The sequence below is a fragment of the Parabacteroides sp. AM08-6 genome, from assembly GCF_003473295.1.
In the GTDB taxonomy this organism is placed as follows: Bacteria; Bacteroidota; Bacteroidia; order Bacteroidales; family Tannerellaceae; genus Parabacteroides.
Genome location: NZ_QRMP01000021.1, coordinates 1 through 57,671 on the forward strand (window position 1 = coordinate 1; position 57,671 = coordinate 57,671).

Here is a 57,671-nt window from a genome sequence, read left to right on the forward strand (position 1 = left end):
GTCTGACTGAATCCGGGGCTTCATCACCACTTCCTGCAATGTCGCCATGTAGCCTGTGAGATATGGTACATGGTAACCTTGTGGATTAAATGTAATAATGTACCGACAAATGTCAGTCTGGCTGAATCCGGGATTTCATCATCACTTCCTGTAATGTCTCCACGTAGCCTGTGAGATATGGTACACGGTAACCTTGTGAACTAAATGTTATAATGTAGCGACAAATGTCAGTCTGACTGAATTCGGGATTTCATCATCACTTCCCTGTAATGTCTCCATGTAGCCCGTGAGATATGGTACACGGTAACCTTGTGGACTAAACCGAATTAATCGTTTCTGATGTCAGCCTGCTAATTTATGACTTTTCATGACTATTACTGACAGTCCACTTCAGACTTTCCATATTATCCTTTTCTTTGCAGTGAAGCGCTGTGTACAAGTGTACATCCAGCCTTGTAAGTTGAATATACATTATGAAAAAAGGAATATGGAAAATTATGAAAAGAAGAAGGTCAATTCCCATGGGATTGACGAAAAAGCCATCATGGCTCTGGTAGGAAACAAGGATTTGCGACATACCGTCTGCAAGCCTTCGGAAGAAGCAAATGTAAATGGCAGCACCAGCGTGCAGGCTACCGCATCGGAAGAACTGGCTGAGAGGATGGCTTATTATGAAAAGGAATACCTTCACTGTGTTCCAAGCGAAACACGCAGGTCATTGCACGTGGACGCCGTCCTGCACCAGCAATTGTCCTCTTTGATATGGGCGCTCGGACGTGGTGATGTCACTATGGAGGGATATGTCAACCGTCTTCTGGCACGGCATTTTGAAGAATACAAGGATGTACTCAACGCCATAATCGAGAATAAATGCCGGAAAGTTAAGATTTAGCCTTATCACGGGATTACCGGAAGGGGCGGACAAATACCTGCAACATTTCATCCGGTCGCCAACTATTTATGTTTGCGACCGGATGATTGTTTGAAGATAATCTTCTTTTTCATTGTACAGTGCCCTTGTAAAATCTGTCATGCCCGTAGTCTATTTTTATCGGGTTAATTCCATTAGATACCGTGGGACACAGATTTTCCATTGTGACACATATATGTCCGATTCCCCTTTGACCGTCAGATAGCGGGTGCTTTTACCAGCTTTTTCCCTGCAAATTCTGAAAAATCGGTCACTCAGCTTCATTTTTTCTTTGAACAGCGAGAGGATAAATCCCGCACGTTGGTTAAGGGCCTGCTTGCCGTACAGGGAAAGATAATGCAATAGCTTTCCCTCGTCCGCTTCACCTACAAAATTCAGGTTGTAGACATATTCTTCATATCCACCCGCCAGATCCAAACGGTCGGCACAGTCTATGATGGTGCGTTCAGGGTCTGTCACATGGACCTTTTTATCAGGATGCGGACGGACTATACCTTCCCGGAACTTATCCGGGGCGTACATGTATTCCACGAAGTCGAATTCAAAAGGCCGGAACCTGCGGACAGCGGACAGATAGATGCGGTTGAACACCTGGTTCTGCCAGCCGTAATATTCCATAGCGGAGTGGTAGGAAATATAAGACTCCGGTACAGCACTACATCCTATCTCGAACTTGTTCTCATCCACATATCCGTCCCCGGGATTGACAGGCAGATAGACGTTCTTCCTCACACGGACAATCATGTTCCGCGTCCTGTAACGGTATAAAAGGGAGGAAACGGTTTCTCTGTTTCGTATGCCGGAAAACATTTCCTTTCCACTGACAAAGCGTTTGTCCTGTATGTCATTATCATATTTGGGCATGAATCTTATTTTCTTCAAAGGTAATAAGTGACGCGCATAATCGCTAATATTTTAAAGAATAAATTTCAACTGCCAATTTCTCTCCTGACAATAACCGACTACGGATGACTATACATGACAGGCTATTCCATCTTATCATCGGAATCTTTTCCTTTACACTACCAAACACGATACCGCTATCCGGCTTCATGTTTGGCATGATTATAGTATGATCCTTTAAAAATAAAGAAAATGAAAAAAGAACCGTTATTTATTGCCTTTGCCAGTCAGAAGGGTGGTGTCGGGAAATCGGTCTTCACCGTGCTTACCGCCAGCATCCTGCACTACAGGAAAGGCTACAGGGTGGGAGTCGTGGATTGCGACGCCCCCCAGCACAGCATCTACAAGATGCGTGAACGCGACATCGAAAACGTACAGAAGAATGACTTCCTGAAAGTCGCCCTTTACCGGCAACACGAACAGATCCAGAAACTAGCCTATCCGATTATCAGGAGTAATCCGGAGAAAGCGGTGGAAGACTTGAATAATTATGTACAGGAGGAGAAGACGGAATTTGATATCGTCCTTTTCGACCTGCCCGGAACCCTGCGTTCCGAAGGGGTTATTTACACCATCGCTTCAATGAACCACATTTTCGTACCTCTCAAAGCGGACAGTATTGTCATGCAAAGTTCCCTGCAATTTGCCGAGGTTATTGAAGAAGAACTGGTAAGCCGTCATAACTGTAACCTTAACGGAGTCCATCTCTTTTGGAACATGATTGACCGGCGTGAGAGGAAAGAGACATACGAGATATGGACTCAGGTTATCCGGGAAGCGAATCTGCGTCTGTTGGATACACGTATTCCTGATTCGAAACGCTATAACAGGGAGCTTAGCCCTACCCGTAGCGACATTTTCCGTTCCACCCTGTTCCCACCCGATAACCGTGAAATGCAAAATTCCTGTATTATGGAACTGCTTGATGAAATCTGCCGGGTGACAAATCTGGAATCCCCTGCCACCTTATAAGATCCCGGTATGGAATAAATAAAAACAAGAAAAATGGAAGTATATTACATTGAAGCCGGAATCTTTGAGAGAATGCTGGCGCGGGTTGAGAGCCTGTCCGCACAGGTAGACCGCTTGTATGAAAAGAACAGGGAAAAGAAACCGGTAGAATGAATGGACAATCAGGATGTCTGCCTGCGCCTTGACATCTCTCCACGTACCCTACAAACTCTACGGGATACCGGACGGCTGGCATTCACCCAAATCCAGCGTAAAATCTACTACAAGCCGGAGGACGTGGAAAAGCTGATGGTTTATGTCGGTATGAAATGCAAGGAAAAGGCGTTGAAAGAAAAAAGGAAGAATGACAGTATTAAATAGAGGTAATTATGGAAGGTATCATTACGAAAGACAATAACCGCGTAAAGTTGTTTTTCAGTCTGTTGGATAATATCCAGACGAATATAGAAGAACTTGCGGAAAACAATCGTCCGCCGTTCAACGGTGAACGCTTTCTGACCGATAAGGAACTGTCGGACCTGTTAAAAATCAGCCGCAGATGCTTGCAGGACTATCGGGACCAGGGGCGAATCCCTTACATCCAGTTGGGCGGAAAAATATTGTATAAGGTATCTGACATTGAGAAACTCTTGGAGGACAATTATCACGAATCCCTGATATAATGTAGGTCGTTCAAAACTTAAGGATGGCAGCTGGAACCGGCGTTTGACGGTTCCGACTGCCATTTTATTATTCAGGCATTTCCGTTAGTACGACCGTATCCCCCTTTCTTCTTCTTTTCATCAGCCGGTCCATATCACCGGATATCTTCTGGTCGGTAACCTGTGCATAAACCTGCGTACTGTTGATGTTCGTATGCCCCATCATCTTGGCGATACTTTCTATCGGGATGCCGGAGGTCAGCATCAGGGTTCCGAACGAATGCCGGGCCATGTGGTAGGACAAGTTCTCTTTCATGCCCAATGCCACGCCCATCCCGTGCACCTCGTACCAGAGTACATCACGGACAGGTAACGGGAAGACCGGTCTGCTGTCATCCGTTGTATTGTAAAGTTCAAGTATCTGTTCGGCTACCGGATGCAACGGGATAAATGCTTCCACGTCCGTCTTGACCCGACAGATACGGATGTACGTTCTGCCCTCCGATGTCTTTCCGATGTGGTGGGGATAGAGTCCGCGCGCATCCGCATAAGCAAGACCAGTCAGTGAAGAAAAGATGAACGCCCTGCGTGCCAGTTCCATCATCGGGTCGGGCAGCGGGGTTTCCATCATCCTCTTCAGTTCACCCCGGCTGATGTGTCTTAACTTTAACGGGTCTTTCTTTTCGTAGGCCACATCCTCTATCGGGTTGGCTCTCAATATTTCCCGGTCTACTGCTATATAAATAAGACGGTTGAGCCAGCATAGGCAATGGTTCACGTGCCCCGGTTTGTGTCCCAGCTCATTCTTGAGAAAGACCTTGAATGATTCGGCGAATTCCTCAGTGATATCTGAAAAGGCGATGTCCTTCATCCCCCGGGATTCGATGAACTGTCTCAGGTTGAGTTGCGTGGTCTTTGACTGGCGGTAGGTTGAAGTGGAGTTGATTTCTGCCGAACGGATTCTCAAACGTCCACGTTCTACCTCTCCGGCCTGTAGCAGGAACTCCGGTATGGAATTGGCTCCCGATACGGTGGTCTTGAGCAGTTCGGCTGTGACCACTCCCTGATTCTTCAGCAGATTGTCGTATGCCTCTTCCAGCCGGTTACGGAATCCGGCAAGGCGGTTGTTCTCTCTGATAGTCCTGATCTCACACCTTTTGCTGTCCCAGTCTTCCGGTTTGCAATAGATGCCGGTAGTGATGGTTGACTTCTTGCCGTCAATGCTGATCCGGCAGAGAACGGCTGTCGTACCGTCCGATTTCACCTTGTTACGGTTGATGTAGAATAAAAGCTTGAATGTACTGCGCATGATAATGATATTTTTAGGATTAAAGAATGAGTTTCAAATCACGGGTCGTCTCGATGAACCTGTCCATGTCCTCGAATAGCCTCTTCGGGGTAACACGCGCGTAGATTTGGGTGGTTCTGATATTGGAATGCCCCAGCATTTTGCTGATGGTTTCTATCGGTACTCCCTCTTCGAGCGTGACCAGTGAGGCGAAAGAGTGTCTCCCCATGTGGTAGACAAGATCCTGGCTAAGTCCGGCCATCAGACGCAGGGCTTTCATATTTCCTCTGAGGGTATGGTAGTCCTGTGGCGGGAAGAGGGTCTCGCGGGTATCGTCCCGGTATTTCTCAATCAGTGCGATGGCTTCCGGCAGCAGCTTGACACGTCCGAGGTAGTCGGTTTTCTTTCTCCGGTACTTGAGCCAGAGGTTGCCCCCGTCATCTGTGAAAAGGTTCTCCCTTGTGATGCTCACCACATCGGCGTAGGCGGTTCCGGTGTAACAAGCGAAGAGGAAAAGGTCTTTGGTGATGACATGTGACCTGCGCTTTTCCGGAATATCCAAATCACGCAGCTTCTCGAAATTCTCACGGCTCAATGCCTTGGGAGTGCTTTCTTTTTTCTTTGGCAATTTGAAATAGGAGAAGTGATATTTTTCCGAATACCCTTCCTTGTAGGCGATGCGGCAGATTTTTTTCAAGATGGCGAGGTAGTGGCGCACGGTTTCCATTGCCAATTTTTTCTTTTCCAAACAGAAATCCTGATAGTCACGGATGAACTGTTCATTGAGCTGCCCGAATGCTAGGTCCGATACCTTGAATGTCACTTTGATGAATTCGGCAAGTGTACGTCGGGTGTACACGTAGGTTCCCATCGTGGTCGGGGCGCGGTCAATGCCAACACGTGCTTTCAGTTCCTCATTGTGACGGTCGAGCAACTTGAGCAAGGTCATCTGTATGCCTGCGTTCCCCTGCAACAGATCCCTGACTGCTACTGCGTCGAAATCCTTTTTTCTTTCCATAAGGGAGTTGAAGGCCGAGTGTATGGCAACCAGCAGTTTCTCTATTTTCTCATTGGTTTCCACCGCTTCCCGGCTCTTGCCATTCAGTCGGCTTTCACGGGGATTCCAAAGTTCGGGAGTGCAGGACAGCTTACAACTGAACTGGGCCATCGTGCGGTTCAGGGTAATTCGTCCCATGATCGGGGCTTTCCCTGACTTGTCCGGTTCGCTCTTTTTCAGGTAGAGCAGCACCTTGAATTTTTCTACTTTCATAACGCTCTTTTTAGGTTGTAAAAATACTCCTTTGAAAAGCGTTCTTTGGTATGCAGAATATTGATAAACAGTGAATACAAATCCGTTTGACTTCTGTTTCAAAAACGTCAGTTACCTATCGGAGATTCAGAAACAGGCGGCTAACAGTTTGGTAACTGAAACGCTGCAATATTTTGTTTTCTTTTGCAGGTCAGCCTATTTTACAATTCTCGCAAAATGCTTAATTATAAACGTTTTACGTTTAATTCTCGCCATTCTGTTTTTAACTGCATTTCTAAATATTACTCATACCGGACGTCATACATTTTCGACTGTCGTTACGCTAGCTAACAATGTTTCATTGGAAAATGTATCTAAAATGCTCGGTCATACTAATACGAAAATGACACAACGATACGCAAAAGTATTGGATCAGAGTATTCTCCGAGATATGCAGAACGTACGGGAGAACTTCTCTACTAAAACCACCTAAAGATGAAAACGGCTACCCAATCCATTCGGACGGTAGCCGTTTATCTATCTTCATTATATTAAAAGCTAAAGAGAATAATCTTCTATATTATAGGCAGAACGAAACCTATCGTCCAAAACCTTCCTAATATCCGATTCACGAAACAGCACTTTGCCCGGAAGTTGAATAAAAGGGAAAATGCCATCATCCCGATAATACTGCAAAGTTCTACGGCTGATTTTGAGAATGGAACAAAGTTCTTCGCTTGTCAAATACCGTTCACCTTCAAACAAGGGCTTATTATTCTTCAATGCATATTCTATATAAGGAAAAGCCCTATCTAACGATTGCAATAATTCTTGGCTATCCTCATTCGTGTACAAATCCATAAGCAATTATTCTTTAGAGGTTACTTTTATTCTACCTGAATCCAATAGTTTTTGTACTTCGGCAACCTTATAATATACTTTCTTGCCAACTGTCGAAAAAGAAAGTTTACCCCTCTCCCGTAAAGTCTGTAAGGTTCTCAAAGAAATATTTAAGGAAGCTGCCAATGTTTTGCCCTCTATCCATTCTTTCTCCATACACATATCAGAGGGAGATAAAGAGGTATTATCTGCCAATGATATAATCTGTTCCAGCTTCTTTCTAAAAGAATCGAAGGAAACTCTTTCTATTGCTACTATATCCATATATAAATTACTTTTCAAAATTCATTATCTCAATCCTTTTTTTAAGTAAGTTTTCCAGAACTCAATATGAAGCATTGACAAAGGTAAGTTCCGTATTTAGCCTGTTCAAGTCCGAGCCTTCGGTTTAGAAGAAAATCTTCCTCTCACTATGTTCGAGCGTATTTTCATCTAAAGACTTGCACAGACTAAATACTTCACTGGAAAAGTCAATGATTCAAATTAAATTCCGAAAAACAATGTTTTCGAGGGTGGCAGATTATTCTTTCCAACTTTCAAAGTAGTGTTTTTGGAGCAGTTTGTCAATATCACTTTGGCGGTAAATAATCTTTCCTTTTATCTGGATAAAGGGGATTAATCCTGTATCTCGCCATTCTTGTAGGGTTCGCAAACTGACATTCAGCTTCTTGGAAACTTCATGGTTAGAAAGAAAACGTTCTCCGTTCAGGTGGGGTTTGTAATGCTTGACAATAGATTCAATGCCGTTCAGCATTGAATCGAGCGAAGAAATAAATTCTTTGACTTGTGGGGTATCTTTATTTATTAGTTCCATGATTGAAAGATTGTTTTATTAAAATATTGATTTCAAGATTGCTAGATAGCTAATCAGTTATATGATTAGTTGGTTAATAAGTTAGTTACGCAGATAGTCACCTAATGATGAAATGCTAAGTACATCTTTTGCCGGGTCATAATCTATATAGAGCCGTTTGGATGCAGTGGCAATAAAATACTGGCTACCATCTTGCTGTATCTCATAAGTAGCGGGCGAAGCCTGTTTGGTGGTTTCCGATACATATATAATAGAAAGAAGATAATCTCTGTCGTTCCGATAAATGATAACCGTAGGATTCAGATTAATGCTTTCCCATGTACCGACAATGGAAAACAAATTGAAGGACGGATAATCTTCTTTAGTTCTTTTCATAAGGCGTGGTTTGTTTGGGTGATTGATTAAGTATTTCTCTGTCTGCAATAATTCTTTCAATATAAGCAGATTTATAATAAATCTTACTGCCTATTTGAGAATAAGCCAATCTTCCGCTACTCCGATAATATTGCAGCGTTCGTTTGCTAAAGCCCAATAATAGGCACACAGCCTGACTATCCAGCCAGTTTTCTACTTTTTGAGTATGAGTGCTGCACAAACTTTCTATTCGTTTGGCAAACTCCGTGAACCGTTCGCAGACATACGAAAAGGTTCTCTTTTCAATGGTTACTACTTCCATACTTTCATTTTTTTATGGTTTATAAAACGTGTTGATTTAACTTTCACCAGCAAATGAAAGAAGAATCAAGAGACGTTTTAAAAACTGTCTGGAAGTGGCATGAAGTGGTTATAACTGACCGAATAAATGAAGATAGAAATTATACACTGTGAACATACAAGATGTTAAAATTGCCCATTTTATACTTACTACTAAGTAAATTGCATATATTTGCGCCATGAATGATACTAGAAATGAAATAATAAGATTAGGAAGTGAGTTAATTCTCTCTATTGGCTACAATTCTTTTAGCTATGCAGACATATCTAAAGCGTTGAATATAAAGAATGCAGCTATTCATTATTATTTCCCTTCAAAGTCAGATTTGGGAGTAGAGATAATAAGAAGAAATCTAAATGCTTTCAACAAGCTAACTAAAACATGGGAAAGTTTGGATTACAAATTACAGTTTTCCAATTATATTCATATGCACGATAGTTTTATCAAGAATCATTGGGTTTGTATAGTTGGCTCACTTTCGCCATCTTATGACACTTTACCTGAAAACATGCAGAAAGAGTTGCAGGAATTGGTAAACACAATTCTAAAATGGCTTACAGCTTTATTAGATAATGGTTTAAAAAATAATGCTTTTTCATTTACGGAAACACCAAGAACAAAGGCTTTCATGGTTCATTCCGCATTACTATCTTCTTTGCAAATGAATAAAGTATTAAAAAATGATGTGTATAAGTCAATACAGGAAGGATTATTAAATATCTAATATTTTTTTTGCCCTAATAACTTACTTACTAATAAGTATATAAATTTATAGAAATGAAAAGAATTGATTTTTTAAGAGAACAGATTATCGAATCGAGGAATTTTGTAAATCGTTTGATTTCCGAAATACCACAAGATTTATGGTACACAATTCCTCAAAACACAGATTCAAATTTTGCTTGGCAAGTTGGACATTTAATGATTAGTCAAAACTTCCATGCTATCACATGTATCACAGGAAGAAATACTAAAATCACAGAATTGATTCCCATCGTTGATTATGTGAAAATCTTTAATGGGATGGGAACTCTACACAGGTCAGTAGAAAAAAACTTGATCCCAACATATGAGCTAAAAGAACAGTTCGATACCATTCACGAAATATGCATAGATAATTTATCACAATTAAATGATGATATATTATTTGAGCAATTAGAACCTATTCCGTTTAAACATCCGGTAGCTAATAATAAATATGAAGCATTATCTTGGTGCTTCAAACATGAAATGTGGCATAGTGCAGAAATGGAAGAACTAAAGCGTATGCTCGGCTATCCTATCAAATGGCTATAAAGATAGTTGTATCTTAAATACAGGAAATGATAATAAAAGAGACAGGCAAGCTATTGTTTATTCTAATAAAGTGATTACATTTGCATACCATACTATATGGTATGTATTTAAATTATGAAGAAAGTAGATAAAAAGCAATGGTTCGTGACAGGACTAACAGTTTTGGAAAAAGAAGGATTTGCAAGAATCACGATAGATAATCTATGCGGATTATTGCAAATCACCAAAGGTGCATTCTATCATCATTTCAAAAACATAGACGGCTATGTGGATGCATTGATGAGGTATTGGTTGGAGGTAAACACATTTGAGTTTATTCGTGAAGTGGACAAATTGAACACTCCCAAAGAACAATTGCAAAAATTGGCTGATATGGCAGCATACGCTTCTATCCGAAACGAAAGTGTAATACGGGCGTGGGGGTACTCCAGTCCAATTGTACGAAATTATGTAGCGCAAGCGGACAATATCAGATTGGAGTATGCAACCAAGCTAAATGAAGCAATCGGATTAGATGCTAAACAAGCAATGGATTTGGCGGTAATACAATATTCCATGCTAATTGGCATGCAACAAGTTTGCTCGGATCTATCAGCAAAACAGTTTAAAGAGTTGCAGGATATGGTTATCAATAAATTTAAAGAGCAGTAAGATGAAAAATATACCAACAAACAGCTTGATTGAAAAGTATCTACCTGCCGATTATGTGGATTCTTATTCAAGAGAAATAGTTTGTAATCAGAAAATAACACCTGAAAAATTTCGCAATTTAGCTTTTAACCAACTTCCTAAATGGATAGATTGGTTAATGAATTTACGAAACGCTATTGTAAAACCAATGGGATTGGACACAAAGAGTAGATTTACAAATATGGTGTCCGATAAAAACGAGCATGAAGAAATTTTTGGAATGCCTGACAGCCACTTGGATTTTCATGTTTCAATGTGGTGTGGTGCATATAAAGATGGCAAACAGGAACTTAGGATTACTACTATTGTGAAATATAACAATTGGCTTGGACGAATGTATTTTTTCTTTATTAGACCATTTCACAAAATTATCATTTACTCTCTATTGAAACGAATAAAGAATAAATATGAACGGCAATAAACGAAACGTATAACACATGTTTGATTGCTTATGCCAAAATGGAGCCTTTCAGATCAAAATATATATAGTCTTCTCAACTCTTCTTGCACAGAAGAAAATTTTGATGAAGCCCAACTACTTATGGCATATAGAGAATTTGTTGAATCTGTAATTACCTTTCTGAATAATGAATCAGATTACAAAACTTTAATTAGAGAACTAAATCTTACCTACATAGAATTTGAAGCACTAAAAAATAGTTTAGAAATCAGAAGAGATTTCTGTTATGAAACAAAAAGTATAACATGCAATAAGATACTTTCATTTATTAATAAAGAACTAGACCTACTCCATCATCAAATGGAATTTCCCAAATTCTTTATTAACATTGAAGCTGGATGGAAATCTACCTTACACCTAAATAAAGATATTGCAAAGTACATCGACATAATGGAAATCGTATGTGGACTTTATTATCTAAAATGTATTACAACGGTTGATGGTAAGGAAATACATTTCAGTGATTTAGCAAATGCTTTTGAAAAGCTGTTTAACATAAAATTCAGTGATATTTATAAAAAAGAAGAAGAGGTTATCAAACGTAAGCCTGATAAACGAACAGCCTTTTTAGATAAACTAAGAGTCGCTATTATCGAAAAGTGTAAAGAAGAGGGATATTTTCCATAAAATCAAAATACAGATATTCAGGGTATTAATCATAATTTATCGGGGAATGGGTGATCTATTCCCCGAACTTATTTGCAGTCATTTTTAGAACTTTGCTTCATCAATCGATTGAAAATAATTAATGTTCAACTTAAAATGAAGCAAAATGTATATAGACAATGAAAACTTCGAGAAATGGATGGAGAAACTTTCCAAAAAACTCACCGAGATCGGGCAAGACCTGAAATCTCTTATCAATACCGACACCGTATTCGATGAAAATGAGAAGCTGTTAGATAATCAAGACTTAGCCTTTCTGCTAAAAGCATCTTTCAGAACCCTACAACGCTATCGGGCAAAAGGTGTACTTCCCTACTTTAACATTGGACGGAAAACGTACTATAGAGCCAGCGACATCCGGGCTTTTGTTCGTGAGTATGCCGATTCTCAAACCTACAAGCAGTTCGAAAAAGCCAATCAGTTAGAGAATCAACCCTGATAGCAAAAAGCAGCAGAGGAAAGAAGCCTATGTTCGGACTATTCCTCTGTGCTACTACCCCGATTTAGCAGAAACTGCTCCACCTATCGGTTCAGCCCGTTTCACTAAATCGAGCAAGAGGGAACTGGACAAGTCCTGTTCTTCCCTCTTGCCCTGCGGGGCAAAGCCTTCGGCTTTAGCGTATTACAAGAATACGCTGTAATGACACTCGTAATAAGCATTATCTTTTTAATGCTTATTATCAGGTATTTATCTATTCATATTTCTATTAAAAAGTAATTACCATGCCAAATAACAGTCGAAAAACGATATTCACTACCATTTCCGTAGACAAGGGAACAGCAGCTTTGGTAGAAAAGATATGCAAACGCTATTCACTGAAAAAGAGTGAAGTTGTAAAGTTGGCGTTCGGGTATATAGACAAGGCACATATCAACCCATCCGAAGCACCTGAATCCATAAAATCGGAACTGGCGAAAATAAATAAGAGACAGGATGATATTATCCGTTTCATTCATCACTATGAAGAAGAGCAACTGAATCCGATGATACGGACAACAAATTCTATAGCTTTGCGTTTCGATGCTATCGGCAAAACTTTAGAAACTCTAATTCTCTCTCAACTGGAAGCCAGCCAAGAGAAACACACAGCCATATTGAAAAAGTTAAGTGAACAGTTCTGTAATCATGCCGATGTAATAAACAACCAATCCAAACAGATAAATGCACTATACCAAATACACCAACGGGATTATAAAAAGCTACTTCAACTGATACAACTCTATTCGGAACTTTCCGCTTGTGGTGTGATGGATAACAAAAGAAAAGAGAACCTGAAAGTTAAAATCAGCAATCTGATAAATACATAGGATTATGCACATAGACTTTGCCCCGCCATCCAATGGAACATATAATAATTCTGGGAGTTGCCGACAGTTAGCTAATTACATGGAACACGAGGATTTAGAAAGAATGGAAAAGGGTATTTATGCCGAGGGCTTTTTCAATCTGGCAGAGGATAACATCTACAAATCAAAAGTGATAAAGGATATAGATAGCAATATCGGACAACTTCTAAAAACAGATGCTAAGTTTTATGCTATTCATGTCAGCCCATCAGAAAAAGAACTCCGAGCAATTGGTTATACAGAACAGGAACAAGCCGAAGCCATGAAACGCTATATCCGTGAAGTGTTTATCCCTGAATATGCCAAGAACTTTAATAAAGAACTATCTGCTTCTGATATTAAATTCTATGGTAAGATTCATTTTAACCGTAGTCGTTCTAATAACGAACTGAATATGCATTGTCATTTGATTGTGAGCCGGAAAGACCAAGCAAATAAAAAGAAGCTATCTCCACTTACCAATCACAAGAACACCAAGAACGGAGTAATTAAAGGTGGCTTCAATCGTGTGAATCTATTCCAACAAGCAGAACTGGGATTTGATAAGCAATTCGGCTACAATAGACAATTATCAGAATCCTTTGAGTACGCCAATACCATGAAAAACGGTTCTATAGCGAAACAGATTAAACAACAAGAGTTAGAATATCAATATAATAAAGGAAAAGCCGAAATCAATCAAGATAACAATCAGGAAAACTTGCTTTCTCTTAATCTTGAAAACAGGAAATCAAGTGATAAGACTTCCAATACAGATACACATATTGCTATCAAACAAGAAAATTATACTTATGTAGTTCCATTTTTCAATCAAAAGAACAATATTTCTCCCAATTCCCAAATTCCTTTTACCTCATCGGAAATTGTTTTCAGAAAAAATTCTATAATCCGACAAAACCAAATACCGAAATTTAAGAAAAGAAACAGAAAAAATAAATTATAAGACATCTCGCAACAATAAATTTATCAAAGACTGGCTAACATATTTATTTGAGTATCTTTTATCAAAACTTCTCATTGTGTGAAATCGAAAAAAAGATGGAATATATGAATAGGAGTAATGATTTGATCTTCATATATTCGGACGTGATCTGATTGGAAGCCATATCTAAAACTAGCAATTGGGCAATTTAACAAATTATGATTTTGTATATAGCCAAAAGACAACTTTCCATGAGTTAAATTGCAAAGAAGAATTCCCTCTTTTAACTTTGTGATAACATCATCTGGATTATTGTTAATTATATATCCCAACATACCTCCAAAAGACTTGTTCGTAGCATATTTGTTAATCAAGAATCTATAAAGCCCTCCATCATCTTCTTTATGTTTTGTTACATTATGAATATATGCATTTATTCTTGATTTACTAATACTCACAGGCTTACACTCCAAGACAAGATATTGGCTTATCCAATCACTATGTTCAAATTTAAGATCATAATAGCCAATAAGTTTATCTTGATTTCTAGCTTCTGAATTAACCATAAATCCATCCAATACAAAATTCTCATTCTTTTGAAGTTGCCGACGAATATGATCTGTTATTTCCTCTTCCTTACTATTTCTTAAAACTTCACGATCATCTGCGGTAATGCTATTATAAACAGTGGACAAATAAGCAAATATCTGAGTAAGATAAAAATTATCATCAAATTTAGAAGACTCTTGCAGGTGCCTCTGTCTCATTTCTTTAAATGCATTGGATTCACTGCTAGAAGTTGGAATATATAAAAAATCAACATTACTCATAGTTGCAAAAGTTTTTTTATTTCGGCTTTCGCATCGTCATAAGCAGCTGATTTAGTCCAATTTTTAGGATCCAAATCTTTCATTATGAAAATGCTATCTTCTGAATAAATACGTTCTTTCAGAGACACAAGAACGGTATTGCCTACTAATTTCAACAACTGGTGATTAATTGATAAGCGTACCTTATCTATTTGGGGTGAATCCGAACCATTTTCACCAAATGTTATTTTAACTCCTGCAATATCAAAAGGCAGACTTGAATTATAAGAATATTCAAATTTAGTTATTCCTGTTTTTAAAAATCTTCTAATCGTTTTAAAGAATACATGACAATAGTCTTCAAGTACTTCCTTTGTTATTTTTTGATCTTTCGATACGAAGAAATCAGCAACACGCTGTTTTTCAACACAGTTAAAGTCATACAAATCACAAACTAATTCATTTAGTTCATCTTTTTTTTCTTCAAACAAATAAACGCCTTCAGATATTTCTCTAGATAACAATGTTAGTTTTTCTACAATGGTTTTATTGAATCTTTTAGGAATAGGTATTTTTTTTATATCCGAGGAGTCTAATCGTGATAAAGAGCTATCTATACGTTTTCTCAGTTTTATCTGAGAAAAATAATTCAACAATTCAGAATTTAAACAGCAAACAATAGTATGGTATAGTTCTGGATCTTGCAATTTAATGACATAAATATCAGTTCCAAAATAGACTTTGTTGTTTGAATAAACAGCTTTTATTTCTCCCCCTATGCGTGAACAAAGAATCTTCTCTCCTGTATAAACAAAGTTATTTCGAGGTCTATCAAAATTAGAAATATCATTCCTGCAATAGGAATTAATATTCTTAATTATAAAACGCTCAAGATTAGCTGATTTTACAAAAGGAATATTATACTCTTCATTTGCTATCGAATTATAATATTTATCTATAAAGGTTTGTTTTCTGAGTTCTAATTCATCTTTAGACAATAGATTTTTGTCTTCATTGAATTCTTTCTTTAATGCGCTTTCTCCCCAGTCTGAAAAACCTCTGTAACTATCATATCTCTCATCAATTAATAACAAATCAATTATTGATTTACATTCCTTTTCAAGTTTATTTGCTAATGATAGTTCAGCTTCTGTTCCAATTAAATAATCACGCAATCTAATCTTTTTATTCAATAATTCTTCTTGTCGTACATAAAGTACATCCTTTTGGTTTAATAGAATTGTTCTAAATGTTTCTGCAAAGCTATTTAATCTCGGTAAGAAATATTCTATCAAATTTGGGTTAGCAATATGATTATCAAAAATAAGTAAACATGCTGGTTCTTTTGCATAATCAAAGAGAATATCTTTTACATGATATAATTCAAATATTCTTTTCAATCGATATGTTGAAAAAATAAAATTCTGAAAACTATCCGAAGTGTTTGTGAAATTACTACTGTTTACGATAAATCCAAATTTAGTTTCATTAGTACTCCACTCCTTTATTCGATGTAAAAAACATTGAGATATTTGACGTTCTAAAGTAAAATAATTACGATATTTATCCCAATAAGAATAATTTATTTCGTCATTTATATTTTGACTAGTTTTACTAATAACAAACCATGGTGGATTACCAACTATATAATCAAATTTTTGGCTTGCAAAAGCACTATTACAGCCTTCTTCTAAAGCATTTTTTTCTTGAATATTATCACTAAAGTCAATCGAAAATAATTGTTTACTATCTTCTGAGGTGATGATTTCTGCAACAAGTTTATTTAGTTCGGCAGCTGTAATATCATTCAAAACCTCCAAATACAAAGAAAAAACAGCTAAACGAGCGGCAGTATTTTCTATTTCTATACCAAAAATATTCTCTTGAATAAATTTCAAACGATGTTGAATTCTATCATATATACTTGTCATGCCAGAAGGAGTAGTATACATCTTCCGAAAAGCTAATACAAGGAAAATACCAGACCCACAGGATGGATCTAAAATCCGACCGGGGTTATGCAAAACATTGTCAAGAACCAAATTAGCAAGTCCTTCCGGGGTATAAAAAATTCCTTGAATAGACTTCTTGTCATCTAAAAATATTTGATATATATGACTGATAAATTCTATCGGAATAACATCAAATTGAAAATCAAATAAAGATAGCTGTCCACCTATTGAACCTGAAATTGTATAAGCTATTGCAGTTAAAGCACTATCTATTAAATCATCATCTTTTATAGTGGGTGTTTCAAAAAGTTTATTATTAAACACTTCATTAATACGATGGAATAGTTCATTTATTCTTCTTGCATCTTTCTGTAACAAGATGTCTTTATAGTGAATATTACTATTACCAAAATATTTATAATAAAAATTTGAATTGATTATTTTCTTATCTTCTAGAAATTTAATAAAAAGAGTGCGGTCTATTAAAGCCTGTACAATATTACTCCTTGCTGTTTTATCAGAAAATAACGGCTTATAAATATCATCCAATTTTTCACGTAAAAAACAAAGGCTTTCAACTAAAGCTTGATCTACTGTTTTATGCTGCTTTCTTATCCTTTCAAGAGCATTATTATATTCAATCCAAAATGCTCCTGTCGTTATATGCTCTTTACTTATCTTGTCAAGAAGTTCATTATCCTCTACATTTGTTGGGATTTGCACAATATCCAATAAGTCATCTTTTGGAGAAGTGTTTATATACTTTATTTCTACAGAATTAGCCTTTTCTAAAAAAAGTAAATCCGCTTTATTCTCATTCCAGATTCGTTCATGAATAGCCTTGATATCCTCCAAGGACATATCTTCTGCTTTTATCCAATAAAAACGAGTTTTTACTTGTTCGCTCTTATCTTTTCCATAGTAAGAAACAGTCCCTAACTTGTCAGACAAACGCTCATTATGAGGAAACAAAAGAGTCTTTCTGTCCAGTTCATTGTCAGAAAACCCTAATCGATTTAACAAATTTCCATTTTTCATAATGATATTCTTAGTATGTGCAAAGGTATGAAAAATAGGCATATCTCAAAACAAGAAAGGATTTTTTAAGCATCACAACAGAGATACTTATGATACTTTACAATGTGATAGAATTAATCACAAGAATTATATAACACATTGATTTACAATAATATAAATAAGAAAATGAATATTTATAAGATATTGAGTGACAACCAATAAAAATACAAATCGTCTTTTATTCTTTTGCAGATTCATAAAAAGTCACTATTTTTGTTCTCAGTATTCTCCATGAGCAAACTACCGCAAAAGCACGTAGCAAATTAGTGGGTTAAATCATGGGATATGCTTGAAGCTAAAAATATAAAGTTTTAAATATCAGCGTGGTAACTCTACAAGGAGAATCTCAGGCGATATTGAAACAAAGAGATATTTGAATTAAGAATCGTTCTTATAGCGATGCAAAACGATAAAACATAATCGTGTGCTAAATCATGTGGATTTCCAAATGGAAGAAACTATAAAACGGTGATAATCAATATAGAGAAGATAAAAGTTCTCTTGCTGGTGGCACCACTGGAAATCAAGCAGTTACAATCAAAAGTGACTGCTTTTTTTGTGCATTTTCGGTGGTTTTTCCCTTCAAATCCTATTATTTTCTGTGTTTTTCGTGTTGGTTCACACAAGCCATGTAAACCGAGATGTAACCATGAGTACAATAATCAATGTCCATAATAAAGATATAACTTTTAGAAAATAGGGCCAATAACAACCATCGGATACAAACGTACAACCAAAACCCTTTATGCTCTTTTTGCCTCAGCGGTCGTTATATGCATAGCTGATGACAAATAAATCAGATTGGGCAATATATGTCCCGGCCTTTATTTTCTGAAGTTTTGAAAATCGAAAGCGTTTTTGAAACCAAGGTGCGAATATTGTAAATAAGCCTTTGATTTACACATCGTGTTTATATTTAGCAACTCCCTTTTTTTATAATCACATTATTCGGTATAATTTATTTTTCCAACTTTTTATATCAGAAATGTATATATAATTATATCCACGTTGATTTATAGAACTTTGCAACCGGGTAAATTGCCACTCGCAGAAGTGATGATTATAATTTTTTTGAGAATGAGTATAGGGTATAGAGTATATAAGAACATAATTTGCGTTTCATTACTAATAGTATTATCGGCTTGCGTAGATGAGACCCTGATAGAACAGAATGTAAACGGTTCATTTATTTCAATCAAAGGAATGGGACCTCAAAGTTCCACACATGCCGGAAGTCCTGAAGATTATGTAATTGAGACACTTCGTGTTCTGACTTTTGATACAAGTACAGGGAGTTGCATCACGAACATACGTTATAATACATCGCAGAATGATGTCATTCAGCATCCAGTTACTGCCGGAAACTATGATTTTGTTTTCTTGGCCAATGAACCTGCTACCGATAATTTCATTGAAAGCAGATTAGCCGCAATCTCTAAATATGAAGATTTGAATAACATCGCTTATCCGGCAGATTTTTTCTTATCAGACCGGATTATTCCTATGATACAAGAGATGAAGAACGTCACAATCCTGACAAACGGACAAGGAGCGAGACTGAATGACGGGACGACTGTTTCCTTGTTGCAGTTGGCTCTCTACAGGCTTGGCGTACGGGTTGACGTTATACTGGAAGCTGTGGCTACAGAAAGTAATTTCGATGATGCTTTTGAAGGTGTCACGTTCAGCGGTATCCCGAATTTAGTTCCGCTGACAGCTCATTATAACGGCTCGTCCGTCAAGCATAATATCACGCGTACATTTACCCGGGATACAAAATATATTTCAGACATGCTTCCGACTGTCGAAGGTGCAACCTGGGCAAAAAAGATAACACGAATCATTTTACCATCCAATGAATTGGAGGAAAAAGAAGATAAAGAAAAGGCTATCGTTTTTACAATAAACATGAAGGATAAGTATAATCCTTCCACAGAATTGAAGATTGCTTCAAATCCAGCAAACTATAGCCTTCCGAACAATACAAAACTTGATTTGACCGGAATAATCAGAGAATCGCTGGATGTAAACATTGAAGCCTCTGAATGGGGTAAAACCGACAACCAGTGGAATATACCGGGTAATAGGATATTGAATGTATCGCACACGGAAGTCAGTATTACAGATTTTAACGGTGCACGGATTTCCTTTTGGTCTAATATGCCGGTTGTGAGAGTTGCAAACACAGTAAAGGTGGTAAGTACAGGGCAAGAAATGGAGACGAATACGGTATTCAATGCCTTATCTTCACAAACATGGGCAAAAAACCGTGACGAGAGAATCTCGTATGATCCTACTACAGGTTCCGGCTATATGGATATCCTGTTGGATCGTCCGAACAATATCGGTGAAGAGACTTATAAAATTACCTTAGTGGCTGCAGAAGATTATTACCAAAATAGCAATCAGGAATTAATAACGGTAAATCCGCTGGAAAAGACCATCCTCGTTCACGTCAAACAGGAAGGAACACGTGTCGATTTCATCGTGAACTCAGATAAGAACAGATGGACGCGTCCTTATATCGGTGCTTTTTTTACCGACAATGAAACAGGTGAAAGGGTGATTAGCGGTGACAGGTATAGTTATTGGCATGTTTGGACTGCGACAGTTCCGGAAGAATACAGGGATTTTATCGTCATTAGTACAACTCCGAGTTTTGACCCGGCAATAGGGACTGATGCTCCGGGCGAAGCGGAAGATTATCCCGTAATCCCGAATTCCTATAAAAATGAGAATGGATATGAGGTACGTGGAAGAGGACGTATTTATTTCAGGATTGGGCTGAGAAGTAAAAATCCTCATCAGGGAACACCGAGATACGGTAGAGTGGATATTACTTACGCGAATAGCGAAAATGGCGTGTCTGACACTCTTAAAACCAAACTGTTTGTTCGTCAAGGTGAAGATGCTGATTACTTAATGCGGAACGGAAGTACGGGAAATACATACGGAGCAAAGTTTTCCCCCTACAACCTGACGGCAAAAGTGTTCAAAGATAATCCGAACACAACAGTTCCCTGGGTATTAATCAATAAGAATGACTTAGAGAATTCGGTCGATTTTGTTAAATATCCGACTCAGGCGGGAGCCCATTTTCAATGGGGATTGCCAATTGCTCAAGCAAGCCTTGTCCTTCGGGCTTATCATCCTACAAATGTGAATCTTGCTGCGGATTGGAGCATGCCGAACTGGCCCATTTCATATATCGGAAGCCCGCCTTTATGGCGGCCCGTATCTGGAGATAAATTTGAAGATTATTATGAAATCTGTCCTCCGGGGTATCGTCGTCCGACAGATGGTCCGGTTGATCAGATTGCAGTCAATAGTCTCACGTATGGTAACCAGATTTATCAGTCCGATTGGAGAATGTCAATATTCAAGAAACCGATGAAGGGAGATGCGAGTTCGTATACAGTAGACAAGCCTTTTAACGAAGCTTTAAAAACAGAACTATATACACCTCAAATTCTCGACGAAATAATGTATGGGCAATATGCGGATGGTTTCTTTGACAGACGACCGATTAAGACAGGCAAAATGCTTAACGGGACTGACAGAGGAAATGGTGCAGAATCGCTCTATAAAGGAGTCTCTCTGAATAATGCAAACGCAGCATACGGTGGCGTATTGTTGTTCAATTCCGAAACAGATGCTTCCGTATTTTTCCCGGCGGCGGGAAGAAGATGGCATTTAGACGGAAGTTTGGAGTTTGCCAGTGAAACAGGATATTATTGGTCCGCATCCGTTGCTCCCGGATGGACCCAAAAAGTAATTGAAAATGGAGTGGAAAAAGAGACGGGAACACCTTATAGTAATATTTGGAGTATGGAATTCAATTATCCATCCACTATGCCCAAATCTATCAGCGCTCATTTCGGGTATTCACTTCGATGTGTAAAAAAATGAAGAAAAAGACAATATATATAATTCATCTTCTCAGTATGCTTCTACTCTTACTGATGACAGCTTGTGAGCACGAAGTTCTTTCCTCCGGGCATCCGGACGAAGGAGAAACATCGGACGATAAGGTACGGATTGAAATCTTTGCCCGCGCCAACGATTACAAACTGCCTTCAACAAAGGGTACAGATAATGAAAACAAGGTTGGTAAAACTCCTTGGATTCTTGTGTTCAAGGGGAATGGGGAAAATGCAACTTTTATTGAAGCTGTTCAGGCTTTTGAACTGGTGGGGAAAAGGTTTGTAATACTGACCAAACAACCTGCCGGCAACAAATATCAGTTATTAATATTGGCTAATCCGCAAAGCCGGTTTTATTATGGAGACAATGTCACTGGGTATGATTTTAATGCGGATAATTTGTTAACCCGAATAAATCCGGGTATAACGACCTTATCTGAAGTTTGTAAGAATTTACGGACCGAACCATTGGATAGTCCCTCGCTCACAACCATTCCTTATAATGGTGCCGACGAGCCTATTCCAATGAGTTATCTGCTGGAAGTAGACAAGATAGACAATACCACCAAAATAGAAAACAGTGATAAAAGTTCGTTACAACTAATCCGGTCTGTGGCTAAACTGATGATTATCAATAATGCTTCCAATTTCAAGTTGAAAGGGATAATGACGGTAGTCAATGTTCCCAGACAAGGACAATGGCATAATCTTGACGGTTCCATCATGGATAATACATCTAATTTGACAGAGTATCAATATGATGCGGCTTACTCATCCCCTTTGGTTACGACAGAAGTCGTGACAGGAGGACAAAGCACGGAAAACAACCCGATATATTTATATGAATCAGACAAACGGAACGAGCCTTATATAATTATTCAGGGGAGCTATGAGAATCAGGATTATTATTATAAAATGGCGATTGTTGACGACACTTTGCAGTCGATGAATATACTTCGCAACCGCGCTTATAAGTTCACCATCAAAACAGTCAAAGGGCCGGGTTATGACTCGGTGGAGGATGCTAAAATATCCAAAGCTTCCAACACCGCTCTCGATTTCACGATATTGGTGGATGATAGTAATTCTTATGAGATTATAGCGAATAATGACTATTATCTGGCGGTAAGCAACTCTGTATTTATTGCTTATTCCAATAATAGTACGACCCATGAAGCTTTTAATGTGATAACCGATTGTAAAAAGGACTTTCCGGATGCAAGAAGTATAACGGATAATGAAATGGATGTAGAAGAAGGTTCGTTTCACCTCTCATATCCGGAAGACGGCAAAATTCCTATCGTTGAAAATAATATTTCTCCCCGTATAACTCCGATAGGCGTTTTTGTTTCCAACAGGCTTCAGTGGCATGAGGAGGGCCTGATAGCCATTGACGGCACAAAAAGGATAAATGCTTCTGTGACCCTGAAACTTGGAAATCTGGAAAAACAGATTCATATCAGGCAACGGAATGCTATCTCTACAAAAGGCGATACATTACGGTTCATGCCGACAAGCAATTTGGACCCCCTAAAATCAGAGATTAATTATTATAGTCTCTCCGCTTACGTAGAAGACGGAAATGACAATCCCCGAAGCTGGATTAAACTGCGCTCCTCCATCCCGGATAGTGACCGGAATGATACGGAACATATTACGGTGGATGATGGGATAATATATATTGAAGTATTGCCTAATTATGGTTCGGAAAGAAATGGGATTGTCTATCTGACCACCATTGGAAACCCCGGTTCATCCAAAAATGGCAGTAGTGTGAAACGTATAAAAATTGACATTACTCAATCAGGAAGAGTAAATAACTGATAATATAGAAGAAAAGGGATAAGTGAATTGATTAATAACTATTTAATTATTGTAAAATGAAAAAGAAGTTTTTTTTGATGTTTACATTGGCAACGATGATATTTGCCGCATGTAATAATGACATCATTTCGAATGGAGATGATGATATCGTAACAGACCCGAAAGGGGATGCATGGGTAGCTTTGAAAGTGATTACCCCATCCACTCCGTCCACTCGTGGCCTGAATAATCCGAACCAGGAAAATGGCTCTGCGGAGGAATCGAAAATAAAGAGTATCAGAGCTATTTTCTTTACTATGGATGCAGATCCGATAGTGACTGCCGATATGGAATTAAGAAACGAGGAAGCAGGAATTACCGATGACGGACGACCTACCGGCAACCCCGGCAATGCTTTTACAGTTCCGGCAACATCCAAACGTATTTTGCTTGTTGCAAATCCTTCCGAGAATTTTCCTCATCTAAATAATACTGTAGGAAAGAAGTATAGCGATATCAATGCTGCAATCACAGAAGATGTCGGGAATATATCTTCCATAGAGGGATTTATGATGACAAATGCGAAAGGAGGGCTGGAACCTTCTTTAGAAGGAGGAGAAGATACTGAACTGAAACTTTATAAAACGGTAGAGGCTGCTAATAGAAGCCCATTATCCGTCAAAATCGACCGCGTAGTAGCTAAAGTTCGTGTCAATATTGAAACGAACACAGAAGCCCCGGCTATTATTGATTTGAATAACGGCGGATGGGCATTGAATGTCACCAATACAAAATATTTTCCCGTATCCGAAAGAGTCGCAACATGGTATGAACTGAACGGAGGTGGTTTCCGTGCCCCATTCGACCAATATAAATTAGGTTCTTATAGAAGAGATCCCAATTATGACTCTCAAAACGGAAGTCTCGACTATCATTATATTAATGAATTTAATGTGACAGGAGACGAGTGGTTGGGTAATCACGAAAGTAAATATTGCTTTGAAAATACACAGGATGCACCATACAATATGCATGCTTATACGACACATGTATTGTTCAAAATAAAATTCATCCCTGCCGAATATAAACTGCCCGACTCTGATACTCCAGTAATGAATCAGGAAAGTAATGGCGATTGGATGCTGATTAATGGCGGTTATTATACTTTTACTACATTAATGAACTGGATTGAAGCGGAATTGACCTATAAATTCAGTCAAGAAGACCCCTCTATTGTCCCGACCGCATTAACCAATGCTTTCAATCGATATCTAGGACCGGAAGGAATAGGTATCGGTGAAGTAGAACTTCCGAATAATGCAGGAGATATAGCAACAACAATGAGTGCTTTCGCAGACACAAAAGAGAAGATAATTCAATCTGGTCCGAATCGGGCTAGGAGTGTAGGCAATCTTACTTATTATGCCGAAGCAACCTGTTATTACAAAGCAATCATTAAACACGATGATACAAAGGATGCGATAAATGAATTAGGGGAATTTGGTGTAGTCCGTAATTCAGTTTATGATATTAATGTTACTAAATTCAATAGTCCCGGATATCCTACCATTCCGGAGCCAGGCACAAATGAGCCGGACGAAGAAGAAGGAAATTGGTTGTCCGTCCAAATCAATGTGAATCCTTGGACATGGTATAGCCAGGAAGAAGAATTTTGATTTAGAGGCCATCACTTGCTTTAGTTTTGTCTAAAAAGAGGGGGCGGAGAAATAACTACCGACACCCCTCTTTATTTATACTTTACAGAAATTGAAAACATTGAAAATATGAAACCAAAAAGCTTATTGTATTATATAACATTAGGAGTTCTTTTCGCTGTCGCCGGCATAATAACCTCTTGTGAAAGTATTAGAGAGGAACTTCCGGAATGCCGTTTGTATGTCAAATTCAAATATGACTATAATATGCTTTTTACAGATGCATTCCATACCCAGGTTGACAAGGTGGAACTTTACGTATTTGATAAAGACGGCAAGTTCCTGTTCCGGCAGACAGAAGAGGGAAGCATCTTAGCTACAGGTAATTATCTAATGGAAGTAGAATTACCTGTCGGAGAATACCAGTTTCTGGCATGGGCAGGTGTGCACGAATCCTACGATATTGCGACACTTAATGGAGAATCCGATATTACAGAGATGAAATTACGGCTAAAACGTGAAGAGTCCCGTATCATTGATAAGAAACTGGACCCCCTTTGGTATGGAGAAATTCATCATGTGAATTTTTCCGGAATGGCTAATCAAACGGAAGTCATAAACCTGATAAAAGACACGAATAAAGTACGATTCGTCTTTCAAGGATACTCACAGGGAAATACACCCAATAGTTCTACGAAAGCCTGGAATTTGAATATGGATGATTACAACTATGAAATCATTGAAGCAAACGGATACCTGGCTTATGATAATTCCTTACTAAATGACGATGTCCTGAGTTTTCGTCCTTATTACAAAGAACAAAAAAGCCCTTCCGCGGCAGTCGTAGAAATGAATACAATGCGATTGATGGAGAACCGGCAAACTCACTTTACGGTAACCGAAAAGGCAACAGGGAAAAAGGTTTTTGACATCAACCTGATTGATTTTCTCGCCATGACCGATATGGAAGGGAATAATTGGGGAGTACAGGAATATCTGGACCGGCAGGATGAATACAAAATCATCTTTTTCTTTTCAGAAACCTCCTCGGATTTATGGCAGGCTATACAAATCCAAATCAATGGATGGACCTGGTATTCACAGACAGAAGGTGAAATGTGACACGCTCAGGCACGGTTACTTTTCTTGCTCCTTTTCGATGCTTTTTCGGCAATATAGACCCCGCCTATGATACAAAAAGCGCCTGCTAAAGAGGTAACTGTCAACGCCTCGGACAAGAATGCGGCAGAGGTTAAAAGAGTAACCAAAGGAACGACATAAATATAATTGGCGGTTTTGGATGCACCTAAGAAACGGACAGCCGTGTTCCACATCAGATAACAAAGCATGGAAGCAATACAACCTAAAAACAATAAGTTACAATAAACAACAGGAAGTCTAAGCAACTCATAATTCATTTTCAAAGGGACAAATATAAAATAGACAAACAAGGAAAGAATTCCATAGCAGAATACCTTCCGCGTGATAAATAATACCGGATAATGACGACTAAGCCTTTTCAGGATAATACAATAAAAAGCCCACGAAACCGCCGCCACCAAAGTAAGGAAATCACCTAACGGATTTATCTTCAGCAAAACACTACCATTGAAAACAACTAACCCCACTCCCGCCAAAGCAACCAATGAACCATATAACACATTCCTTTGCAAAGGTTCTTTATAAAAAATACCGGACAATATTGTAGTGATAACAGGAGCCGTACAAATCAATAATGAGACATTGGAGGCCAATGTTATTCCCAAAGCGGTATTCTCCGCAATAAAATAAAGAGAACCTCCACATATCCCGGAAAGCAACATCAAAAATTCGTCCTTCAAGCTGCTTGCCCAAAGCTTTTTATGCGATACTATCAGGATACAGAAATAAGCCAAGACAAAACGATAAAGCAATATTTCGACCGGGGACAAACCTGTATTGATTAATATCTTGGTCGAGACAAACGTTGTTCCCCATATAACGACAGTCAATATAGCAATACTATGGTACAAGAAAAGAGATTGCCGGGCAAGAGGTTCCGTTTTCATCATTGTTCTTTTTAAGTTTCTGCAAAATTATATATTATAGGTCATTTTCCAAACTCGATAGATAGAATAGGATATTTTTCTTACTTTTGTTTCATCTATCACCAAACATTCCTACATAAACAAAAGAAGTTCCATAGATGAAAATAACACAGCCCCGCTTGGCAAAAATACTCCATGAAGATGTTTCTATTGAGACCGCATTGGAGAAGAATGAAGAAGACTTGATTGAATACGCCTTTAAAAATCAACTAATAGAGGAGTTACAGAAAAGTAATCTATCTGTCCAATCATGTCTGTTCGCAAATTGCTATTTCCAGGGATGCTACATAAAAAAATCACAATTCAGTGACATTGTATTCCGTAATTGCGATTTATCAAACGTAAAACTGACAGGATGTGGATTTCACCGAGTGGAGTTTATCGGATGTAAGCTGATTGGGACAAACTTTTCGGACGGGATTTTCAACCATGTGTTATTCAGGGAATGCAAAGGAGATTACATCAATTTTTCTATGAGTAAGTTGGGACATGTAGACTTTATAAACTGCGATTTGAGAAACGCAGGAATGGAGGATTGTCAATTTTCTTACATCAACTTTGAGAAGTGCAACTTGACTGAAAGTGAGTTTTATCATACTAAACTAAAAGGAATTGATTTCTCAAGCTCCGAAATATCCGGTATTCGTGTGAGTGCACCGACAGTCAGCGAACTACGGGGAGTCTCCGTTACATCACTGCAAGCACTGGAGTTGGCACGAATACTCGGAATTACTATCAAAGAATAAAATCATTGCGCATAATCCGGATGACGATGAAGCCAGGTTACCGCATAAGAACAAGTGGCTAATGGTTTCATACCGTTGGCCAAAGCATAATCATAGGCATACTTCACCAATGCGGATGCGATTCCACGGCCTTCGATTGCAGGTGGTACAATCGTATGAATAATATCTAATTTTCCATCTACCAGACGGTACTGTACAAAGGCCGTTACTCCATCCATCTTCGTTTCAAAACGCTTTTTATCAGGGTAATGAGTTATTACATATTCCATACTTTTATTTATTAACCGGTTCAAAATCTAATGAAATCTGCTCCTTCTCCTCCACTTCGGACAACTTCCTTGACGGAGATTTCTTTTTGCCGTGAAAGAAGTTCTTCACTTTTGTAAAGAAAGTCATAATACCTTTCGCCGTATCTTGTTTCTTTTTGGAAACGCCGACCGATTCAACTAAGGCCGGACGAAGAATTTGCCACAGGTAATTGAACGTGGAATGATAAGGGTCTCTTATTATTGTAACAGTTGAATGTCTTGGTTTGTTATGTTCTTTTCCGGTTTTATCGGGATTATCATGTTTAAGTACACGATTCACGAGACTTGTCAAAAACTTTTTATCAACCAGTTGGCCGTCTTTTTCCTTTAAAAGAGCCGCCCGCAAATCATCGTAAAGGAACAGCATATCGACTGTTGCTCCTTTGCTCGAAGCCTCCGTCCGGAATATGAATTCATTCAAACGACCACTTTGTATTTCAGCCGAAGCTAACGGAGTAATCAGTTCGTTCAAGGCAGTCAGGTCGAAATCACTCATCCGGGCATTCAGCACGAAACGGTCGTTCAGGGAATCGACCGGCAGCAACCATGTTGCGGTAAAATAACCTTTTCCCATCAATTTACCATTCGCATCAAGCCGTATATACTGCTCCGGTACGGAAACAATATTTGTAAAACCGGAAAAAGTACCATTCATTCCCGTAAAGAACAACTTCCCGGGAGAAGTTCCTTTTAGGGCCAGTTCTTCATAAACAACCGACAAATTAGTCACTCCTACCCGAGCTATATCTAACTTCAGCGGAGCTTTTTGCAATCCTGAATAAACCATTGGAACGATATGACGTGGGACAGGAATCTGTTGGTTCTTGAAATTACGCAATACGGCATCCCCTATCCGCACCTCTTTTATCCGAAGGATTTTATCAGTAAAATAAGCCGGAAAATCAATACCGGAAAAATTCAATTTCTCCACACTTACGTCAAACCAGTCTTTATGATGCGGCTGCAAATAAGCAAATTCCATTTTAGGATAAAGAGATACCAAATGTAAACGCTCGACATTCAAATTCGCTTTTGTCAAATCTACGTGGCCTATCTTTAACGTATAAAAACCGTTATCCAATGGAAAAGCCAGATTACGAGTAGAGAAACGGATATCTCCCAATGAAAAATTCCGTTTTTCATTATCCACAACCAAATTTTCCACCACCAGATTTGTTGTATCCAGTTTTTGATGTTCCAACGTATCGGCATTTCCCCGGAAAGCATAATTGAGTTCTGCATCCTTCAAATTGAACCGATGCAAAGAGATTCTCCCGGCTATATTTCCAAGCAGGTCATACATATCTGCAATATCGACAGAAAACGAATCCTTGCGGTGCACAACAGGAAACGAAGGGCCCGGACAAATACCGGCAACCGGATTTAGCAGATTGACAGTACCCACCTCCAATAATGTGCTATCCCAGGAAATCTTATCTATTTCAAACCTGTTCAGGACTAAGGACATGCCCGCTTCATTCGTTCTAAACACTCGTATTTCAGGAGATTCAACGCAAAAAGATTCCAGATGTAAATTCTTTGTCAGATTTTCCGGCAAATGCTTTAATCCGGTTACGTAAATATCCGGAGTCTGAATACTGAAATAAGTAGGCGGAGCTTTCTTCCAGGAAGAATCCTGAGGCATCAACCGGACATCTTTCAAGCTCAATATACCTTTGACTGTCGAATATTGACCTTTACGAATGGATAATTTATACTCTTTCCCAGGTAAATAATTATCAAAATCACTGAAACTAAACCCCATATTTCCATAATTGAAAAACAAGCCGGAACCTTTGTTTGTCTGCTTATTTACCAGAATATCGGATGCAAAGAAATTAAAATGATTCAATTGATAAGTAACCGGTTCATCCGCACAATTATCGTCAAACATAATAGCTGCATTATTCAGGCGAAACTCTCTAACAGACAAATAGCGCAAAAACGGATTCAGGATAGCCTCCACATCCACACGACTATCTACCGGCTTTTTATTTGCTGCTTCTTTTTTTCGGGTTGCCGGGACTCTGACATAATGAAACCGGGGATAATCAATCTTAAATTTCTCGGCACTAATTCCATTATCGTACCGCAAACCCCGAATATTAAGAGTGTCAATCGAGCCGGACATATAATCGTTGCGACTCCGCATGGATAAAGGGCGAAGACGAAATTTCTCTATACTGAAATCACCGCTTCCGGTATTCAACACCATACGTTTTATAGCAAAACGATGATTATGAGCAGCCATCATACCGTCTATATCATTCGCTTCAAAAGCAAAATCTTTCGAATACCAAAAGCCGTGTTTGACTTCGGATAGTGAATCTACCCGAAAATCATTTGCCTGAAAATCAAAATTTGCCAATTTATAAACTTCCGTTGTACCTTTTACAGCAAACGAATACTGCATTTTTGCCTTTTCAATTCCAATTACCTGGATGGCTACACTATGCAGAACCGGGGATATAATTTCATACAATGACAAAGAACGAACCAAGGAATCCGTATTCATCCGGTTTGCTTCTTGCTGCCCGGCTGTTTCAGATGCAGCATGTTCATCTGTAAATCCATACACACTGATATCCGGCTGTTTAATACGAAAGGAATGGGCAGTCAGATAATTCAATGCTTTTTCGCGTCTGAAAGCAATACCCTTAACTTCCACCGCTTTAATCAGTGCATCCAGATAACTATCCGGCCTTTGTTTCATTTCTTTCCACAATTGTCCTTGCGGCTGAAGATGAATATTGGAAATAGAAATAACCGAATCTTTTGTGCTCAACCACATACTATCTGTCTCAAGTGTAAAATCATTATTCGCCAATAATCGTTGTGGCTGATTGGCAACAAAATCGAAATCATTACAATACAACAACTTACCACTCTCCGATGAATATTCATCCAAATAAAATCCATAAGCATGGAAATCGGCATTCGCAAGACGATAGACAATCGGCGAAACCGGATTTTCTACCGTATAGAAAACACTCGCATTTTCCAAGTTCAATACCTGTACGCTCAAAATATCGATATAAGGAGAAATAACTTCATACAAAGTTTTCGTTTCAGCCTGCCTGACTTTCTTCTCCGTACGGGAAGAATAATAAGAATTAAATACTGCTATTTCGGAATGCTTTATCTCAAAAGAATTAAAATGTAATTGTTTATAATTCCACCTCCATACTAAATTTACCCCTTTAAAATCAATGACACCGACATCGGCCGTCACATAAGTTGCAGGCAAGCTGTCCTTAGCCGTCCAGCTACGGAATACAGCAGAATCGGGCTGCAGCCGGACTCCTTTCATTTTTAATTCTCCTTTAAAAAAACTAATGGACAAATCGTCGAACGAAAGACGATAAAAACCATCGGTAGCATCAGCCGTACGCTGTATCAGCTCCTTTTTCAGATACCGTTCCAAACGTTTTGTCAGGTGAAAATTAAGCAAGAACAGGGCAGCGGCCGATAATAATATCGCCACAGACAGGTATCGTATTATTTTCTTCTTTTTCCCCATAAAATAGACTTCTGTTGCTATTTAGCATACATCTATTAAAAGAAACAAAATAGTACACTATAAGTTGCAGAGATTCACGCAATAAAATCAATACAGCAACCGAAATCAAACGGCTTGGCGGTACATATAAGAAAAAAAGGCCTACCATCGCTGGCCGGCCTTTTCTTAATGTTGAAAATCTTCTTTTCTAATCAGAGAGTGAATGTTCTAAATCTTCCATAGTTACCGAGATATCTAAATTATGCTTTAACCTATTCAATACCAAAAGTCCCGTACGCCGGGCACTACGCTCATCGGGGAAGGGACAAACCGTGTCAATTGCGGGAATGGTCGGTTGATAAATCAACGTCTTTTTATTCACCAAAATTTTATATCCCCAACCATTCCCCAATTGAAACGTTTGCAACTCCGGTTGCCGGCTGCGCGAAGACCCCATTTCTCCGCGACAGAAATAAAAAAGAATAATCAGCAGCGGCAGCAATATCAGGCTCCAAAGAACCATCTTTCTCCTTTTCATCGCTTTTATCATCATCACATCAATCATCATCCGGGTCATAATCATATGGATGAAGTTCCCAGATATCATCATAGCGATAGGTGCCGCTTTTACCCGTAGCGATAAAACCTCTGCTTCCATTGGAGAAAGCAACAGACAACGTACGCGTACTGCCTTTAAAGTTATGTACCTGCTCCCATAAATCGGTTGAAGGATAGTATTTCCAGGTATCGCCCCTTACACTTCCCTGCTCTCCGCATGTCAGATAGGCTACTCCGTCGATAACGAAGGCCGAGCCATACATCCGGACGATATTGTAATCGTCGTCATAATCCTCATCGGACGAGTCGGATATATCCCGAAGCTGCGTCCATTGCCCGGTCGACGGATTATATTTCCAAAAATCATCTTCATAGGTTCCGTTATTAATACCGCAGCATACATAAGCAATATCATCGATAACGAAACTGGTCGCTCCCATACGTTTGGTTCCACCGATACTGACAATTTGTGTCCAACTGTTGGCAGACGGGTCGAAAGAATAAAAATCCTTCAGATAATTCCCATCGTATCCGGCACCGATATAACCTTTGCCGGCTACTCCGAAACCGACAGCCGCATAACGTGCCGAACCTGGAAAATCGGCTTTTTTCGTCCACGTATTAGTAGTGGGATTATATTCATAGAAATCGTTTAACTTATTTTCGTTATCGTCATATCCGGTTCCTATATATCCTTTGCCATCCACGGTAAAAGCAACAGCCGAATTACGGGGAACCCCGGGAAAATTTGCTTTTTGCGTCCATGCGTCATTATCCATGTCATACTCCCAAAGGTCGGAAAGGCGACCTATACTGGGAGAACCTGTATAACCTCCAACTATATACCCTTTGTTTCCAATTGAAAAAGCGGCAGCATCATAACGTGCCAGACCGTCAAAGTCAGATACGCGGACCCAGTTACCAATTAAATCTTCATCGTCATCATCACTACATGAAGTAATTATGACAGGGAGCAACGCTACAAGAAGCATCCATAATTTTTTGTGTGTCATCATCAAACTTGTTTCTGTTTTTTTCTGGATGCAAAAAAACAAGCCTTTTCTCTTCCTTGCAAAAAAAATCGGCAAACAGACTATTTATTCCGGCAAACGATGCTATAAAAAGGACGAAAACCGGAAATAATGCAATAATCGGATATATGTCGCTTAATCCTCTTTTTTCTCCGGTTAATTGACGGAATTCTTCCATCGACAGGTTTTTCTTGCACAATAAACACGGATTAAAGTTCTTTGCTATCGACAAATTGTACTCATAATGAATAAGACACTTATTATCATTTCCATCATTTTGATAGGCAGTAGCCTTTTTTCCTGTTACGATGAGAATAACTCTTTTGGCGATAACCTTGTCAAAACGGCCTTCCGTAATATAAGCGTAGACAGTTGTACCGTTACACTTTCCTCCTCTTTAATAGACTCTTTGGAAACAGACGGGCAAGGTTTGGCACTAATCGGACGTTATACACATGCATATTGGGGGACTGTGACTTCGTCGGCCTATCTGCCCTACAATACTCCGGCATATAATACGGACGCATCCGAAAAGGTTGTGCTCGACTCTCTGGTTCTATCCTTAAAATACGCCGGTTATTCCTTGGGAGACACAAGTCAGTATCAGACTTTCACCGTACACTGTTTGCAAGAAAAAGTAGAGCTGAACGACAATGGTTATCTTTACAACAATTCCTCTTTCATGTACGACCCGGAACCGATTGCGACTTGTACCTTCAGGCCCCGGACCGGAGTAGATGTAGAAATACGTCTACCTGACGAATTAGGACAAGATATGCTGACACGTCTGCATACACGCGACCTATCAGTCTCCTCCGACCGTTTTGAGACATATTTCAAAGGGCTTGTTATTGTTCCCGACGCCTCCTGTCAAAGCATGTATTCGTTCAGTGTCGGCGACACGGCTTCAGCGATAATACTACGTTATCATATCATGGATGACTTAGTCAACGAACAGGAGTGTGTGATATCGGCCAACACCACCACTCAATTTTACCATATCGACCACGACCGGACAGGAACTGTGCTTGAGAATCTTCCGGCCAAAGGTGTAGAAATGGAATCGGCGGCGTTGGACAACCGGGGCTTCCTGTTTGCCGGCATCGGCTGGTATACCCGGCTGAAATTTCCCCATCTGAACAACATCCTTCAGTTAGGTAAACGGGTCTCCATCGAATCCGCCTATCTAAAGATATACCCGGAAGCAAGTACATATTCGGACTACAATACGCTTCCTGACAACATATATCTTTATATAACGGACGAAAACAATGTCGTGACCGATGCTGTGAAAGATTATCTCGGGAACGAAGTGCAGAGCGGTGTTCTGGAGAAAGACGATACTTACTCCGAAAATACGTACTATTATTTCGACATCACCACTTTTCTACAAGAAGAACTCGGTGCTTCCGGTATGTATAAACACAGTTTACAGTTAGTATTCGACGAAGATACATACATTCAGACCTTCCGCAACCTTACATTCCGTGACCAGCAAGGAAGTTCACCCGTTACTTTACAATTAACTTTTAAAGTATATGAAAGCTATTAAATACATTTTCTTATCCTTTCTTCTGCCAGCCACCTCCCTCACGGCCCAAAACGTAATGACCTCTTCGCCTTACTCCATGTTCGGAATAGGCGAAATAGAAACAGGACTTTATGGTTCGAATGCTGCGATGGGCGGCGTATCCGCCGGTATGCGCAACAAACAGCTTATCAATGCGGACAATCCGGCTGGGCTGACGGGTATCGATACTTGCAGGCTGCTTGCCGAAGTGTCAGCCTTTGCCAAATGGGAATCGTACAAGTCGAAGGGAAGCAGCCACGATGCTTTCACCGGCAATCTGTCGCGTTTCGTCATGGCCGGCCGCATCATTCCACGTTGGTATGCAGCCGTGGGACTGGCCCCCTATAGTTCGGTTGGTTACTATTTCCAAAGTACACAGGAATTGGAAGGTTCGCCGGGTTCATATTATACAAGTACTTTCTCCGGAGACGGCGGACTGTCACGCGTTTACCTGGCAAACGCATTTAAGCTCCTGCCCTCGTTGTCGGTGGGAGCCACAGTCAATTATATTTTCGGAAACATGTCGCAATCGGAAAGTCAGAGTACAATGGCAGTCTCACAAGCGCTTTACGGATATACTTGCTCTGCCGATTTCGGAGTTCAATACCACCGGGCGTTGGGACGCGAACTTTACCTGACAGTTGGAGCCGTTTACGGTCTGGGGCGGAAAATCGCCATGGAAAAAACCCAAACCATCACGGAAAGCGCCGGCAGTTATGATTATGCAATGAAGAAAAGCCGGCAAACACTTCCCCAATCGGTAACGGTTGGCAGTTCTCTCCTATATAAGAAATGGACGTACGGATTGGATTATTTGTTCCGTCGTTACAGTTCATTGACGTCGGGAGCAAGCCGCGTCACGTTTCATGACGCACACGAATTACGAGCAGGTGTTTGCTACCTTCCCAGCCAATATCCTTCCGACAGTTTCTGGAAACGCACGGAATACAAAATCGGGGCCGGGCTTTCCACCCCATACATGCATGTAAGCAGCCAGAACGGTCTTTCTTGGCGAGTCACGGCCGGATTCGGTTTCCCTGTGATAAACGGACGCATCAACGTTGCCTTCTTCCATGACCGTACACAACTGAATAGCAATGTGTTACAAAGCAGTTTCACGGGATTCACCGTTACTTACACGCTCAATGAATTGTTCCATCGGGTGAAATTGTAGCCATCATTTCCCTATAAAAAACATGCTCCCGGCAAGAACTCTGAAATCTGTCAGCAAGAATAAAAGAACCCTCCAGTCAAATAAAAATTTCCTCCCTATCATACAAGCATTAGTATTCAAGGTATTTACTGGCTGACAATCGTCAGCCAGTTGGCTCATAATTATCGGCCAGCTGGTTGATAACCGTCGGCCAGTTGGCTGATAATTATCAACATTAAAATTGTTCCTATAAAAATCAGAGATTCGTCGGTATGAAAATTCATTTATATCAGTAGCTTTTTTTATATCTCCGGTAACACCTGTTCCGTATATTAAAAGGCTTTGTGAAATATTTAGGTTAAGAGTTAAAAACAAAAAAGCCATCCGGAACGAACCGAATGGCTTTTTTGTATGGCAATAGAACCGGAGAGATTACACTCTCTTTTCTTTGATTCTTGCTTTCTTACCGGTAAGAGCACGCAGATAATACAATTTAGCGCGACGTACTTTACCAAGTTTGTTAACAGTGATGCTTTCGATGAACGGTGATTCAATCGGGAAAATTCTTTCCACACCCACATTCTCAGACATTTTGCGAACCGTGAAACGTTTTTTGTCACCGTGTCCAGAGATACGGATAACAACACCACGATACTGCTGGATACGTTCCTTGTTACCTTCTTTAATACGGTAAGCTACTGTAATCGTGTCACCACTTTTAAATGAAGGATGTTCCTTCTTTGTAGCAAACGCTTCTTCTACAACTTTAATTAAATCCATTGTTTATAGCTTTTTAATTGTAATGTTTAATGAAACGCAATATAACGGGCTACTTTTCCCGACAGAGATTACGTAAAGCGGGTGCAAAGTAACGAAATAAATATTTGATGTGCAAATCGGTCTGAATTATTTTAGCCATTTGTCGGCAAATTTAATGTAATTCTCCCAGTCAAAGTCCGTTACATCGTGTTTTCCTGTCCGGATATGATAAGCTACACGGTGAACAACCGGCGAATTAACAACCGGCATCACATCCGATTGCAATCCTTCCAAGCCATACAACCGATACACATCGCCGGCATAGAAAGCGGAAAGGAATTCCCCTTTTGGGTCAGCCCACAAATCTTCCTCGGCACTTGCAACATAAACCGGACGTGGAGCAATCAGAGCTATCAATTCGTGTTGGTCGACAGGCAAAGCCACTTCGTTTCTCCCATATTGCCGGAAATTCTTACAAAACCAGTGCGGAAAAGCGTTATTAATAGTACCGACCGTTTCCCCGAATGCCCTTTTTGAAAGAGCTGCACCTCCGCATCCCGAGCAGTTGGAAATAACGATAGAAAAGCGTGAATCCTGTGCACCGGCCCAAAGTGCAGCCTTACCCAGACGGGAATGTCCCATCAGAATAATGCGCGAAGCATCAATCTGGCGGTCTGTTTCAAAGTAATCCATCATCCGGCTGATGCCCCAAGCCCAGGCAGAAAGAGCCTGCCCGCCATCTGAAGCAATATCTTGCTCTCCCCGAATTCCAAAAAGAGCAAGTACACTTTCGGCATGTCCGTCTTTCCGATCAGGAAAGAAATCGAAATAGTAGACAGTAGCCAATCCGTATCCTGCATCAATAATTTTAGAAACCGGCCAACGGGACTGAGCACATCCACGCGGATTGTCTGAAGAAACGATAATATCAGGATCTGTACTAATAGTCTGGTTTCCCTGAAAATTGCAGGCAAAGAAAACAGGGACAGGTGTCTTTATCTGATTAGGCAAATACAATAACAATAACGCTTTACGCCGAACTCCATTTTTACTGAACGTGATTTCTATCTGTTTGCGGGTAGCACTGCCTTCCACAGCACTGTGATTATCATCCAATTTCCGGTAAGAGACGTCTACCTCTCCTACCGGTGATTTGCCATAAACTTGTTCGGTAAAGAGGGTAAGCAATTCCGGACGGCGAATTTCTTCCCACTGCTCTACCGTGGTTATCTTCCGGCCGGCATTACTCTCCAATAGGGCCGGTAAAGTATAAGCCGGAACTTTACCTTCTTCATCGATAGTTTCTTCCGTTTGAGCATACCCGGCAAGAATGACAAAACTAAGGAATAGAGCAAGAATATAGACACGTTTCATAATCATATTTGAGAATAATCCAACGGTGACAAATACAAACTCTGATTGTTCGTAGCTGTATAAGCATATTCCGGTAATCCCATTATTCTTTTCCAGTCCGGATGCGCACCAAACTTAGCCCAAGCGGCATTGCGCGTCGGCTCATCCTTATACCAGGTAAGATACATCAAAGCAGGCATGCGCGAACCGGCCAGTATCTCTCCGTAGCAGACAGGATTTATTCCCACCTTGTCGAAGATAGCCAGTTCGTCCTTGTTGAACATGGCAACTTTGCGCTGGTTCGCTTCCTCGTTGGGGCTGTGATAGGTTCGCAGTTCAAACAGCGTGCGGTCTTTGTCCGGCTGATGGAGTTGCGGCACTTTGTCGAATGCTTCGCAGAGGAACGACTCGAAATTGGTATACACCGGATTAGGCGCTGTCGCATCATAAAAAGGTTGCGCAGCTTTACGGAAAGTACTGTCGTTCCAGATTTCCCGTTTCACTTTATAATAAGTCGTTATATCCGGATAAACGAAAAGGAGCAACCGGCGTTCCTTTTCTTCTTTCTTATAAGGCACGAAAGCTCCCACTTGAATCTTCTTTCGATTGTAAACCGGAATAAGCACTTCCTTGAAAAAGGTGTCCAACTCCGTGCCTTCGCCCACCAGCGTATAGATACGCCATTCGTAAATCTCTTTTTCTACTGCCACCGTACTTCCGGTGATTTCTTCAACCTCATTGCTTGCTTTCAATGCTGGTACAGCGGCCAACAAACCGGCCAACTTCATAAAATGTCTTCTTCGCATACGTCTTTGAATTAGATTAAAATTAATTGGTAAACGTTCCAAAGATAAAAATATAACAGTAAAATTCTTACATTTGGAGAGTAATTATGCTTTAGTGAAGATGAAAAAGATATATATCCTCTTAATTAGCTGTGTTTGCGCACTTTCCGGATTAGCACAGACAACGCCGAACTTTTACCGCTCCGTCGATAAAGAAAAGATGAATCATTGGGTGGATTCAATTTTCGATACGATGAGCTATGACGAACGTATCGGCCAGCTTTTCATGGTTATTGCCGACCTGAAAACCGACACTCGCAACATACAACGCCTGACACGTTATGTAAATGAGGTAAAAATCGGCGGTATTCTGTTCCATAAAGGCGACCCGGTGACACAAGCGGAAATGACAAACCGTCTGCAAAAGGCATCCCGCGTCCCGATGCTGGTTTCCCTAGATGGCGAATGGGGGCTGTCCATGCGCCTTGCCGGTACCACGCGTTTCCCGAAGAATATGATGTTGGGAGCGATTGAGGATAATAACTTAATTCTGGAATATGGCCGCGAAGTAGCCCGCCAATGCAAAGAAATGGGCATCCACATCAACTTCGCACCCGATATGGATGTAAACAGTAATACGGAAAATCCGGTTATCGGTCTCCGCTCTTTTGGAGAAAATCCGCATGCCGTAGCTGAAAAGGGGATTGCATATTCGCGTGGATTGGAAGGAGAAGGAATTATTTCCGTCGCCAAACATTTTCCGGGTCACGGCGATACATCCGAAGACTCCCATTATACACTTCCGACTGTGCACCACGATTTATCCCGCTTGGACAGTGTTGAACTTTTTCCATTCAGGGAATATGTCCGCGAAGGTTTTGCCGGTGTGATGACCGGTCACCTGTTTGTTCCCGCCTTGGATAAGGCACGAAACCGACCTGCTTCGCTTTCGAAACCGATAGTAACCGGCATATTGCGCGAAAAACTCGGGTTTACAGGTCTCTGTTTTACAGACGCCCTAGCGATGAAAGGGGCTTCGGCACGTAAGTCCGACAACCCATCCGTTATGGCTTTACTGGCCGGGAACGACATCCTGCTGGCTCCAACAGCTCCGGTAAACGACTTCAAGGCTGTAAAAGAAGCAATCGACGAAGGCATTCTGAAGATGGAGGACATCGAAGCCAAATGCCTGAAGGTGCTTCAATACAAATATATCTCCGGATTGAACAATTACCGTCCTATCCAAACCAAGGGACTATCCGAACGCCTCAACTCCCCCCATGCCGCATGGCTGGCGGCCAAGCTGAATTCAGAAGCCATCACGTTGCTGAAAAACGAAGAGAACGTTATTCCTTTGAAGCAACTGGATAAAAAGAAAACGGCGGTTGTCTCCATCGGCGATGATACGGACAGCGATTTCATCAAGATGTTATCCCGCTACGACTCGGTTGCGGTATTCAGCATCAGCCGGACAGCAACAACCGCACAAACCCAACAAGTTTACAAGAAATTGGATAAATACGACCGGATTATTTTCGGCATACACACAGTCCGTATTCCGGAAAGTCAGGCTATACGTCAGTTGACAGCCAAGAAAGAAGTCATACTGACCTTCTTTACCCTTCCCTATTTCTGTAAAGAATATAAGGCTTCCATCTCAAAAGCCAAAGCCGTGGTGATGGCTTTTGAAGGAACTCCGCTGGCACAGGAATACGCAGCACAGCTTATCTACGGAGGAATTGCAGCTAAAGGGAAACTACCTGTGTCCATTCCCGGATTGTATTATGCCGGAAGCGGCATCTTTACGGAAAAAACGCGCTTAGGTTACCACGAACCTGAAGAGGTGGGGCTAAACGCAATTCGCATGCAGGCTATCGACTCAATTGCACAGGAAGGAGTGGACAAGAATGCTTATCCCGGCTGCCAGGTATTGGTTGCCAAAGATGGAATGATTATCTACAACAAATCATTCGGCCATTATAGTTTTGATAAAAAACAGCCTGTCGACGAAAATGCCGTGTACGACCTGGCCTCTTCATCCAAAGCTACCGGGACATTGCTGGCTGTCATGAAAGCTTACGACGCAAAGAAGTTCACCCTCAATAACAAGATTTCCGATTTTGTTCCGGAATTGAAGCAATCCGACAAAAAGGATTTGAATATCAAGGAACTGCTATATCATCAGTCCGGCTTGACGCCAAGTATCAACTTTTACTTGGATGCTATCGACAAAGACAGTTACCAAGGCAGCCTCTACAGTTCTGCGAAAAATGCGACCCATCCGGTCCGTTTCGATGCCACGACGTATGTACGCAATGACTTCACTTACCTTCCCTCGTTGGTATCGGAAACAAAGAAGCCCGGTTTCACTACCGAAGTGGCGCGTAATTTCTACGTAAACGATACGTTTAAAGATACAATTATACAAGATATAAAGAAGTCCCGTCTGACAGGCAGGGGAAAGTACAAGTACAGTTGCATCAACTTTATCCTACTGAAGATGATGGTGGAAAACCAGATGAAGCGACCGATGGACGAACTATTGCACGACGATTTCTTCAGCCGCCTGGGAGCCTGGTACACGACTTACAACCCGTTGCATGTGATGGATACGCTGCAAATCGTGCCGACTGAGAATGATGGTTTTGTGCGCCGGCAACTATTACGCGGATATGTACACGACGAAGCGGCTGCATTCCAGGGAGGTGTCTCCGGGAATGCCGGTCTGTTCTCCAATGCCAACGACTTGGCAAAAGTTCTCCAACTGTACCTGAACCTCGGGACGTATGGGGGCGAACCTTATCTATCGGCCGAAACAAGCCGCCTGTTCACACAGAGCAAAAGCCCGTCCAGCCGCCGGGGATTGGGCTTCGACAAGCCTGTCCCGGGAAATGCCAATGCTTCGCCTTGCGGTATATTGGCGCCTGCTTCCGTTTACGGACATACCGGATATACCGGTACATGCTTTTGGGTTGATCCGGACAACAAGTTGATTTATATTTTCCTTTCCAACCGTGTCCATCCAACCCGTGCCAACAACAAGCTGGGACAGTTGGATATCCGTCCCCGCATACAGGATACAATTTACAAAGCGCTTAATAAATAAAAAATAGGAATTGCGATATGAAAATTCTTATCTTTGTCATTCAAACAACATTCATTAATTAAATTATAAGTTATATGCTATTCGGACACGGAGACGATTTCTACAATTCGCAGAATGAAGTAAAGATAAACTTTAGTTCCAACGTATGGCACGGTGCCAATCTGGAAAAGCTGAAAGAACATTTAAACGGACAGTTCGATAAACTGACACGCTATCCGGAACCGGATGCCGGCTCGCTGAAACGTCTGTTGGCCCGTCGCTATGAAATAAAGGAAGAGAATGTTGTAGTGACAAACGGCTCTATTACGGCTTTTTATCTATTGGCACAAACTTGGAAGGGAGCGAAATCCACAATTGCCGTCCCCTCATTTTCGGAATATGAAGACGCTTGCCTCCTACACGGACATGAAGTGAGCTTCTTTCCTACTTCGGACGATCTTTCGGAACTCTCGCTGGAAGGACAGGATTTCTGCTGGATTTGCAACCCGAACAACCCGGACGGGAAATTAATACACCGTACCGAACTGCTGAAATTAATAGCCGCCAACCGTCAGACAACTTTTGTAATCGACCAGGCATACGTTGCCTTCACTACAGAAGAAATGCTGAAACCTTCGGATATAAAGAACAATCCCAACCTGATATTGGTACAGTCCATTTCTAAAGCCTACAACGTACCCGGTTTACGTATCGGGTATTTGATTGCGACACCGGAAAAGACAGAGGAAATCAACAAGTATATCATACCCTGGTCGGTCAACGCAATGGCCATCGAAGCCAGCAAATATATCCTGATTCACCCGGCACAGTTCACGCTTCCTATTCGCAAATGGCAACGTGAGACAGCCGAATTTATTTATCAACTGAGTAAACTGGATGGTTTGGAAGTACAGCCAACCTGTACGACCTTCTTCCTTGTCCGCCTGAAAAACGGGACGGCTGCTTCCCTGAAACAATACCTCTGGGACAATTACGGTATCCTGATACGTGACGCCTCTAATTTCCGGAGTTTGGATGAAACCTATATCCGGCTTTCAACACAGACGACTGCCGAAAACCAACAATTAGTGGACGGAGTTAAGGAATGGTTGTCGTTGCAATCGTAGAGGTGCGGGCATTTTCCCATCCTATCAGGGCTATCTTTCGTTCTCTTCCCCAGTGATATTGACCGAACAAGCCGGTCGATAGGATAACACGATGGCAGGGAATGAAAAAGGCAACCGGATTGTCACCAACGGCAGAGCCGACGGCACGACAGGCTTTCGGACTATTCAAACGGCTGGCTATATCACCATAAGTAGCCAGCTTTCCCATTGGAATTTTCAATAATGCTTCCCAAACTTTCAGCTGGAAGTCCGTTCCTTTTACATGCAGCTTGATGGATTTCGGGTTCTGCCAGTCCTGTTGGAAAAAGGCAACGGCCTGCCGCTGAATATCATCAGGCTGTTCTCGGTAAGAGGCATTCGGGAAAAGGGTTTTCAGTTCGGCAAGCGCAACAGTACGTTCGTCTGCAAAAGCCATATAGCAAATGCCTTTTCCGGTTGAAGCGACCAACAGTTCTCCAAAAAGACTTTCCGCAAAACTATAGCCGATTGACAGTTTTTCTCCTCCGTTTTTATACTCTCCGGGCGTCATACCTTCAATCGAGACAAAAAGGTCGTGCAGGCGTCCTGTGCCGGACAACCCAACTTCCAAGGCGGTATCAAAAAGCGTAGCTTCCCGTTCTTTCAATATCCTTTTAGCATGTTCGATACTTATGTATTGCAAAAACTTTTTCGGACTGACGCCGGCCCATTCCGTAAAGATACGTTGAAAATGGTCGGGACTGAGATTCACCTCTCCGGCCACTTCTTCCAGAGAGGGTTGTGCTTTATAGTTCTCACCGATATAACGAATTGCTTTCCTGATACGTTCAAAATTTAAAACCTCTTGTGTCATGCCTATACGCTACCTTATTATTACGGTTACAAAACTAACATTCTTTATGAGAAAGCAAAACCCGTTTCTTGCGAAATGTTGATAAGTTAGCAAGATTGGAAAAGTAATCCGTATAAGTACGCCTTATCTTTGCGGAAGTAAAAGATGAAACAGAATATGCAACAAAGAACATCGACAAAAGAAGAGTACCTGAAGCGCGTCAACGAGGTAATTGAATATATCAACAATCATTTGGGAGAAGATATAGACTTAAACCGATTGGCGGAAATGTCACATCTGTCTCTTTATCATTTCCACCGGGTGATGAGCGCATTCCTGGGCGAACCTCTTGGAGCCTTTATAGTACGGACACGAATCGAGACTGCAGCCCGGTTACTCCGCTATACAGACCTTTCCATCAGCGACATTGCTTACCGGATTGGGTACGGTGCACCCTCCTCTTTGTCAAAAGCTTTCCGGCAATTCTATTCTATTTCACCGAATGAGTATCGAAACAATAAAGAATATATAATCATGAAACCGGAAAAAATATGGCCTGACTTACAGTTGCAAGGCGAAATGAAAGAAATTCCAGTAAGAAACGTTATTTACATCCGCTTGACAGGAGATTACCGTCTAAACGATTACTGTGGGACATGGATGAAGTTGATACAGTTCGTACGCGAACAAAACCTCCCGATGGGAGATGTCTGTCCGCTCTGCATCTACCACGATGACCCGAAAGTAACCTCTCCCGACAAGTTACGTACCGATGTATGTATGGTAGTGCCTGTAGCCGTGACACCCAAAGGTGAAGTCGGAGCCAAGCAAATACCGGCAGGCAGGTATGCCTCTTTTCTCTATAAAGGTTCGTACGAACACCTGCAAGCTGTCTATGACACCATTTATGCCAGACACATCCCGGAAATGGGATATTCCCTGCGTGATGAACCCGGTTACGAACGTTACCTGAATGACCCCACCCAGACAAAACCAGAAGATTTGCTGACGGAAATCTGTATTCCTGTGGAATAAGCTGCCGGTTAAGTATTTTTAGTTCTGTCCGGAAGTCTTTTTGTCTTCTCGGTTGTTATAAGGAACAACTCGCTAAATATACCGTTATGACAATGACAAAAAGAACTTCCAGTGACAAACTGGACACAGCAGAAAGGCGGGAACTTCCGGATTCTGCCTTCGGATTGCCAGACAGACGCGAATTTCCAATGCCGGATGCAGCCCATGTCCGTGCCGCCGAAGCGTATTTCCATTATGCTCCTGAGGAATATAAGCCGCTACTGGCTCAACGAATACTCCAAAAGGCAGCAGAATTCGGTGTAGACGTAGAAAGTCCTACCGTCCTATCGTGGGCGGAGAAGTAGGGAGTATGTTTCCTTTTCAAGAAGATTTAGGTACTTCCACTTTTGTATCCGAAAAAGTCCTACCTTTGTCCCGTAAACAATTCTAACAGTAAAGTTCAACCCATGAAACACCAGCTCTGTATATAGCGTTTCTCTTCTGAAATAACAGGCGAAAAGATTCCAGCCTGTTCATTCGCTATCCTATACATATACAGGGTATGGTATTTTATTCTATTACTTTTTTAATCATCGCTACGGTACATTCCTGGTTTGGAGTGTATCCGGACGCATACATTTTAAATTGAATTATGAACTTTACATACAAACAAATCTGGCACATCAACTATCCAATAATGATGAGCCTGCTAATGGAACAATTAATAAACATGACAGATGCTGTCTTCTTGGGACGAGTAGGAGAAGTAGAATTGGGCGCATCGGCACTGGCATGCATGTATTATCTGGCAATCTATATGCTGGGATTCGGCTTTGGGCTGGGTGTACAGGTGATGGTCGCACGAAAAAACGGGGAAGGTCGTTTGCAAGACACCGGACGGATATTCTGGCAAGGGCAGTATTTTCTAATCGGACTGTCTGCGACAGTCTGCCTCTTGTCCGAGCTTTTTTCTCCCATATTATTGAGACGGATTATTTCGTCGGAGGCTGTCAGGCAGGCAGTTACGGACTATGTAAGTTGGCGCTGTTACGGACTGTTTTTCGCTTTTCCCGTATTGGTTTTCCGTTCTTTCTTTGTCGGAATCACGAAAACAAAGGTATTAATTGTCAATTCCATATTAATGGTTTTGGCCAATGTAGTGTTAAATTTCCTGCTGATATTCGGATATGGTGGACTTCCGGCGATGGGGATTGCCGGAGCAGGACTGGCTTCTTCACTGGCGGAGGGCTTCTCTTTACTCTTTTTTATTCTATATACCGGAAAAAAAGTCAATAGTATAAGATATGGGTTAAATGCGGTTTACGATTTCCGATTGTTGTGGCAACTCACAAAAATGTCGGTCTGGACAATGATACGTTCGTTCATTTGTGTCATTCCCTGGCTTCTCTTTTTTGTTATCATTGAACATTTAGGAGAAACACAGTTGGCGGTTGCGAACATCATACGGAATGTTTTTACGATATTCTTTGTGATTTTAAATTCGTTCGCAACGACAACCAGTGCACTGGTAAGCAACCTTCTGGGAGCTGGAGAAAGACAATACATCCTGTCTCTGTGCCGGAAAGTAATTCGGTTAAGTTATCTTGTCGGCGTCCCGTTCGTCCTGTTGGCGCTTTTGGGAGCGAACTATGTACTCAGGATTTACACCGGAGACGAGACACTACTAAGGGAAGCTTTCCTTCCGTATATAGTGATGTTGTCAAGTTATTTTCTGTCGGTACCGGGATATACCTATTGTAATGCAGTCATAGGCACGGGACATACCCGTATCGCTTTCCTATTCCAGGCAATGACAATCCTTGTATATTTGGTCTACCTGTATATACTCTCTTTGTATCCGTCGCTACCATTAGCTATTTATTGGACAGCAGACTATCTGTATGCTTTGCTGTTATTCGTATTTTCTTACCATTATATGTGTACGCACGAACAATTCAAAGCTCGTTTGGTTTTATAATAAACAGACATTAATAAAATAGCATATTATGGAATATCGGATAGAAAAAGATACAATGGGAGAAGTGAAAGTTCCCGTTGATGCTTATTATGGAGCACAAACACAGCGCAGTGTGGACAACTTCAAGATTGCGCGTGACATTAACCGGATGCCCAAAGAGGTGATTTATGCCTTTGCATATCTGAAAAAAGCGGCGGCAATGGCAAATAAAGAGGCAGGCGTTTTGTCTGCTGAAAAGTGTGATTTAATCGGACGAGTCTGTGATGAAATCCTTGCAGGCAAGCTGGATGATGCTTTCCCTTTGGTCGTCTGGCAAACAGGAAGCGGCACGCAGACCAACATGAACGTGAATGAAGTAATTGCGAACCGGGCACAAGTTCTCAGTGGTGGCAAACTGACCGACAAAGAAAAAATCCTGTCTCCGAACGATGATGTCAACAAATCTCAATCGTCCAACGATACTTTTCCGACGGCCATGCATATAGCCGCATACAAAATGTTGAAGGAAGTAACTCTTCCCGGACTTGAAAAATTGCATACTACGCTGGTGAAGAAAAGCCGGCAGTTTATGACAATTGTCAAGATAGGGCGTACGCATTTCATGGATGCAACGCCTCTTACGCTCGGACAGGAGTTCAGCGGTTATGCCTCACAACTGGAGCACGGCATACATGCTATCAAGAATTCGCTCATGCATCTGGCCGAATTGGCTATCGGCGGTACGGCTGTCGGAACCGGCATCAACACTCCTCCCAACTTCGATGAATGTGTAGCAAAACGTATTTCCGAACTGACCGGTCAACCTTTTGTCAAGGCTCCGAACAAGTTTGAAGCACTTGCTTCCCATGACGCATTGGTAGAAGTTCACGGAGCTTTGAAAACCGTAGCTGTCAGTCTGATGAAGATTGCTAACGATATACGTATGTTATCCTCGGGACCACGAGCCGGCATCGGTGAAATACATTTGCCGGAAAATGAACCGGGTTCGTCCATTATGCCGGGCAAAGTAAATCCGACACAGTGTGAAGCCTTGACAATGATTGCAGCCCAAGTTATGGGAAATGACGTAGCTATTTCGGTCGGAGGGGCCAATGGGCAGTTCGAACTGAATGTATTCAAACCGATGATTATCTATAATTTCCTGCATAGTGCACGCCTCATTGGTGAAGGTTGCCTCAACTTCAATGACCGTTGTGCCGTTGGTATCGAGCCTGTCCGGGAAAACATTCAGAAACATCTGGACGACTCACTGATGCTTGTGACGGCTTTAAACCCGAAAATCGGTTATTACAAAGCCGCTTCTATCGCCCAGAAAGCCTATAAAGAGAATAAAACATTGAAACAGGCTGCCATCGAACTGGGCCTGCTTACCGCAGAAGAATTTGACGAATGGGTCGATCCATCCAAGATGGTAGGTAAACTGGAAGAAGAATAATGCGTACAGATTTATTTCCCGTATGAGACAAAACGGCTCCTTATTCTTTTCTCTTCTTTTGAGAATGAATAAGGAGCCGATTTTATTTAATATCTGACGGTTACATTACAACTTCAATTTACGGCTGACCGTTCCTTTCTCCGTCGCAATCCGTACGAAGTAGACACCCGAAGGAAGCTGCCCAACGTTTATCCGGTAATCGACCGATGAAGGAGTATTGACCTTTTCTCCGTACCAATGACGTCCGGCAGCATCATAAACATGCACGGTAAAAGTTTCGGGCATAGATGCCCAACGGATATGAAAACTGCCGGGAGTACTTCCGTTATAAACCGAAACAGCTTCTTGAGGAGAAGTTGTAAGTATCTCTTCATTCGAAGTTTCTGTACCTAATACATCCAAAAGTCCTTTGTATACGTCAATCTTTCCATACCCCCATGCCCCGTTAGGATATTCAATGCCTTTATCCCGAATAGCAGTACGAGAAAACACATCCCTGATATCATCGGGCGAAAGAGTTGGATTGTCCTGAAGCCAAAGAGCAATACTTCCGGAAACAAACGGTGTTGCCATAGAAGTTCCACTCATGGCTCCCCAGGAATATTGTTTACCGTCCTTAGTTATATTCTTTACGATATAGAGGCTGTCTGCATCCATTCCGGCTTGAGTGTTCAGATAAAATGAACTGAAAGAAGAGACTACCAAATGTCCGGGCGCAGTAATTTCCGGTTTGATTCGTCCATCCAAAGTCGGACCGACACTGGAAAAGAGTGCTAATTCGTTCCTATAATAACCATCCCAATAAAGCTGTTTTCCATATACATTTCTAAACTTAAAACGAGCGGCATAAGCACCTACGGAAATAACTTCGGAGGCTGTGGCCGGTGAATTAATAGAATAATCGCTGCTGCCAGCCCGGTAACGGGTCCCCTTTCCTAAGTCGGAGAAAAGGCTATTCTCAAAGCTCCAAGCTCTTACCGGCGTACCTTTCGTTGCTGTTCTCAATAAAAAGACTTCCTCGTTCTCTGTATTTTTTGGATATTCAATATAAATCATCATATTATATTTCCCGTTTTCCGAATAAAGTTGAGGACGGAAAGAGACTTTATAAGTACGGCTTTTGTCCTCACTATTAAATTTATAGGTTCCTCCCCTTCTATTATCCACGGAAATGAAGTCACTGGTTTGTATTGTCTTTCCTTGTTTTGTGTCATACAAATCCAAACAGACGGAGAATAAACCTTCTTGCTTATCTCCCCACAAATCTATAAAGGTATGGGGACTATCCGGACCGCTTGTACGCAAAACAAAAGTTCGCAATGTATCGGATGGGGTCATTAAATCGACATAGAGCGGCATATCACCGCTATTACCCGCAGCAGCCGTAACAATCTTACCCGGCCCGCAGAACTCATTAATCATATAATCTAAGTTATCAGTCCCATCGTGAGGCCCCAACCCATTGCCAAGGCTCAAATTCACGACGCAAGGCTTCCCTTCTCCCTCCGCATATTGGAAGATATAATTGATACTATTTGCCAAATCAACGTCAGAAAAGCTACTGGGAACCAAACACAAATCACTCTCGTAAGCAACACCTTTATAAGGAGTGCCTGCTCCGCTTCCGGCTGCAATACCCGCCACATGAGTAGCATGTGTCACGGTTTTCGAATCGAGAGATCCTCCGGCTCTCAGTATTTCCTCCTGAGTAACTAATTCTTCGTGGGTATCATCCGAGTTCAGGTCCCAAACTCTTTTAATACGAAAGTTTTTTCCTTCCGCATCATAAAAGGTAGGATGCGTATAGTCCATACCCTGATCTATAACCCCGATAATTACCCCTTTTCCGGTATATGGATGCGACAATCCCATACCTAAGTGTGCAGGTAATACATCCGATGCGCGTAAAGCCGAATCCATGGAAGCGACCATCGGACGGGCTGCTTGGATATATGCTATCTCCGGTTGTTCGGACAATGCTTCCAAAGACTTGTAGGGTATTAAAACTGTCGCTCTGTCGTTCACCCGGGTTTGTATCTCGCAACCGGCGGATATTAAAACATCCCAACCTTTCTCGTCGGCCACCTTTACAAAAGCGGACAGTTTATTTCCGGACATTCCGCTTTTTAATAATCCGGAAAGCGTATCTTGACTGGCTACTTTGTCAAGAAGGATACGGGTATAAGGGGAAAGCTTAGAAAAGTCAGCATCCTGTGCCCAAATGACCTGACCTCCGAGAAGGAGTATCACAAACATAGATAATAAAAAGTTTCTTTTTCGCATAAATTGATTTGTTTCGTTTAAAGTCTACGTCATTCCCGGGGTATCCTAACAATAAGTAATGCCTGGTTCCAACAGGTCTGCCCACGAAAGCCCGCTGGTTGTGTACTTCATAAAAATTATCACTTATAAGGCAAAGGTAACTAATTTTTCTACTATATATCACACTTGTGGTAACTTTATAAAAAAAGGAGATGCACTTGTCCGATATGCTTGTAAGTATTCTTTCATAAGGCAACCGGCAAATAAATGAAAACTTTAACTAAATCCGCCATACGGAAAGATATAATCCTAAGAATTTCTTCTTATTTTTGTTCAGAAATCCCCATGTATGATATGGACGAAAGTGTTCTCGAAAAATTAAAGATATTGGCTGAGTCTGCCAAATATGATGTTTCCTGCGCTTCCAGCGGAACGTCGCGTTCCAGTAAAAGCGGCGGCATCGGAAGTGCGGCAGGATGGGGTATTTGCCATAGCTTTGCGGAGGACGGACGATGCATATCGTTACTCAAAATCATGTTGACAAACTATTGTATGTTCGACTGCGCTTATTGTATTAACCGCAGGAGTAACGATATCCGGCGGGCAACTCTCTCGGTAACCGAACTGGTCAACCTGACGATTGAATTTTATCGCCGTAATTATATCGAAGGACTTTTCCTAAGCTCCGGAGTCGTTCGCAATGCCGACTACACGATGGAACGCCTGGTTCGTGTGGTAAAAGACCTTCGGCTGGTACACCGTTTCAACGGGTATATTCACCTGAAAAGTATTCCCGGAGCCAGCCAGGAACTGGTGAACGAGGCAGGGCTTTATGCCGACCGTATGAGCGTAAACATCGAAATTCCCAACGAAAAGAGCTTGCAATTGCTGGCTCCCGAAAAAGATTTTAAAAGTGTATTCCAACCGATGCGTTATATTCAGCAAGGCGTTCTCCAAAGCGCGGAAGAACGAAAGCGTTTCCGCCACGCTCCGCGTTTTGTTCCTGCAGGGCAAAGTACACAAATGATAATCGGAGCTACGCCTGATTCGGACAAAGACATTTTACATCTTTCGTCTGCTCTCTATCAACGTCCGACAATGAAGCGCGTTTATTATTCAGGCTTTATTCCTGTGAATGAGTACGACAACCGTCTTCCGGCACTCAAACAACCGCCGCTTGTACGAGAGAACCGCCTTTACCAAGCTGATTGGTTGCTTCGCTTCTACCAATTCAAGGTGGACGAGATTGTAAACGATACTTACCCGGATTTGGACTTGGAAGTAGACCCGAAATTATCCTGGGCACTCCGTCATCCGGAAGTTTTTCCGGTCGATATAAACAAAGCGGATTATGAAATCCTGCTCCGTGTACCGGGCATCGGTGTTAAGTCCGCCAAATTGATTATCGTATCCCGCCGCTATTCCCGGCTGGGGAGCGAACAACTAAAGAAAATTGGGGTAGTGATGAAAAAGGCCCAATATTTCATTACTTGTCATGAGCTGCCCATGCAAACCATCCACGAAGTAAGTCCTGAAGCCGTACGCCGGCTGCTTATCCAAAAAAAGGGACGGAAAAAGACGGACGAACGGCAACTAATCCTTCAATTCCAAGACTAACAAATGACTATATTCCAATACGACAAAACTTTCGAAGGACTGTTGACTGCGGTTTTCGATGCTTATTTCCGCCGCAGTTTTCCTGATATGCTGGTAGCCGAGGAAGAACCTTTACCCCTGTTTTACGATGAAGTCATTCCCATTTATACCGATGCGGCCAAATGCGACCGCGTCTGGAAAGGATTGCAAAAGAAAGTTTCAGCCACAGCTCTCTCCGTCATTACCGTCACTTGGCTGTCAGAACTTCCCGGCATAGACATCCTGCTCTTCCGGTATATCCGCAAAGCAATTGATGCTCCTAAAACGATTGAATTGAATTTCGGGGACCCGATTGTATTGGAAGTGGCTAAAATATGGAAGAAAGTAAGCAACGAACGTTTGCGCGTTATGCAATTCTTCCGTTTCCAAAAAGCGGCGGACGGCACATTTTTCTCAGCCTTGGAGCCTTTATACAATGTTCTACCTCTTGTCATCCCCCACCTGAAAGATCGTTTTGCCGACCAACATTGGCTGATTTACGACCTGAAACGGGAATATGGCTACTATTATGATTTGAAAGAAGTGACCGAAGTGCGTTTTGAAGAAAAGCAGGCACATTTGCTCTCCGGATTACTTAGTGAGGATTTAATGGACGAAAACGAGAAACTGTTTCAACAGCTTTGGAAAGAATACTTTAAATCCATTGCTATCAAAGAACGTCTCAATCCCAAACTTCACAGGCAACACATGCCCGCCCGTTTCTGGAAATATATGACAGAGAAGCAATAAAAATCTATCAATCACAGAGTCAAAAGGACTACTTTTTGAAAAGATTAGAGAATTTTCTTGCTTGATTCCGGTTATCTTTCAGATTTTCGCGATGAACCGAAACAATTTCATGCCACATACTGTTTGAAAGAATATTTTAAACAACAACAAGATGAATTACGGCATTAGTGTTCTATTCAGGGCAATACCGTTATTGATGGCCCTGTTTTGTTTCGGTTACGGAGGGTTTATCATATCATACGGAACAGACCCCAGCAGGGAAGTAGCAGGCCCGGTAGTATTCTCTTTAGGGATGATTTGTATTGCACTTTTCTCGACAGCTGCTACAATTATTCGACAGATTATCGGAACATTCGGTACGGTGAGCAAATATGTATTGCCAGGACTCGGATATCTTTCGGCCATTTTAACTATTGTCGGTGGTATTCATCTTTTGCATACTTCCACCGAAGCTGCATCATTCGTGGCAGGTCATGTCATTTGCGGCGTAGGACTAATAACGGCATGTGTGGCAACAACAGCAACATCTTCCACCCGTTTTACAATGATTACGGTCAATGCCAAAAAGAACAATCACGAAACACCTCCCGAAGCATTCACACGTGCACAAGGACTAATGCTGATTTCCATTGCTGCCATTCTCTCCTTCGTGACATGGGTATGGGCATTCTGCCTACTCTCCAAAAGCGAAATTCATCCGATGTACTTCGTAGCGGGGCATGTAATGATTGGGCTTGCGTGTATTTGTACGAGCCTGATTACACTTGTTGCTACTATCGCCCGGCAAATACGGAACATTTTTTCCGCCTCGGAACGAAAAGTATGGCCCGTACTGGTATTGATAATGGGGAGCCTTTGCATTATCTGGGGATTAATTCTAATCTTGGGAACGGCAAATGCGTCTAACGGTTCAACCGGTTATATTATGATTGGTCTGGGATTGGTATGTTACAGCATTTCCAGCAAGGTCATTCTGCTGTCGAAAATATGGAGACACGAGTTCAAGTTATCCAACCGTATTCCGCTCATTCCAATATTCACAGCATTATCCTGCCTTTTTTTCTCCGCTTTTCTATTTGAGATGGGAACGGAACATAATTACTATTTCGTCCCAGCACGTGTGTTAGCCGGATTAGGAGGTATCTGTTTTACGCTCTTCTCGATTGTAAGTATTCTGGAAAGCGGAACGTCGGGAAAATAGCAATCACAAAAAGAAAAGAAAAAGAATATGAGAACAAGAAATTTAAGCTGGTTATTTGCCGTTCCGGTCTTCTTCATGGCTTGTACCGGAAACAAACAACAAGCGATGGAGATGGCTGATGCGGAAACTATCAGTACGGATACACTCCCTTCCGGCCGGAACATTTTCTATTTCAATGGTGACTTTACGTACTATGCCGATGCCGCCACTCTGAAAGATTGTGTCAGCGGTTCCACTTTACCTATCGCCATGAAAGGAGAATACCTGAAGGTTGAAAAGAAATACAAAGAGATGGACCCGAAACCCAAAGAAGCTATCAACTGTGGCGTAATGGGATACCTGATTAATAAAGGTTCTAATGAGGAAGGTGCAAAAAAACAATTACTAATTACCGGACTGGTGGGCTTCGACAAGAGTGCAAGTTGTACACCAAGCCAACGGATTACCGATGATATTTATGCCGTTTTCCGCCCGAATGAAGAACAGGCGAAAACAAAAACATCTCTTACATTTGATAAGGATTTCACTTTCCAATGTGTAACTTATCAACTGTCTCCGGTAAAACTCCTGAGCGAATACAAAGGAGATTGGTACAGAACAGATAAAAATCTGATTGTCCTGTTAGTCAACGGGGACGTGCTATATCAGGGAACAATCGATTTTACAAATATGAACCTCATCCTCGAAAATGACCAAGAGAAGAATGTTATATTCAGAAGAGGCATTTAAAAACAAAGAAAAAGTCCGGAAATAAAATGGAATGCAGAAAACAGCGATAACTTCTTACTTGCACGCTGCCTCTGCATTCCTCTTTTATTTGCGTTCGATTATTTTCTTATTACGGATTATATTTCGAGGCTGTAGGGCTGACGTATCGGATTACTACGACGCCTGTTCGCTTCATCATCAAAGAAAAATTCTTCTTTTTCAGGATTCCACACCAACTTACGGTCAAACTCATAACAAAGGTTGACTATATGGCAGAGGGATGCCGTACGATGTCCGACTTCAACCGTACTTAAAGGTTGTTTACGGGTTTTCATAGCGTTCAGAAAATCTGCATAATGGTCGTCGCTCTTATAAAGATGAATTTCATTTTCTCCGATTTTCACATCCTGTAATTTTGCAGGAATGATATCCAAGAAACTGCGACTAATATCAATTACACCATTGGATCCGATAAAACGAACAGCATTCCCGTCATCTTTACGGAAAGGTTCGTGTGTCATAATCGTACCATTGGCATAACGCATCGTCAGCGGGCGCAATTCGGCAGGATCGGCAGGAATATATTCCACCGGACCAGAGTCGTCCATCCCCATCGCCCACTGAGCTATATCAAACATGTGCGCACCCCAGTCGCATATCATACCTCCTCCATATTCCTTGTAATTACGCCAGTTCGGAAACGTGTTACGTTCCATAGGAGGAGCCAGTTCTTCATTATACGGATTCATCTCAGCCGGTCCTATCCACATTTCCCAATTCAATGTTTTAGGAACAGGTTGTGCCGGTAAATTATATTTAATGGGAGGAGGGCCGACGGATACTTTTATTTCTTTTATTTCACCAATGTAACCATTGCGCACCAACTCGCAGGCATGGCGGAAATTACGCCAGGAACGCTGCATATTTCCAACTTGCAATACACGGTCATATTTTTTCACGGCATTGGCCATAGCGCGACCTTCTGCAATACTATGAGCCATTGGTTTTTCAACATAAACATCTTTACCAGCCCGGCAAGCTTCGATTGTCAACACTGCATGCCAATGGTCCGGAGTTGCAATAATGACCCCGTCAATATCTTTACGGTCAAGCAATTCATGATAATCGGCATACTGCTTAAAACCTTTGTAAGCCTGTCCTTTAGCCTTTGTTGTTTCCGTTTCGATAATTTGTTGCATCGCTTGTAGCTGACGCGACTCGCAATCGGATGCAGCTATCAGATTAGCCCGACGCGAAAACTCCGGAGCCAATGTCCAGCGCCCCTGTGCTCCACAACCGATAATTCCTAAATTAATTTGATCACTGGGAGGAGTGAAAGCTGTTCCCCCCAATACGTGCCGCGGCAGGATAGTAAACCCGGCCAGTGCTATCGCACCACTACGAAGAAAGTCTCTTCTTTTCATACTTGATGTATTTTTATGGTATTAAAAATAGGTTATTAGTTTACAAAGCTAATAATAATATAAGATAAAACAAACCCCTGATAGAGGTTTTCACTCTTTTATTTTCTAACTTTTCCGGGATTTTTAGCCACAAAATCCTTCCATCCGGTATATTTTTTCTCCGAAATCGGATTATTTGTCTGAAAGAAATGACAAACGGCAGCCGCAAGTCCATCCGTAGCATCCAGTTGCGGTAGCATTGCCTCATCCGGGATATGCAGAAAACGTTGCAGCATCCCCGCAACCTGCTCCTTCGCGGCATTACCATTTCCGGTAATGGACATTTTTATTTTCAAAGGCGCATACTCAAAAATAGGAATATCCCGTTCAAGAGCAGCAGCCATCGCAACCCCTTGGGCACGGCCTAGTTTCAACATACTTTGTACATTTTTACCGAAAAAAGGGGCCTCAATCGCCAATTCGTCGGGGTGATATTGCTCGATTAAGCCCAAAACACGTTCGAAGATTTTACGAAGACGCAAATAATGATCCTCATATTTATTTAATTGAAGCACTCCCATCGCTTCAAGTCCGGGCTTACTTCCCGCTATTTTCAAAACGCCATACCCCATGACTATTGTTCCGGGGTCAATTCCTAATATGATACGGTCTTTCGTCATTCTTTCCAATCCAATTCTTCCAACAAAGTGCTAAAACCAGCTATCTTTTGTCCGAAACGGTTAATCAATGCCTGTTGTATCGCACTTCCTTCGTTTTGTAACCAGAAATTCAACGTATCTACATTCTTTACATGAAATTGGACAGAAAAGCTTTCCCCTTCCTCCGCTCCGGTACGCATAACCCTACGAAGGCATGGTTTCTGCAGAAAACCACTGGCTATAGCCTCCGGTATATAACTCTTTTTCAGATATTCGATGCTTTCATCCAGTATATCCGCTTCAATATGAAATGTTGTATTATAAACTATCATCTACATTTTCTCCAAAGATTCCAATACAAAGATAATGTATATCTCAGGAAAAGCCCTATATTTGCACTCGAAATCAACAAACGGGGCATTAGCTCATCTGGCTAGAGCGTCAGACTGGCAGTCTGAAGGTGATCGGTTCGAGTCCGATATGCTCCACGATTTAACAACAATAAACAATTAGGCGACATTCCGCAAGGGATGCCGCCTAAGTTATTTTATAGCATATCAGTCACTTATAATCATTTTCGGGAAACAGATTTACTAATATTAATTTTTAGATGTAGGTAATATCGACTTTGTAGGTAAAAATATGGCGACATTCAAGGTATCACAAAAGAGAGTAAATAAGAAAGGAGAAGCTCCAATATATATCAGCTTCTATCTTAATCGAGAAAAAGTAGAAGTTCCG

At 41.1% G+C, this 57,671-nt stretch carries 54 protein-coding genes and 1 tRNA gene (1 of these 55 running past the window's edge); 32 read left to right on the forward strand and 23 right to left on the reverse strand.

Translation table 11 applies throughout. The features are described 5' to 3' along the window. The first annotated feature begins 487 nt into the window (after positions 1 to 487). The gene (locus DW103_RS12545; protein WP_158576696.1) at positions 488 to 892 is read left to right on the forward strand and encodes a DUF3408 domain-containing protein; all 405 of its coding nucleotides are present in this window, start codon (positions 488 to 490) and stop codon (positions 890 to 892) included. 156 nt (positions 893 to 1,048) lie between these two features. Here DW103_RS12545 and DW103_RS12550 read toward each other — a convergent pair whose 3' ends face one another. After that, positions 1,049 to 1,795, reverse strand: a complete 747-nt coding sequence (locus tag DW103_RS12550; protein ID WP_122276654.1) for a hypothetical protein — start codon at positions 1,793 to 1,795, stop codon at positions 1,049 to 1,051. Between the two features lie 231 nt (positions 1,796 to 2,026). Here DW103_RS12550 and DW103_RS12555 point away from each other — a divergent pair, with 231 nt between their 5' ends. The 3 genes from DW103_RS12555 to DW103_RS12565 all read left to right on the forward strand — a co-directional run bounded on the left by DW103_RS12555 (position 2,027) and on the right by DW103_RS12565 (position 3,468). Continuing rightward, positions 2,027 to 2,806 (forward strand): ParA family protein, encoded by a 780-nt coding sequence (locus DW103_RS12555; RefSeq protein WP_122276656.1) that lies wholly within the window; start codon positions 2,027 to 2,029, stop codon positions 2,804 to 2,806. Positions 2,807 to 2,959: 153 nt separating this feature from the next. Beyond that, positions 2,960 to 3,166 carry a helix-turn-helix domain-containing protein gene (locus DW103_RS12560; protein ID WP_122276658.1) on the forward strand — a complete coding sequence of 69 codons (207 nt, stop codon included), beginning with the start codon at positions 2,960 to 2,962 and terminating at the stop codon, positions 3,164 to 3,166. A gap of 8 nt (positions 3,167 to 3,174) precedes the next feature. Continuing rightward, positions 3,175 to 3,468 carry a helix-turn-helix domain-containing protein gene (locus tag DW103_RS12565; protein WP_122276660.1) on the forward strand — a complete coding sequence of 98 codons (294 nt, stop codon included), beginning with the start codon at positions 3,175 to 3,177 and terminating at the stop codon, positions 3,466 to 3,468. Positions 3,469 to 3,535: 67 nt separating this feature from the next. On the opposite strand, the gene DW103_RS12570 is transcribed toward DW103_RS12565, so the two are convergent. Both DW103_RS12570 and DW103_RS12575 read right to left on the reverse strand, forming a co-directional pair. Further along, the gene (locus tag DW103_RS12570; protein WP_122276663.1) at positions 3,536 to 4,756 is read right to left on the reverse strand and encodes a site-specific integrase; all 1,221 of its coding nucleotides are present in this window, start codon (positions 4,754 to 4,756) and stop codon (positions 3,536 to 3,538) included. 19 nt (positions 4,757 to 4,775) lie between these two features. Then, on the reverse strand, positions 4,776 to 6,005 hold the full coding sequence (locus tag DW103_RS12575) for a site-specific integrase (RefSeq protein WP_122276665.1): 1,230 nt from the start codon (positions 6,003 to 6,005) through the stop codon (positions 4,776 to 4,778). A 70-nt stretch (positions 6,006 to 6,075) separates the two neighbouring features. On the opposite strand from DW103_RS12575, the gene DW103_RS12580 reads away from it, so the two are divergent. Then, on the forward strand, positions 6,076 to 6,477 hold the full coding sequence (locus DW103_RS12580) for a tyrosine-type recombinase/integrase (RefSeq protein WP_370453484.1): 402 nt from the start codon (positions 6,076 to 6,078) through the stop codon (positions 6,475 to 6,477). Between the two features lie 65 nt (positions 6,478 to 6,542). Here the strand turns inward: DW103_RS12580 and DW103_RS12585 are convergent, their stop codons facing one another. From DW103_RS12585 to DW103_RS12605, 5 genes are all read right to left on the reverse strand, one after another. Then, complete coding sequence (locus tag DW103_RS12585; protein ID WP_122276667.1) at positions 6,543 to 6,845, reverse strand: helix-turn-helix domain-containing protein; 303 nt, start codon at positions 6,843 to 6,845, stop codon at positions 6,543 to 6,545. A gap of 6 nt (positions 6,846 to 6,851) precedes the next feature. After that, complete coding sequence (locus tag DW103_RS12590; RefSeq protein WP_122276669.1) at positions 6,852 to 7,148, reverse strand: helix-turn-helix domain-containing protein; 297 nt, start codon at positions 7,146 to 7,148, stop codon at positions 6,852 to 6,854. 256 nt (positions 7,149 to 7,404) lie between these two features. Continuing rightward, a complete protein-coding gene (locus DW103_RS12595; protein ID WP_002560566.1) occupies positions 7,405 to 7,698 on the reverse strand; it encodes a helix-turn-helix domain-containing protein in 294 nt (97 codons plus the stop codon). A gap of 81 nt (positions 7,699 to 7,779) precedes the next feature. After that, on the reverse strand, positions 7,780 to 8,073 hold the full coding sequence (locus DW103_RS12600; protein ID WP_122276671.1) for a DUF3876 domain-containing protein: 294 nt from the start codon (positions 8,071 to 8,073) through the stop codon (positions 7,780 to 7,782). Next, positions 8,060 to 8,374, reverse strand: a complete 315-nt coding sequence (locus tag DW103_RS12605) for a helix-turn-helix domain-containing protein (protein ID WP_122276673.1) — start codon at positions 8,372 to 8,374, stop codon at positions 8,060 to 8,062. The genes DW103_RS12600 and DW103_RS12605 overlap by 14 nt, the downstream gene beginning before the upstream one ends. Positions 8,375 to 8,591: 217 nt before the next feature. On the opposite strand from DW103_RS12605, the gene DW103_RS12610 reads away from it, so the two are divergent. The 8 genes from DW103_RS12610 (at position 8,592) to DW103_RS12650 (ending at position 13,815) form a co-directional block, all read left to right on the forward strand. Then, positions 8,592 to 9,137: a TetR/AcrR family transcriptional regulator gene (locus DW103_RS12610; RefSeq protein WP_122276675.1), complete on the forward strand. Its 546-nt coding sequence runs from the start codon at positions 8,592 to 8,594 to the stop codon at positions 9,135 to 9,137. Between the two features lie 53 nt (positions 9,138 to 9,190). Next, on the forward strand, positions 9,191 to 9,709 hold the full coding sequence (locus DW103_RS12615) for a DinB family protein (RefSeq protein WP_118317728.1): 519 nt from the start codon (positions 9,191 to 9,193) through the stop codon (positions 9,707 to 9,709). Positions 9,710 to 9,823: 114 nt separating this feature from the next. After that, complete coding sequence (locus tag DW103_RS12620) at positions 9,824 to 10,360, forward strand: TetR/AcrR family transcriptional regulator (protein ID WP_122276677.1); 537 nt, start codon at positions 9,824 to 9,826, stop codon at positions 10,358 to 10,360. Between the two features lies 1 nt (position 10,361). Further along, entirely contained in the window at positions 10,362 to 10,820 is a 459-nt protein-coding gene (locus tag DW103_RS12625; protein ID WP_122276679.1) for a DUF2867 domain-containing protein, read from the forward strand. Positions 10,821 to 10,850: 30 nt separating this feature from the next. Further along, positions 10,851 to 11,486 carry an RteC domain-containing protein gene (locus DW103_RS12630; RefSeq protein WP_122276681.1) on the forward strand — a complete coding sequence of 212 codons (636 nt, stop codon included), beginning with the start codon at positions 10,851 to 10,853 and terminating at the stop codon, positions 11,484 to 11,486. 145 nt (positions 11,487 to 11,631) lie between these two features. Beyond that, positions 11,632 to 11,964 (forward strand): helix-turn-helix domain-containing protein, encoded by a 333-nt coding sequence (locus tag DW103_RS12635; protein WP_117707770.1) that lies wholly within the window; start codon positions 11,632 to 11,634, stop codon positions 11,962 to 11,964. Positions 11,965 to 12,248: 284 nt separating this feature from the next. Then, complete coding sequence (locus tag DW103_RS12645; protein ID WP_122276683.1) at positions 12,249 to 12,833, forward strand: BfmA/BtgA family mobilization protein; 585 nt, start codon at positions 12,249 to 12,251, stop codon at positions 12,831 to 12,833. A gap of 4 nt (positions 12,834 to 12,837) precedes the next feature. Then, on the forward strand, positions 12,838 to 13,815 hold the full coding sequence (locus tag DW103_RS12650) for a DUF5712 family protein (protein WP_122276685.1): 978 nt from the start codon (positions 12,838 to 12,840) through the stop codon (positions 13,813 to 13,815). A 71-nt stretch (positions 13,816 to 13,886) separates the two neighbouring features. Here the strand turns inward: DW103_RS12650 and DW103_RS12655 are convergent, their stop codons facing one another. Both DW103_RS12655 and DW103_RS12660 read right to left on the reverse strand, forming a co-directional pair. After that, entirely contained in the window at positions 13,887 to 14,624 is a 738-nt protein-coding gene (locus DW103_RS12655; protein WP_122276687.1) for a hypothetical protein, read from the reverse strand. Beyond that, positions 14,621 to 17,593: a DNA methyltransferase gene (locus tag DW103_RS12660; RefSeq protein WP_158576698.1), complete on the reverse strand. Its 2,973-nt coding sequence runs from the start codon at positions 17,591 to 17,593 to the stop codon at positions 14,621 to 14,623. Before DW103_RS12660 ends, DW103_RS12655 begins: the two co-directional genes overlap by 4 nt. A 1,116-nt stretch (positions 17,594 to 18,709) precedes the next feature. Between DW103_RS12660 and DW103_RS12665 the strand changes: the two genes are divergently transcribed. The 4 genes from DW103_RS12665 to DW103_RS12680 all read left to right on the forward strand — a co-directional run bounded on the left by DW103_RS12665 (position 18,710) and on the right by DW103_RS12680 (position 26,135). Continuing rightward, a complete protein-coding gene (locus DW103_RS12665) occupies positions 18,710 to 21,541 on the forward strand; it encodes a fimbrial protein (RefSeq protein WP_122276746.1) in 2,832 nt (943 codons plus the stop codon). A gap of 35 nt (positions 21,542 to 21,576) precedes the next feature. Then, positions 21,577 to 23,379, forward strand: a complete 1,803-nt coding sequence (locus DW103_RS12670; RefSeq protein ID WP_370453485.1) for a DUF4906 domain-containing protein — start codon at positions 21,577 to 21,579, stop codon at positions 23,377 to 23,379. A 56-nt stretch (positions 23,380 to 23,435) separates the two neighbouring features. After that, positions 23,436 to 25,034, forward strand: coding sequence for an Mfa1 family fimbria major subunit (locus DW103_RS12675; RefSeq protein ID WP_122276693.1), 1,599 nt, complete (start codon positions 23,436 to 23,438; stop codon positions 25,032 to 25,034). A 108-nt stretch (positions 25,035 to 25,142) separates the two neighbouring features. Beyond that, the gene (locus tag DW103_RS12680; protein WP_122276696.1) at positions 25,143 to 26,135 is read left to right on the forward strand and encodes a FimB/Mfa2 family fimbrial subunit; all 993 of its coding nucleotides are present in this window, start codon (positions 25,143 to 25,145) and stop codon (positions 26,133 to 26,135) included. 5 nt (positions 26,136 to 26,140) lie between these two features. Here DW103_RS12680 and DW103_RS12685 read toward each other — a convergent pair whose 3' ends face one another. After that, positions 26,141 to 27,061 carry a DMT family transporter gene (locus DW103_RS12685; RefSeq protein WP_122276748.1) on the reverse strand — a complete coding sequence of 307 codons (921 nt, stop codon included), beginning with the start codon at positions 27,059 to 27,061 and terminating at the stop codon, positions 26,141 to 26,143. Positions 27,062 to 27,198: 137 nt separating this feature from the next. Here DW103_RS12685 and DW103_RS12690 point away from each other — a divergent pair, with 137 nt between their 5' ends. Then, on the forward strand, positions 27,199 to 27,846 hold the full coding sequence (locus tag DW103_RS12690) for a pentapeptide repeat-containing protein (RefSeq protein WP_122276698.1): 648 nt from the start codon (positions 27,199 to 27,201) through the stop codon (positions 27,844 to 27,846). Positions 27,847 to 27,848: 2 nt separating this feature from the next. Here DW103_RS12690 and DW103_RS12695 read toward each other — a convergent pair whose 3' ends face one another. From DW103_RS12695 to DW103_RS12710, 4 genes are all read right to left on the reverse strand, one after another. Continuing rightward, on the reverse strand, positions 27,849 to 28,115 hold the full coding sequence (locus tag DW103_RS12695) for a GNAT family N-acetyltransferase (RefSeq protein ID WP_122276700.1): 267 nt from the start codon (positions 28,113 to 28,115) through the stop codon (positions 27,849 to 27,851). Between the two features lie 4 nt (positions 28,116 to 28,119). Then, positions 28,120 to 31,674 carry a hypothetical protein gene (locus tag DW103_RS12700; protein ID WP_122276702.1) on the reverse strand — a complete coding sequence of 1,185 codons (3,555 nt, stop codon included), beginning with the start codon at positions 31,672 to 31,674 and terminating at the stop codon, positions 28,120 to 28,122. Positions 31,675 to 31,861: 187 nt separating this feature from the next. Then, complete coding sequence (locus tag DW103_RS12705; RefSeq protein ID WP_233545684.1) at positions 31,862 to 32,263, reverse strand: DUF4907 domain-containing protein; 402 nt, start codon at positions 32,261 to 32,263, stop codon at positions 31,862 to 31,864. Beyond that, entirely contained in the window at positions 32,211 to 33,224 is a 1,014-nt protein-coding gene (locus DW103_RS12710; RefSeq protein WP_122276752.1) for a kelch repeat-containing protein, read from the reverse strand. The genes DW103_RS12705 and DW103_RS12710 overlap by 53 nt, the downstream gene beginning before the upstream one ends. A gap of 262 nt (positions 33,225 to 33,486) precedes the next feature. Here DW103_RS12710 and DW103_RS12715 point away from each other — a divergent pair, with 262 nt between their 5' ends. Both DW103_RS12715 and DW103_RS12720 read left to right on the forward strand, forming a co-directional pair. Then, positions 33,487 to 34,794 (forward strand): DUF4270 family protein, encoded by a 1,308-nt coding sequence (locus tag DW103_RS12715; protein ID WP_122276704.1) that lies wholly within the window; start codon positions 33,487 to 33,489, stop codon positions 34,792 to 34,794. After that, entirely contained in the window at positions 34,781 to 35,986 is a 1,206-nt protein-coding gene (locus DW103_RS12720) for a hypothetical protein (RefSeq protein ID WP_122276706.1), read from the forward strand. The genes DW103_RS12715 and DW103_RS12720 overlap by 14 nt, the downstream gene beginning before the upstream one ends. A 411-nt stretch (positions 35,987 to 36,397) precedes the next feature. On the opposite strand, the gene rplS is transcribed toward DW103_RS12720, so the two are convergent. The 3 genes from rplS to DW103_RS12740 all read right to left on the reverse strand — a co-directional run bounded on the left by rplS (position 36,398) and on the right by DW103_RS12740 (position 38,883). Continuing rightward, positions 36,398 to 36,745, reverse strand: a complete 348-nt coding sequence (rplS, locus tag DW103_RS12730) for a 50S ribosomal protein L19 (protein ID WP_122276710.1) — start codon at positions 36,743 to 36,745, stop codon at positions 36,398 to 36,400. A 126-nt stretch (positions 36,746 to 36,871) separates the two neighbouring features. Continuing rightward, positions 36,872 to 38,098: an acetylxylan esterase gene (locus DW103_RS12735; RefSeq protein WP_122276754.1), complete on the reverse strand. Its 1,227-nt coding sequence runs from the start codon at positions 38,096 to 38,098 to the stop codon at positions 36,872 to 36,874. A 2-nt stretch (positions 38,099 to 38,100) separates the two neighbouring features. After that, entirely contained in the window at positions 38,101 to 38,883 is a 783-nt protein-coding gene (locus DW103_RS12740; protein WP_122276712.1) for an NIPSNAP family protein, read from the reverse strand. A 100-nt stretch (positions 38,884 to 38,983) separates the two neighbouring features. Here DW103_RS12740 and DW103_RS12745 point away from each other — a divergent pair, with 100 nt between their 5' ends. Both DW103_RS12745 and DW103_RS12750 read left to right on the forward strand, forming a co-directional pair. Continuing rightward, positions 38,984 to 41,968, forward strand: coding sequence for a glycoside hydrolase family 3 N-terminal domain-containing protein (locus tag DW103_RS12745; protein WP_122276714.1), 2,985 nt, complete (start codon positions 38,984 to 38,986; stop codon positions 41,966 to 41,968). A gap of 74 nt (positions 41,969 to 42,042) precedes the next feature. Continuing rightward, positions 42,043 to 43,074, forward strand: a complete 1,032-nt coding sequence (locus DW103_RS12750; RefSeq protein ID WP_122276716.1) for an aminotransferase class I/II-fold pyridoxal phosphate-dependent enzyme — start codon at positions 42,043 to 42,045, stop codon at positions 43,072 to 43,074. Here the strand turns inward: DW103_RS12750 and DW103_RS12755 are convergent. Further along, a complete protein-coding gene (locus DW103_RS12755) occupies positions 43,046 to 43,906 on the reverse strand; it encodes a methylated-DNA--[protein]-cysteine S-methyltransferase (protein WP_122276718.1) in 861 nt (286 codons plus the stop codon). The genes DW103_RS12750 and DW103_RS12755 overlap by 29 nt on opposite strands. 156 nt (positions 43,907 to 44,062) lie before the next feature. Between DW103_RS12755 and DW103_RS12760 the strand changes: the two genes are divergently transcribed. The 4 genes from DW103_RS12760 to fumC all read left to right on the forward strand — a co-directional run bounded on the left by DW103_RS12760 (position 44,063) and on the right by fumC (position 48,312). Continuing rightward, positions 44,063 to 44,920, forward strand: coding sequence for a GyrI-like domain-containing protein (locus DW103_RS12760; protein ID WP_122276756.1), 858 nt, complete (start codon positions 44,063 to 44,065; stop codon positions 44,918 to 44,920). 92 nt (positions 44,921 to 45,012) lie between these two features. Continuing rightward, positions 45,013 to 45,264 carry a DUF6582 domain-containing protein gene (locus DW103_RS12765; protein ID WP_370453486.1) on the forward strand — a complete coding sequence of 84 codons (252 nt, stop codon included), beginning with the start codon at positions 45,013 to 45,015 and terminating at the stop codon, positions 45,262 to 45,264. Positions 45,265 to 45,551: 287 nt separating this feature from the next. After that, the gene (locus DW103_RS12770; RefSeq protein WP_122276722.1) at positions 45,552 to 46,877 is read left to right on the forward strand and encodes an MATE family efflux transporter; all 1,326 of its coding nucleotides are present in this window, start codon (positions 45,552 to 45,554) and stop codon (positions 46,875 to 46,877) included. Between the two features lie 28 nt (positions 46,878 to 46,905). Next, on the forward strand, positions 46,906 to 48,312 hold the full coding sequence (gene fumC / locus DW103_RS12775) for a class II fumarate hydratase (RefSeq protein WP_122276724.1): 1,407 nt from the start codon (positions 46,906 to 46,908) through the stop codon (positions 48,310 to 48,312). Between the two features lie 105 nt (positions 48,313 to 48,417). Here the strand turns inward: fumC and DW103_RS12780 are convergent, their stop codons facing one another. Then, a complete protein-coding gene (locus tag DW103_RS12780; protein ID WP_122276726.1) occupies positions 48,418 to 50,595 on the reverse strand; it encodes a S8 family peptidase in 2,178 nt (725 codons plus the stop codon). Positions 50,596 to 50,928: 333 nt separating this feature from the next. On the opposite strand from DW103_RS12780, the gene DW103_RS12785 reads away from it, so the two are divergent. The 4 genes from DW103_RS12785 to DW103_RS12800 all read left to right on the forward strand — a co-directional run bounded on the left by DW103_RS12785 (position 50,929) and on the right by DW103_RS12800 (position 54,889). Then, positions 50,929 to 52,191, forward strand: a complete 1,263-nt coding sequence (locus DW103_RS12785) for a putative DNA modification/repair radical SAM protein (protein ID WP_122276758.1) — start codon at positions 50,929 to 50,931, stop codon at positions 52,189 to 52,191. A 3-nt stretch (positions 52,192 to 52,194) separates the two neighbouring features. After that, on the forward strand, positions 52,195 to 52,959 hold the full coding sequence (locus tag DW103_RS12790) for a TIGR03915 family putative DNA repair protein (protein WP_122276728.1): 765 nt from the start codon (positions 52,195 to 52,197) through the stop codon (positions 52,957 to 52,959). A gap of 151 nt (positions 52,960 to 53,110) precedes the next feature. Continuing rightward, positions 53,111 to 54,160 carry a DUF2776 domain-containing protein gene (locus DW103_RS12795; RefSeq protein WP_122276730.1) on the forward strand — a complete coding sequence of 350 codons (1,050 nt, stop codon included), beginning with the start codon at positions 53,111 to 53,113 and terminating at the stop codon, positions 54,158 to 54,160. Positions 54,161 to 54,187: 27 nt separating this feature from the next. Then, complete coding sequence (locus DW103_RS12800) at positions 54,188 to 54,889, forward strand: hypothetical protein (protein WP_122276732.1); 702 nt, start codon at positions 54,188 to 54,190, stop codon at positions 54,887 to 54,889. 116 nt (positions 54,890 to 55,005) lie between these two features. Here DW103_RS12800 and DW103_RS12805 read toward each other — a convergent pair whose 3' ends face one another. The 3 genes from DW103_RS12805 to DW103_RS12815 all read right to left on the reverse strand — a co-directional run bounded on the left by DW103_RS12805 (position 55,006) and on the right by DW103_RS12815 (position 57,262). Further along, positions 55,006 to 56,292: a Gfo/Idh/MocA family protein gene (locus DW103_RS12805; RefSeq protein WP_122276734.1), complete on the reverse strand. Its 1,287-nt coding sequence runs from the start codon at positions 56,290 to 56,292 to the stop codon at positions 55,006 to 55,008. A gap of 98 nt (positions 56,293 to 56,390) precedes the next feature. After that, positions 56,391 to 56,951, reverse strand: coding sequence for a crossover junction endodeoxyribonuclease RuvC (gene ruvC / locus DW103_RS12810; RefSeq protein ID WP_122276736.1), 561 nt, complete (start codon positions 56,949 to 56,951; stop codon positions 56,391 to 56,393). After that, positions 56,948 to 57,262 (reverse strand): DUF4286 family protein, encoded by a 315-nt coding sequence (locus tag DW103_RS12815; protein WP_122276738.1) that lies wholly within the window; start codon positions 57,260 to 57,262, stop codon positions 56,948 to 56,950. The genes ruvC and DW103_RS12815 overlap by 4 nt, the downstream gene beginning before the upstream one ends. Positions 57,263 to 57,344: 82 nt before the next feature. On the opposite strand from DW103_RS12815, the gene DW103_RS12820 reads away from it, so the two are divergent. Further along, a tRNA-Ala gene (locus tag DW103_RS12820) sits at positions 57,345 to 57,418 on the forward strand. A 154-nt stretch (positions 57,419 to 57,572) separates the two neighbouring features. Further along, positions 57,573 to 57,671, forward strand: the beginning of a protein-coding gene (locus tag DW103_RS12825; RefSeq protein ID WP_122276740.1) for a site-specific integrase. The gene runs 1,065 nt beyond the window's last position; the window shows 99 of its 1,164 coding nt (coding positions 1-99); the start codon lies at positions 57,573 to 57,575; its stop codon lies beyond the right edge, outside the window.

Coding starts and splice junctions, on each gene's coding strand:
- DW103_RS12760 (WP_122276756.1), top strand. CDS start 44,063: ATGCAACAAAGAACATCGACAAAAGAAGAGTACCTGAAGCGCGTCAAC.
- ruvC (WP_122276736.1), bottom strand. CDS start 56,951: ATGACGAAAGACCGTATCATATTAGGAATTGACCCCGGAACAATAGTC.
- DW103_RS12635 (WP_117707770.1), top strand. CDS start 11,632: ATGTATATAGACAATGAAAACTTCGAGAAATGGATGGAGAAACTTTCC.
- DW103_RS12545 (WP_158576696.1), top strand. CDS start 488: ATGGAAAATTATGAAAAGAAGAAGGTCAATTCCCATGGGATTGACGAA.
- DW103_RS12770 (WP_122276722.1), top strand. CDS start 45,552: ATGAACTTTACATACAAACAAATCTGGCACATCAACTATCCAATAATG.
- DW103_RS12745 (WP_122276714.1), top strand. CDS start 38,984: ATGAAAAAGATATATATCCTCTTAATTAGCTGTGTTTGCGCACTTTCC.
- DW103_RS12665 (WP_122276746.1), top strand. CDS start 18,710: ATGAGTATAGGGTATAGAGTATATAAGAACATAATTTGCGTTTCATTA.
- DW103_RS12680 (WP_122276696.1), top strand. CDS start 25,143: ATGAAACCAAAAAGCTTATTGTATTATATAACATTAGGAGTTCTTTTC.
- DW103_RS12750 (WP_122276716.1), top strand. CDS start 42,043: ATGCTATTCGGACACGGAGACGATTTCTACAATTCGCAGAATGAAGTA.
- DW103_RS12625 (WP_122276679.1), top strand. CDS start 10,362: ATGAAAAATATACCAACAAACAGCTTGATTGAAAAGTATCTACCTGCC.
- DW103_RS12700 (WP_122276702.1), bottom strand. CDS start 31,674: ATGGGGAAAAAGAAGAAAATAATACGATACCTGTCTGTGGCGATATTA.
- DW103_RS12610 (WP_122276675.1), top strand. CDS start 8,592: ATGAATGATACTAGAAATGAAATAATAAGATTAGGAAGTGAGTTAATT.
- DW103_RS12780 (WP_122276726.1), bottom strand. CDS start 50,595: ATGCGAAAAAGAAACTTTTTATTATCTATGTTTGTGATACTCCTTCTC.
- DW103_RS12720 (WP_122276706.1), top strand. CDS start 34,781: ATGAAAGCTATTAAATACATTTTCTTATCCTTTCTTCTGCCAGCCACC.
- DW103_RS12685 (WP_122276748.1), bottom strand. CDS start 27,061: ATGAAAACGGAACCTCTTGCCCGGCAATCTCTTTTCTTGTACCATAGT.
- DW103_RS12565 (WP_122276660.1), top strand. CDS start 3,175: ATGGAAGGTATCATTACGAAAGACAATAACCGCGTAAAGTTGTTTTTC.
- DW103_RS12740 (WP_122276712.1), bottom strand. CDS start 38,883: ATGCGAAGAAGACATTTTATGAAGTTGGCCGGTTTGTTGGCCGCTGTA.
- DW103_RS12570 (WP_122276663.1), bottom strand. CDS start 4,756: ATGCGCAGTACATTCAAGCTTTTATTCTACATCAACCGTAACAAGGTG.
- DW103_RS12695 (WP_122276700.1), bottom strand. CDS start 28,115: ATGGAATATGTAATAACTCATTACCCTGATAAAAAGCGTTTTGAAACG.
- DW103_RS12650 (WP_122276685.1), top strand. CDS start 12,838: ATGCACATAGACTTTGCCCCGCCATCCAATGGAACATATAATAATTCT.
- DW103_RS12710 (WP_122276752.1), bottom strand. CDS start 33,224: ATGACACACAAAAAATTATGGATGCTTCTTGTAGCGTTGCTCCCTGTC.
- DW103_RS12630 (WP_122276681.1), top strand. CDS start 10,851: ATGCCAAAATGGAGCCTTTCAGATCAAAATATATATAGTCTTCTCAAC.
- DW103_RS12705 (WP_233545684.1), bottom strand. CDS start 32,263: ATGATGATATCTGGGAACTTCATCCATATGATTATGACCCGGATGATG.
- DW103_RS12785 (WP_122276758.1), top strand. CDS start 50,929: ATGGACGAAAGTGTTCTCGAAAAATTAAAGATATTGGCTGAGTCTGCC.
- DW103_RS12575 (WP_122276665.1), bottom strand. CDS start 6,005: ATGAAAGTAGAAAAATTCAAGGTGCTGCTCTACCTGAAAAAGAGCGAA.
- DW103_RS12605 (WP_122276673.1), bottom strand. CDS start 8,374: ATGGAAGTAGTAACCATTGAAAAGAGAACCTTTTCGTATGTCTGCGAA.
- rplS (WP_122276710.1), bottom strand. CDS start 36,745: ATGGATTTAATTAAAGTTGTAGAAGAAGCGTTTGCTACAAAGAAGGAA.
- DW103_RS12585 (WP_122276667.1), bottom strand. CDS start 6,845: ATGGATTTGTACACGAATGAGGATAGCCAAGAATTATTGCAATCGTTA.
- DW103_RS12795 (WP_122276730.1), top strand. CDS start 53,111: ATGAATTACGGCATTAGTGTTCTATTCAGGGCAATACCGTTATTGATG.
- DW103_RS12715 (WP_122276704.1), top strand. CDS start 33,487: ATGAATAAGACACTTATTATCATTTCCATCATTTTGATAGGCAGTAGC.
- DW103_RS12690 (WP_122276698.1), top strand. CDS start 27,199: ATGAAAATAACACAGCCCCGCTTGGCAAAAATACTCCATGAAGATGTT.
- DW103_RS12800 (WP_122276732.1), top strand. CDS start 54,188: ATGAGAACAAGAAATTTAAGCTGGTTATTTGCCGTTCCGGTCTTCTTC.
- DW103_RS12550 (WP_122276654.1), bottom strand. CDS start 1,795: ATGCCCAAATATGATAATGACATACAGGACAAACGCTTTGTCAGTGGA.
- DW103_RS12645 (WP_122276683.1), top strand. CDS start 12,249: ATGCCAAATAACAGTCGAAAAACGATATTCACTACCATTTCCGTAGAC.
- DW103_RS12590 (WP_122276669.1), bottom strand. CDS start 7,148: ATGGATATAGTAGCAATAGAAAGAGTTTCCTTCGATTCTTTTAGAAAG.
- DW103_RS12655 (WP_122276687.1), bottom strand. CDS start 14,624: ATGAGTAATGTTGATTTTTTATATATTCCAACTTCTAGCAGTGAATCC.
- DW103_RS12615 (WP_118317728.1), top strand. CDS start 9,191: ATGAAAAGAATTGATTTTTTAAGAGAACAGATTATCGAATCGAGGAAT.
- DW103_RS12560 (WP_122276658.1), top strand. CDS start 2,960: ATGGACAATCAGGATGTCTGCCTGCGCCTTGACATCTCTCCACGTACC.
- fumC (WP_122276724.1), top strand. CDS start 46,906: ATGGAATATCGGATAGAAAAAGATACAATGGGAGAAGTGAAAGTTCCC.
- DW103_RS12660 (WP_158576698.1), bottom strand. CDS start 17,593: ATGAAAAATGGAAATTTGTTAAATCGATTAGGGTTTTCTGACAATGAA.
- DW103_RS12755 (WP_122276718.1), bottom strand. CDS start 43,906: ATGACACAAGAGGTTTTAAATTTTGAACGTATCAGGAAAGCAATTCGT.
- DW103_RS12555 (WP_122276656.1), top strand. CDS start 2,027: ATGAAAAAAGAACCGTTATTTATTGCCTTTGCCAGTCAGAAGGGTGGT.
- DW103_RS12765 (WP_370453486.1), top strand. CDS start 45,013: ATGACAAAAAGAACTTCCAGTGACAAACTGGACACAGCAGAAAGGCGG.
- DW103_RS12600 (WP_122276671.1), bottom strand. CDS start 8,073: ATGAAAAGAACTAAAGAAGATTATCCGTCCTTCAATTTGTTTTCCATT.
- DW103_RS12815 (WP_122276738.1), bottom strand. CDS start 57,262: ATGATAGTTTATAATACAACATTTCATATTGAAGCGGATATACTGGAT.
- DW103_RS12805 (WP_122276734.1), bottom strand. CDS start 56,292: ATGAAAAGAAGAGACTTTCTTCGTAGTGGTGCGATAGCACTGGCCGGG.
- DW103_RS12620 (WP_122276677.1), top strand. CDS start 9,824: ATGAAGAAAGTAGATAAAAAGCAATGGTTCGTGACAGGACTAACAGTT.
- DW103_RS12670 (WP_370453485.1), top strand. CDS start 21,577: ATGCTTCTACTCTTACTGATGACAGCTTGTGAGCACGAAGTTCTTTCC.
- DW103_RS12675 (WP_122276693.1), top strand. CDS start 23,436: ATGAAAAAGAAGTTTTTTTTGATGTTTACATTGGCAACGATGATATTT.
- DW103_RS12595 (WP_002560566.1), bottom strand. CDS start 7,698: ATGGAACTAATAAATAAAGATACCCCACAAGTCAAAGAATTTATTTCT.
- DW103_RS12735 (WP_122276754.1), bottom strand. CDS start 38,098: ATGAAACGTGTCTATATTCTTGCTCTATTCCTTAGTTTTGTCATTCTT.
- DW103_RS12790 (WP_122276728.1), top strand. CDS start 52,195: ATGACTATATTCCAATACGACAAAACTTTCGAAGGACTGTTGACTGCG.